Source organism: Candidatus Endowatersipora endosymbiont of Watersipora subatra (genome assembly GCF_964026585.1).
Classification (GTDB): domain Bacteria; phylum Pseudomonadota; class Alphaproteobacteria; order Rhizobiales; family Rhizobiaceae; genus Pseudahrensia.
The window spans coordinates 173015-229024 of record NZ_OZ032160.1 but is presented as its reverse complement, the minus strand read 5'-3'; the positions used below and the strand labels follow the sequence as shown (position 1 = coordinate 229024).

The window sequence follows — 56010 nt, the reverse complement described above, 5'->3', positions numbered from 1 at the left end:
ATCACGAGCCTTTTTTCCAGCATCTTCTGCTGCAACCTGTGCCGCATAAGGGGTGGACTTGCGAGACCCTTTAAACCCTTGAGAACCAGCTGATGACCAAGAAACTGTATTTCCCTGAACATCAGTAATCGTAACCATAGTGTTGTTAAACGTGGAATTAATATGAGCAACACCAGAGGAGATATTCTTACGTTCACGTTTTCTTATATGAGCTGCGTTTTTAGACATGGATTTCAGTTCTTAAGATTTCAAGTACTAGCATCAAGTGATGTCCCTGAAAAAATATCGGGATTAATATTGAGTTTATTTCTTCTTACCAGCAATAGCTTTAGAAGGTCCCTTACGGGTTCTGGCATTCGTATGAGTCCGCTGTCCACGGACAGGCAAATTACGACGATGACGGAGACCAGAGTAACAGCCTAAATCCATTAGGCGCTTAATATTCATAGATCTTTCCCTACGCAAATCCCCTTCAACTATATAGTAGCGATCAATCAACTCACGAATCTGCAAAATTTCAGAATCTGAAAGCTCATTAACGCGACGAGATTCGAGAATACCAGCCTTTTCTATAATTTCAGAAGCACGTTTTCGACCAATTCCATGAATATACTGAAGAGAAACGATAGCCCGCTTATGAGTGGGAATGTTTATGCCAGCGATACGAGCCACGCAGACCTCCTTTAGTCTAGTCATCAAAGTATCAGGAAAACCCGATCCTCTGCTATTTAACAGTTAACCAATAAAGAAATAAGAAACAAAAAAGAGAATTTACTGAACTCTAAAGTCACTCAAATCTAAAGAAACAGACAGAAGATTAGGAAATCATGTTATCAATTTTACCCTTAAAATTATAAACAGTCAACTATTTATCAACGCCTTAACGAACCGAATACTATTGAATATGTAAAGCATTTGCGATTTCCTTCTCAACTGTATCAGGTTCACCCATACCATCAATGATTTTAAGTTTCTTTTTTGCGTAATAATATCCTATGAGTGGTGATGTCTCCTTGTAATAGATTTGTAATCGTCTACTCATTGCTTTTGCGTTGTCATCTGGACGATGTTTAAAATTCACTCCCCTGCATTTATCACACACTCCCCTGATTCTTGGCTTCTTCAAAGTTTCATGATATACTTCGCCGCAAGATGAACAAGCATAGCGACCTTCTATACGTTCAACCATCGCATTATCATCAACAGAGAGCTCAACCGCAGCATCGAGTATGATATTTTTTTTTGCTAACATCTCCTCTACAGCAGCCGCTTGGACTAATGTTCGCGGATATCCATCAAGGATAAATCCATTAACACAATCTGGCTGATCTATTCGATCAAACACAGCAGCATTGACTACATCATCAGACACTAAATCACCAGAATCCATGATGGTTTTAATATGCTGTCCGACCTCTGTGCCGGCACTAACAGCTGACCTGAGCATGTTACCTGTTGATAATTGTGGGATATTCTTCTTTAACACTAGACGCTCAGCTTGCGTTCCTTTTCCAGACCCTGGGGGGCCCAAAAGAATTAATCTCATTTCTTTCTTTTAGCTCCTTTTTTTCTTGATCGTTTAGGGCTACGCAAACTACTCTTCTTAATCAAACCTTCATATTGTTGCGCGAATAAGTGGCTTTGAATCTGAGACACAGTATCCATTGTCACATTAACAACAATTAACAATGAGGTTCCTCCCAGAAAAACTGAAATTCCTAGTCCAGTGAGAAATATCTCTGGCAATAAACATACAAAGACCAGATAAAGAGAACCTAATACAGTTATCCTTGTTAACACATAATCGATATATTTCGCAGTTCTTTCCCCAGGACGAATACCTATGATAAAACCACCATGTTTCTTAAGGTTATCGGCTGTTTCTGTCGGATTGAAGACAAGAGCCGTATAGAAAAAAGAAAAAAAGACAATCATAGAGCCATAGAAAATAAGATAACCCCACTGACCACGGCCTAAAAACGTATTCACAATGTTTATCCACCCAGAATGTCCTTCAAGGCCAGAGAATCCTGTTATTGTTGTGGGTAGAAGAAGTAAAGATGATGCAAAAATTGCTGGTATAACACCAGAAGTGTTGATCTTTAGAGGTAAATGCGATGTATCACCTTGAAACATTTTGTTGCCAACCTGACGTTTGGGATACTGAACAAGTAAGCGTCTCTGTGCCCGCTCAATAACAATGATTAAAGAAATCAATATTACAATTGAAAGCAGAACACCTAACTGAGTGAGAGTAGAGATAGCGCCGGTGCTGCCTGCGTCCATCAACTGAGCTACTGCTGTAGGAAGAGCTGCAACAATACCGGAGAAAATAATTAAAGAGATCCCGTTTCCAATCCCACGGGCAGTAATCTGATCACCTAACCACATTAGGAAGATAGTACCTCCCACCAATGTAAGAACTGTTGTTAAAATGAAAAACAAGCCTGGATTAAGAACAAGACCATCAGAGGATTGCAAACTGGCAGCAATACCATAAGCTTGCAATGAACCCAAAATAACAGTGCTATACCGTGTATATTGGTTGATTATTTTTCGGCCATGCTCACCATCTTTTTTTAATTGTTCAAGATGCGGATGAATAGATGTTACCAGTTGCATGATAATTGAAGCAGAAATATAGGGCATAATTCCAAGTGCAAAAATTGCTAAACGTTCAACTGCACCACCAGAAAACATATTGAATAAACCCAGAACCCCCTCACTTTGTTTTTGAAAAGCTGCAGCAAAGTGTTCCGTATTGATACCAGGAATAGGAATGTAGGTACCAATACGATAGACAATCAAAGCAAATAATGTAAACCAAAGACGCCTCTTTAGATCTTTCGCTTTTGAGAAGGTTGAGAAGCTCATATTGGCAGCAAGCTGCTCTGCGGCTGAAGCCATTTTGTTCTCCTGTCAAATAGCGGAGTGGCAGAAAAGATCACCAAAACTCATTCAGTATATCTTAAAAAAGTTAGATCCCTTGAATCAAGGAATGAATAGTAAAATACGGATCTAAATGCTAAAGTGAATCAAAATTCACAGACTAGAAAAAATACTACCCTTCTACAATCTTGACTGCACCGCCAGCTTTTTTGATTGAGTCTAAAGCACTTTTGGAACTACCAGAAACCTCAAGATAAAACTTAGATTGTGCTTCGCTCCCTCCCAATATACGAACACCATCACGGATACGGCGAATAATCCTAACCTTGAGAAGGGTCTGAGCCGTAATGGGCTTTGTAACATCAAGTTTACCGAACTGAACTCCTTTTTCAAGACAGGAAATGGAGACTTCGTTGTAATCTTTTTTAAAAAAAGCATTGGAGAAACCACGTTTAGGTAGCCGACGATATATAGGCATTTGACCACCTTCAAAGCCATTTATAGAAACCCCCGAACGAGATTTCTGTCCTTTAACACCACGGCCAGCAGTCTTTCCACATCCAGAACCAATGCCACGGCCCAATCGTTGAGAAGAACGAACAGAACCGTCTTTATCAGAAATTTCATTTAATTTCATAATTAGCCTACCGATCAGATCTTTTCGACAACAGATACAAGATGAGATACTTTTGCGATCATGCCCCGCACTGCGGATGTATCCTCCAGAATTCGATGGCGATTCATTTTATTCAATCCAAGACCAATAAGAGTATGGCGTTGATTCTGAGTTCGACGCAAAGGACTATGAACCTGTTTGACAGTTAATGTCTTTTTTTTAACCATTGTACTTAAAACTCCAATTATTCTTCAGAGTTCAATAGATCACGGCGACGTGCTTGAAAAATTGAATATCTAAGACCACGTCGCGTAGCAATATCCCTAGGATGGACCTGATATTTTAAAGCATCAAACGTCGCCCGAACCATGTTATATGGATTAGACGAACCCAAAGATTTGGCAACAACATCAGACATTCCAACAGTCTCAAACACGGCTCGCATAGGGCCACCTGCAATAATACCAGTTCCTGGGGGCGCAGAACGTAAAATAACTTTACCGGCACCATGGCGACCCTTAACATCATGATGCAAGGTACGACTATCATGCAATGGAACAAAAATCATGTCATGTTTTGCTGATTCTGAGGCTTTCCGGATCGCCTCAGGAACTTCTCTGGCTTTACCATGTCCAAAGCCAACACGACCTTTTTGATCACCAACAACAACAAGAGCAGCAAAACCGAATCGACGGCCCCCTTTGACGACTTTGGCTACGCGATTGATATGAACTAGCTTATCAAAAAACTCACTTTCATGCTCCCCATCACGTCGTCTGTTCCGACGCTCAGTTTTTTGTGTCATATCTTATTCCTTATTGTTTTTTCGTCGTACACATTGCTTCCAGCAAGACTGAAATTAAAACTTTAAACCAGCTTCACGTGCAGAATCCGCAAGTGCTTTTACACGACCATGAAACAGGAAAGAACCTCGATCAAAAATTACCTTATTTACCCCTGCTTTGCAGGCGCGCTCAGCTATTAGTTTCCCAACACTTTGAGCTGCTTTTATATCTCCACCTTTTCCAAGAGTATCCTTTTCAAGGGTTGAAGCTGCAGCTAAAGTGATCCCTTTTATATCATCAATCACTTGAGCATAGATATTCATATTTGAACGATGCACACTAAGACGTGGACGTCCTTTGATATTTTTTTTCAACTTGCGGCGAACACGGGCTGCACGACGCTGCTTTCTGGAAAGACAATTTTCCATGGCAACCTACTTTTTCTTACCTTCCTTACGAAAGAGAATTTCATTTACATATTTTATCCCCTTACCTTTATAAGGTTCAGGTACCCTATACTCACGAATTTCTGCTGCCACTTGTCCAACAACTTGCTTATCGTGACCCAAGACCACGATTTCAGTAGGTTTAGGGCATCTAAGAGTAATACCTTGAGGTGGTTTATATATCACTTCATGACTGAAACCAATGGATAATTTTAGGTTTTTTCCATGAATAGCGCACCGATAACCAACACCACTAATCTCAAGATTTTTTTCATAACCGTCTTTAACGCCTATAAAAATATTCAATATCATCGTGCGTGATAGACCCCAAAAAGATCGTGCTCTTTTAGAGTTATTTACTGGATTAACATGGACATACCGATCATGCAACTTCAGAAAGACTTGATCCTTAACTGAAAATGAGAGCTCGCCCAGAGGACCTTTAGCAGTTATCCTCTGACCGTCTACGTCTAAGGAAGCCGTAACGCCCTCTGGAATAGGAATCGGTTTTTTACCAATACGTGACATAGTGCTTCTACCTGTTTAAAATTGTGACCATCAGAAGATGCGACACAGAATTTCTCCACCAATATTTTTTTTACGAGCATCATGATCAGCCATTACACCCTTTGGAGTTGACAGGATAGAAATCCCTAGTCTATTTGCTACGCAGGGTAGCTTTTTTACCGAAGAATAGACTCGACGACCAGGCTTAGATACACGTGAAATGGTGCGAATGACAGGGGATCCTTGGTAATATTTCAATTCAATTCTAAACTCTGATTTACCATTTTCGCAGTCTGTACGTGAATAACCACGAATATAGCCTTCAGAATGCAATACATTTAGAACCTTTTCACGCAAAGATGAAGCCGGCACTGATACAGAACTTCTACCTCGCATTAGTCCATTCCGTATACGCGTAAGCATATCACCTAGAGGATCATTCATTGACATACTAACATTCCTTCTTAATTACCAACTCGATTTTACTAAGCCTGGAATGAGTCCCTGAGCACCCATTTGGCGTAAATAAATACGGGAAAGGTTAAGCTTTCTGTAATGACCACGCGGACGACCGGATATAGCACAACGATTACGAATTCGTACTTTTGCTCCGTTTCGAGGGAGATTCGCTAATTGGAGCTGTGCCTTAAAACGCTCCTCCATCGATAATTTCCGATCCATCGTGATCGCCCTGAGCTCTGCCCGCTTTTTGTCATACTTTTTTACAAGCTTACGGCGTTTCTCGTTATTCTCTATTGCGCTGACTTTTGCCATTCTTTGATCCTTTAGTCAGATATTAACTTCTGTCTTGAAAAGGGAAAATTAAAATTACGTAGTAATTCACGTGCCTCAATATCAGAATTAGTTGTTGTACAGACAATAATATCCATGCCCCAGATTTGATCCACTTTATCATAGTTGATCTCTGGAAACACAATATGTTCCTTGAGACCCATAGCGAAATTACCGGATCCATCAAAGCTATTTGGATTGAGGCCACGAAAGTCACGGACGCGAGGGAGAGCAATTGTGATCAGACGATCCATAAATTCATACATCTTATTACCTCGAAGGGTTACTTTTGCCCCCAAAGGCATGTTATAACGGACTTTAAAACCAGCAATAGATTTTTTAGCGCGAGTTATAACGGCCTTTTGACCGGCAATGAGTGTCAAATCATCAGCAACAATTTGAGCTTTTTTAGAATCAGCTGTCGATTCCCCTACCCCCATATTAACAACAATCTTATCAATCTTAGGAATTCGCATTTCATTTTCAAAATGAAAGTGTTCCTTCATCAATCTGCGGATCGAATTGAGATAAAATACCTTAAACCGAGGTTGATTAGCGATATTAATCATTGATCAAATCTCCAGAACGCTTAGCAAACCGTATTTTTTTACCATCACTATTAATTTTAATGCCTACACGTGTTGGCTTTCTATTTTTCGGATCCATCAAAGCAACGTTGGACACGTGTATTGAGGTTTCCTTAGAGATAATACCACCTGCGCTCGTCTGTGATTGTTTGGTATGGCGTTTGACGACATTTATACCTTCAACCAAAATACGGTTAGTCTTTTTGACCATTTGAAGAATAGTCCCAACACGGCCTTTATCCTTACCAGTCAAAACAATAACACTATCACCCTTTTTCAATTTATTCATTGCGTCGCTCCTACAGCACTTCTGGAGCAAGTGAAATAATCTTCATGTGGCGTTTTGCTCGCAATTCCCGAGGGACGGGGCCAAAAATACGTGTCCCCGTTGGTTCTCCCTTGTTATCAACTAATACGGCTGCATTCTTATCAAAACGGATCAAGCTTCCATCTGAACGTTTTATGCCTTTTGCAGTCCGAACGACGATAGCTTTCGTGACCTGCCCTTTTTGGACACGGCCGCGAGGAATAGCTTCTTTGATAGAAACAACGATCGTATCCCCTATATGAGCATATTTACGCTTTGATCCCCCCAGAACCTTAATACACATAACCCGGCGAGCACCGGAGTTATCCGCAACATCCAGGTTAGTTTGCATCTGAATCATGGCTATTTTCTCTTAACCCTTTTTTTCTCAGTACCTAGCTGAGATTTTCGAACATTAAAAGCAATCAATTATTAAATATTCAAACCCAAAATCAGTTCAGGTATCGATAACAATCCAATGCTTCTGTTTGGAAATTGGCCGACTTTCTTGAATCGAAACCATATCTCCTACTCCTTTTGAGTTTGTGTCATCATGCGCCTTATATTTTTTTGAACGGCGGACTGTTTTTTTTAAGAGTGGATGTGCAAAACGACGCTCAACCTTTACCACAATAGTTTTATCATTCTTATCAGAAACAACGAGTCCTTGTAGAATACGTTTTGGCATATCTATTTTCCTTACACATCTGCTAACAACGAGTCTGTCTCCTTTACACTGATAATTGTGTAAAGACGAGCGATATCACGTCGTATTTTACGCATCTGAACTGTATTTTTCAATTGACCCGATGCTCTCTGAAATCGCAGATTAAACTGCTCCTTCTTTAATTTAACGAGTTCCTCTTTCATTTTCTCTCTTGTCATCTCTCTGATGTAGTGGGATTTCATCCCTTCGTCCTTTCATTGCTTTGGTTCTCAAAATCAGAAACACATTAATCCTGAATCCGCTCAACGAAACGGGTCCGAATAGATAGTTTCATTGCTCCTAACCGTAAAGCTTCACGGGCCATCACCTGGTTTACACCATCAATTTCAAATATTATACGTCCTGGTGCTACACGAGCGGCCCAATACTCGGGAGCCCCTTTCCCTTTACCCATACGAATTTCGGTTGGCTTGGATGAAATAGGAAGATCTGGAAAAATACGAATCCAAACACGACCGGAACGTTTCATATAACGAGTAATGGCTCGACGTGCTGCTTCGATTTGACGAGCATTGATACGGTCTGGTTCTAAAGCTTTGATACCATAGGAACCAAAATTTAACTGATTTCCAGCTTTGGATTGGCCTTTTATCCGACCTTTATGAGCTTTGCGAAAGTTCTGTCGTTTGGGTTGTAACATTGCTGTTTTTCCGACTCTTTAAGACCGCCCACTTTGACGGCGATGACTGCTAGCAACAGATTCCTGACTTTCAAACAAACGTCTTTCTGATGCCATAGGATCATGCTCTAGAATTTCAGTTTTAAATATCCAAACCTTTACACCGCAGATGCCATAAGCAGTTTCAGCTTCAGCAACACCGTAATCAATATCCGCACGTAACGTGTGTAAGGGTACACGACCCTCTCGATACCATTCCATGCGTGCAATTTCAGACCCCCCTAAACGACCACCACAATTAATCCGGATACCACCAGCTCCTAAGCGCATGGCAGACTGAACGGCCCTTTTCATCGCACGACGAAAGGCGACACGGCGCTCCAACTGTTGAGCAATAGATTGTGCTACTATAGTTGAATCAATTTCAGGTTTACGAATTTCTAGAATATTTAAATGAACTTCAGAATCCGTCATTCCCTGAATTTTTCGTTTTAACCGTTCAATATCTGCCCCCTTTTTACCAATGACTAGACCAGGACGAGCGGAGTGTATAAAAATACGGCACTTTTTGTGTGGACGCTCGATAACAACCTTCGCAATTGAAGCTGCCTTTAATTCTTTTGATAAGTATTCGCGGATAGAAATATCTTCATGCAATAATTGACTGTAATCATCCTTTGTAGCAAACCAGCGTGAATCCCATGTACGGTTGACACCGAGACGCATACCAATTGGGTTAATTTTCTGACCCATTATGCTGCCTCCTCATCAACTTCACGGACAACAATTGTCAGGTGTGAAAATGGTTTTTGTATACGGTTTGCTTTTCCACGACCACGGGCCATAAAGCGTTTCATAACAACAGAATTTCCTACATGAGCCTCTACAACCACGAGATTGTCAATATCAAGATCATGATTATTTTCCGCATTCGCAATCGCTGACTTCAAACATTTATGAACAGTATCAGAAATACGTTTTTGAGAAAACTCAAGATCAGTCAAAGCACGGGCAACTTTTTTCCTACGAATCATCTGAGCTACAAGATTGAGTTTTCGAGGTGAAACACGAATCATCCTATGAACAGCTTTCGCTTCATTATCCGCGAGTTTTCTTTCAAGCTTGAGCTTGGTCATGAGCTACTTCCTCTTTGCCTTCTTATCAACACCATGACCATAATAGGTACGAGTTGGTGAATATTCACCTAATTTTTGTCCAACCATGTCCTCAGAGATATTTACTGAAATATGCTTTTGGCCGTTATAAACGCCAAAAGTAAGACCAACAAACTGCGGCATAATTGTTGAACGGCGACTCCAGGTTTTAATAACCTCATTTCTACCTCCTGCTCGTACTTTCTCAGCTTTTTTGAGAAGATAACCATCGACAAAAGGGGCTTTCCAGACTGAACGTGCCAAAGTTGAATCCCTTACTTTTTGCGCTGATGACGTGAGCGCATAATGAATTTACAGGTTATTTTATTAGACCGTGTACGTTTCCCTTTAGTTGGCTTACCCCAAGGCGTAACAGGATGGCGGCCACCAGATGTCCGCCCTTCACCACCACCATGAGGATGATCTATCGGATTCATAGCAACACCACGAACTTTTGAACGCCTACCATACCAACGATTACGACCAGCTTTTCCCATATTAATATTGGAATTATCCGGATTGGATACTGCACCAATTGTTGCCATACATGCACTGTGAATGAACCGCTGTTCACCAGAATTGAGACGTAAAATAGCATAAACCCCATCACGACCAACCAACTGAGCATAAGTGCCAGCTGAACGAGCTATTTGACCGCCCTTACCCTGTTTCATTTCTACATTATGGATAATGGTACCAATAGGAATAGATGAAAGAGGCATTGCATTCCCCGGCTTAATATCAGCAGATGAGGAGACGATAATTTTATCTCCAATATCTAGATGTTGTGGAGCTAAAATATAGGCAAGCTCACTATCATTATATCTAATGAGAGCAATGAAAGCTGTTCGATTGGGATCATACTCTAGTCGTTCCACTGTCCCTTGAATATCTTTTTTTAGGCGCTTAAAGTCTATTTTGCGATAGCTCCGCTTATGACCACCACCTATACCTGGTGATGTCATCCGTCCTATATTGTTACGACCCCCAGATTTTTTAAGACCTTTAGTCAGCCCTTTAACGGGTCCCTTCCTCCAAAGACTAGCACGATCTGTAATGACCAGTTGACGAGTACCTGGAGTAATAGGATTAAATTTCTTAAGTATCATAATCCTACAAACCTGTTTCTACATCAATAGACTGGCCTTTGGCCAGGGTTATGAACGCTTTTTTTACATTACTTTGTTTACCTAAATGATTCCGAAAACGTTTAGTTTTACCTTTTCGCAATAGAGTATTTACAGCAACAACTTTAACCTCAAAAAGGTCTTCAACGGCTTTTTTAATCTCACATTTTGATGCACTAAGGAGAACATTAAATACCACCTGATTGTTTTCCGAAGCTAAAGTTGTTTTTTCAGTAATAGCTGGAGAAACGATGATATTATAATTGCAAATTTTATTCATTTAAAACGCTCCTCCAAGACTTCTATGGCTGCCTTAGAAAGAACAAGAGTGCGACGACGAAGGAGATCGTATACATTGATACCCTGTATAGGCAGGACATCAATATTGGGAATGTTACGCACAGCAAGTTTAAAATTATGATCGAGTTGAGAATGACCTATCATTAAAGCATTCATAATACCAAGTCTACCAAACTGATTCCACAATAAAGATGTCTTAGGACTTTCTGCGGTGAAATGATCTATAATCACTAGCGTCTCTTCTTTTACTTTCCCTGACAAAGCATGGCGTAAAGCAAGAGATCGAAACTTCTTTGTGAGACTATGTGCATGATCCCGTGAATTAGGACCATGCGCCTTACCACCACCACGGAACTGAGGAGCAGATCGAGCATGATGACGCGCCTTACCTGTCCCTTTTTGGCGATACAAACGAGACCCTGTACACTTGATATCAGAACGACCTTTGCTCTGATGTGTTCCCTGACGCTTCTTAGCTCTCTGATAGCGGATCATACGTTGGATAATATCTAAACGTGGTTCTAACCCGAAAATGGAATCTGATATAGACATTTGACCTGACTTCTTGCCATCTAGACTTTTGACATCAATATCCACCATTATCTCCTCTGCTATCAGTTTCACAAAGTCGTTCATCTGATAAAATGGCAGCTGGTATTGGAATACCCTCTGGAGGCTTCTGTTTTATAGCATCGCGAACGAGAACCCAGGATCCTTTTGAACCAGGAACGGCACCCTTAATCATCAATAAACCGCGTTCTACATCGGTTTTGATTATTTCTAAGTTTTGGATAGTAACACGAACTGAACCCATGTGACCGGCCATTTTTTTCCCTTTAAATACTTTTCCTGGATCTTGACATTGTCCGGTGGAACCATGCGAACGGTGTGAAAGAGAGACACCATGAGATGCTCTCAAGCCACCGAAATTGTGACGTTTTATGACTCCAGAAAACCCTTTACCAATAGACCTACCCGTCACATCAACTTTCTGACCAGATAAAAAATGTTCAGCTGTAATCTCGGCACCAACATCAAGCATATTCTCTTCTGAAATACGAAACTCTGCAAGCTTGCGCTTCGGCTCAACCTTTGCAACAGCATAGTGTCCGCGCAAGGGCTTAGTGACATTCTTTACTTTAGCTTTACCTGCGCCCAACTGGACTGCTGAATAACCGTTCTTCTTTTTTGTTCGTTGAGAGACAACTTGAACATTTTCCATCTGAAGAACAGTAACAGGCACATTGACTCCCTCACCAATGTAAACCCTAGTCATTCCAATTTTTAGTGCAATAACGCCTGAGCGCATTGTTTAGCTCCTTACCCCAAAATTCCACTCTGTCTAAAGCTTGATTTCCACATCAACACCAGCTGCCAAGTCAAGTTTCATCAATGCATCAACTGTCTGAGGCGTTGGATCCACTATATCAAGAAGACGCTTATGCGTACGCATCTCAAACTGCTCCCGACTTTTCTTATCGATATGGGGCGAACGATTGACTGTATAGCGCTCAATGCGTGTCGGTAATGGTATAGGACCATGGACTCTAGCACCGGTCCGCTTAGCCGTTGAGACAATTTCTTTTGCCGAAACATCAAGAATGCGGTGATCAAATGCCTTTAGGCGAATACGTATATTCTGACCGTTCATTTCGAATATTCCTCAAAGTTTTAGACCCTTAAAAGGACTAATCAGTTATTAAGATAAGTACAAAACTTTTTATCTTAATATAATTACTCGATTATTTCGGTCACAATACCGGCACCAACTGTTCTACCACCTTCTCTTATCGCAAACCGCAGTCGATTTTCCATGGCGATAGGAACAATCAGATCAACTATCATTTCAATGTTATCACCTGGCATCACCATCTCTATACTCTCTGGGAGCGAACAAATACCTGTTACATCGGTTGTACGAAAATAAAACTGCGGACGATAATTAGTAAAAAATGGTGTATGGCGTCCCCCTTCATCCTTCGTCAAAATATAGGCCTCGGCACGAAATTTTGTATGGGGGGTCACTGAACCTGGTTTACATAAAATCTGACCACGTTCAACATCCTCACGATCAATACCACGGATCAAAGCACCTATATTATCACCGGCTTCCCCACGGTCTAAAAGCTTACGGAACATTTCAACACCCGTACAAGTTGTCTTTTGTGTATTCTTAATACCAACGATTTCAACCTCATTACCAACATTTATAACACCTCGCTCAACACGACCGGTCACAACAGTCCCACGACCAGAAATAGAAAAAACATCCTCAATTGGCATCAAAAATGGTTCATCAATAGGACGTTTAGGCTGAGGGATATAGAGATCAACAGCTTGCATGAGTTCCTTGATCGCATTCTCTCCAATCTCAGAAGAGTTACCCTCCATCGCTGCCAAAGCCGAACCTTTGATGATAGGAATATCATCACCTGGAAACTCATAGGCATCCAAAAGCTCACGCATTTCCATCTCAACAAGCTCAAGAAGCTCTTCGTCATCAATTTGATCCACTTTGTTTAAGAAAACAACAAGGGCAGGAACACCAACCTGGCGTGCTAGCAAAATATGCTCACGAGTCTGAGGCATAGGACCATCAGCAGCAGAGCAAACTAGAATTGCACCATCCATCTGCGCTGCACCTGTAATCATATTCTTAACATAGTCAGCATGACCGGGGCAATCGACATGTGCATAATGACGATTCTCGGTCTCATATTCAACATGAGCCGTCGAAATAGTTATCCCGCGTGCTTTCTCTTCTGGAGCACCATCAATCTTGTCATAGGGCTGAAACTCACCAAAATACTTCGTAATGGCAGCTGTTAACGTCGTCTTACCATGGTCAACATGGCCAATTGTACCAATATTACAGTGTGGTTTCGTACGCTCAAATTTCTCTTTCACCATAATGACTTCTCCATCAGTTACCCGTTTAGAAACTCTAATATATATATTTCTCTACCACTGTACTAGCAATCGCTTGAGGTACTTGTGCGTAATGATCAAATAGCATAGTATATTGTGCTCGCCCCTGACTCATTGAGCGCAAATTATCAACGTACTTAAACATGTTTGCCAAAGGTACCATTGCATTGACAACTTGATCAATACCACGTGTTTCAGTCCCAGAAACCTGGCCACGACGCGAAGATAAGTCACCAATTACATCACCTATATAATCTTTTGGTGTTATTACCTCAACTTTCATGATTGGCTCCAGCAACCTCGCACCAGCTTTTTGAGCACCTTCACGAAAAGCCCCACGCGCCGCAATTTCAAATGCAAGAACAGAGGAATCGACATCATGATAGGCACCATCAAGTAATGTTGCTTTTACACCAAGCATCGGAAATCCAGCAATAGGGCCGTTTTTCATCACCGACAGAATACCTTTCTCAACACCAGGGATATACTCCTTAGGAATATTACCACCGACGATTTTACTGATGAATTTAAATTCATCATTCTCTGTATTGGGCTCAAAGACAATCTTAACTCTGGCAAATTGTCCAGATCCACCAGACTGTTTTTTATGAGTGTAATCAATCTCAGCTTCACGAGTAATAGTTTCACGATAAGCGACTTGAGGCGCACCGACATTCGCTTCAACACTAAATTCACGCTTCATACGGTCAACAAGAATATCAAGATGAAGCTCTCCCATTCCAGAAATAATGGTCTGACCACTTTCCTCATCGGATCTCACACAGAAAGAAGGATCCTCAGCTGCCAAACGACTGAGAGCAATCGCCATCTTTTCTTGATCACCCTGAGTCTTAGGTTCAATCGCAATAGAGATAACTGGTTCAGGAAATTCCATCCTTTCCAGAATAACAGGACTCATCGGATCACACAAGGTATCACCAGTCGTTGTTTCCTTGAGACCAACAATCGCAACGATATCACCAGCGTATGCCTCTTTAAGATCAATACGCTCATTAGAATGCATCTGTAACATACGGCCTATTCGCTCTTTTTTACCCTTAGTGGTATTCATTAGCAAACTACCCGCTTTAATCGTGCCGGAATAAATACGACAGAACGTCAATGTTCCTACAAAAGGGTCACTCATAACCTTGAACGCTAACATAGAACATGGGACGGTGTCGGAAGGTGGACGTGTCGTCTTCTCTTCTGTTTTGGCATCAATTCCTGGAATTTCAGGAACATCCAAAGGAGAGGGAAGGAAATCAGAGATTGCCTCAAGAAGAGGTTGAACACCTTTATTTTTAAAAGCAGTTCCACACATTACAGGAAAGAACTGAATACCGATTGTGCCTTTACGGATCAATTGACGCAAATGATTCTTATCAAGCTCATAACCTTCGAGATACGCTTCTATGGCAGAATCATCGGCCTCAACAGCAGTCTCAATGAGTAAGGACCGATAATTTTCAGCTTGACTTTTCAGTTCCTCGCGCACCTCCTGAACATCCCAGCCAGAACCACAATTCTCTCCTTGCCAAATGAGCTCCTTCATTTCTATCAGATCGATAACGCCCTCAAATCCCTCTTCTGCTCCAATGGGCAACTGAAGGATACAAGCTTTTGCGCCCAGACGTCTATCAATCATTTCAACTGAATGAAAAAAATCAGCACCCACCTTGTCCATTTTATTAATGAAAATCATCCGTGGAACATTATATTTATTAGCCTGACGCCAAACCGTTTCCGTCTGAGGTTCAACACCTGCATTCGCATCAAGAAGCGCAATAGCACCATCAAGTACACGCAAAGAACGCTCTACTTCGATAGTAAAATCAACATGACCAGGTGTATCAATAATGTTATAACGACGCCTCACTTTGTCACGACTTTCCCAGAAGGTTGTCGTCGCTGCAGATGTGATGGTAATACCACGCTCTTGTTCTTGCTCCATCCAATCCATGGTAGCTGCCCCTTCGTGTACTTCAGCCATCTTATGGATTTTACCGGTGTAATAGAGAATACGCTCGGTCATGGTCGTTTTCCCTGCATCAATATGCGCCATAATACCGAAATTGCGATAACTGCTTAGATCATATTCACGTGCCATAATCTTAGACCTTGGGACTCTTCTTTTACCAACGATAATGTGAAAAGGCCTTGTTCGCATCCGCCATTCTGTGTGTATCTTCACGTTTTTTTACGGCGGAACCTCGACCATTCGCAGCATCCATAATTTCACAGGAAAGACGATTAACCATAGTCGTTTCGCTACGCTTGCGGGCTGCTGAAATTAACCAGCGAATAGATAGCGCCTGACGACGCTCAGCACGAACCTCAACAGGAACTTGATAAGTAGCACCACCTACACGACGAGACCTAACCTCAATTTCTGGAGCAATATTTTGTAAAGCAGCATGAAATAAAGGTAAAGGCTCTCCTTTCATCTTTTCTTCGACGCAATCAAGAGCACCATAAACTATACGCTCAGCAACAGATTTTTTTCCATCCAGCATAATAGAATTCATGAACTTTGATAGGATCAGATCATTAAACTTAGGATCTGGATTAATTTCTCTCCTCTCAGCTCGATGACGACGTGACATCCTATAGCTCCCCCCTACTTCACTTCACTACTTCGGACGCTTAGCACCGTATTTAGAACGACGCTGCCTACGACCTTTAACACCTTGTGTATCTAATAAACCACGAATAACATGGTAGCGAACACCTGGAAGATCCTTCACACGACCACCACGAATCATGAGAACAGAGTGCTCTTGAAGATTATGACCTTCACCAGGAATATAGCCAATGACCTCAAAACCATTGGCCAGACGAATCTTAGCAACCTTACGGAGTGCCGAATTAGGTTTCTTAGGAGTTGTTGTATAAACTCGAGTACAAACACCTCGTTTTTGTGGATTCCTATCCATTGCAGGAACCTTACTACGTTTCACAGGCACCTTCCGAGGATTACGAACCAACTGGTTTATGGTTGGCATATATTATACCCTTCAATAATTTCAGACTAACGATAAACAGCTAGTCAGGTTGAATAAAACTAGTTAAAGAAAGCTCCCCAAGCAATAAGGAATCATCCATGAGAGAGAACGAGATAAAAACGGACTGGGGAACCAGAGAAAAGAACCAATCTCATCTTATCATTACTGTCAGGTCTTACAAGTCTTAAAATCCTGTTTGAATAAAACCTTGCTCCGACATTTGACACTAGGCAAGTGGACAGTCTTAGCTCACATTGGATAACGATAGATCAAAATCTATCCAGATATTACCATTCCGTCAACCCCCTTAGGCTTTAAAAGCTTGTTATCTGATAAATAATATTTAATTTGATATTATCTCAATATCGATGATCTCATTTTGGGAATACATATGGAATAAATCTTCCGAAAGGAAATCGTTAAGACATGCTAAGCTAAGATAGCAAAACGGCCCCAGATCTGGATCTGGAGCCGAATGCAACAAATTAAACTGCGATAATCAGTTTTGATAGCGTTATAATAGCGTGGCTAAAATAGACTCAGGCGCTTCAAATTCCTTGTTTAAGGCCTCTGCTACCGCTTGATTTGTAATATGCCCACAGTATACATTAAGGCCTGTTCTGAGATTCGGGTTATCAAGCAATGCCTCAATACCTTTATCAGCTAGAGCCAATCCAAACAGAAGTGTCGCATTATTTAGTGCGGTGCTAGAAGTTAAAGGAACAGCACCTGGCATATTAGCAACACAATAATGTACAATACCATCTACTTCATATGTTGGATGATCGTGAGTTGTTGCATGAGATGTTTCAAAACAGCCTCCTTGATCAATTGCTACGTCGCATACAACAGCACCAGGTTTCATGTTGCTTAGCATGGCTTTCGTTACTAGCTTGGGAGCTGTAGCGCCTGGAATCAACACTGCACCTATAACGAGATCTGATGATCTTGTCTCTTCCTCCACAACCTCCAAGGTTGAATAGCGCGTGATAACCGAACTACCAAAAAGATTGTCCAGCTGACGTAACCGGGGGATCGACCGATCAATAATAGTCACTTGTGCACCAAGACCTACTGCCATCTTGGCAGCATGTGTCCCAACTACTCCCCCGCCAATGATAGAAACCTTTGCGGGTACGACACCAGGTACACCTCCTAGCAAGATCCCTCTCCCCCCATTAGACTTTTGTAAAGTTATGGCACCAGCCTGAATGGACAAACGTCCAGCAACTTCTGACATAGGAGCCAACAATGGCAATCCCCCGTCCGAATCAGTTACTGTTTCATAGGCAATCGCTGTACATCCTGACTCCTGAAGACCCTTGGTTTGCTCCGGATCAGGAGCTAAGTGAAGGTACGTATAAAGAATCTGCCCTTCTCTTAACTGACCCCATTCGGTTGGCTGGGGTTCCTTGACTTTAACAATCATATCAGCAGATGCGAAAATTTCCTCAGCAGTATCGATAATGAAAGCTCCTGCCTTTCTATAAGACTCGTCAATAACACCAATCCCAAAGCCAGAACCCGTTTCCACAAAAACTGAATGACCACGTGATATATATTCACGAACAGATGCTGGTGTTAGGCCTACACGATATTCATGATTTTTAATTTCTTTTGGAACGCCAATACGCATTTATCACTCCAATCCACAGGATTTAATCTTTACGCTCTTATAATAGGTTTTCATCTAATTATCCTTGCAAATATAATTAATATTAGAATAAATCTTTCTTATTGTACTAATATAGAGTCAATTAGTGGAGAATAATTGCAATGAAGGCGCTAGATACAATTGATCAATCCATTTTAAGTGAGTTGCAGTCTGATGCACGCCTTCCAAATGTAACACTAGCTAACAGAGTCGGTTTATCACCGTCTGCCTGCTCACGTCGTGTAGATGCTTTAGAAAAAAGTGGAATTATCAAGGGATACCATGCTCGGCTTTCTTTACAGGGATTAGGACATCCTATTGTGGTTATTGTTTGTATTACACTCGAAGGCCAATCCGTTACTCATCTCAGCGCATTTGAAGCTGCTGTTAAAGAATGTCCCAATGTTCTTGTATGCTACCTGATGTCGGGTACAAGCGATTATCTGTTACGTGTAGCAGCCAAAGACCTAGAAGATTATGAACGTATTCACAAAGAATGGCTATCGTCAATGCCTGGTGTTGCACGTATGACTTCATCCTTTGCTCTACGCGAAGTCCTTAATAATCAGAGCATTAATATTAAGGCTTATACCAAAAAAATGTCTTTGAATCAGAATTACACAAAGGTCTAAATAAATATTATTCAGGGTTTTAGGAGTGTCAGGAACGAGTCAATTTAGGGGAGGGTATAGGGATCACTCAATCTATATAACTTTTAGCGATGTGTTAATTGGGTCCCTAAGCCTAAGAAATCGAAAATCAAAACGAAAGAGACGTTTCATAGACTTCTGAGGATAGTTGACTCTATTCATTCGTTTCTTCGAGTCAATTCGATCTCAAGACAACAGGTTTTACCTTTTTTATAAGATGACTCGTTTACAATTCACCCTCACAAAAGCCAAGCGAGTTTCTGGCTGTGGCTGGGGTGGCAGGATTCGAACCTGCGAATGGCGACACCAAAAGCCGCTGCCTTACCGCTTGGCTACACCCCAAAAAATGAGATAATCTTTAGAAGTGTAAAGACGTATAATAAATGTCTTGCTTGGCTGCAACAGTTCCATCAGATAATAAGTGATGTTTTTACATTCCTTTTTGGACCATGAACAAATTACAATATTCAATTGTTGAAAAAATCGAATCAATGAAAAAAAATAAGGCCTTTTTAAAAACAAAAGACATCAGACTAAATCTGTTGCCTTTAAAATTTAACTTGGATTAGAGGCCATTGAAACTTATTGTTATGGTAGGCTTTATTGATATGATATCTTTCTTATGAAATCATGTAGTGATTCGTTAATTCTTAGCTTAAATGTTATAGTTTCCTTGCTCTCATCAAGCATTACTATCAAAGTTACACACCACCTTAATCTTAATTTTAAGAAAAAGTATCATCGATGAGAATCATCATAACTAATATGTTAATATTTGTAGTGTTAATGAGTATATTAACTACTTCCTCCTTTGCGGATAACAATGTCATAGGATGGGCCAAAATCTGTACTAAAGTTAATAGAAATGATATTTGCAATGTTCAATATAATATTTTGACGAATACAGGACACTTGATAACCGGCGTTAATCTGTTACAGTCAACGGGGAGGTTAAACCGTCGTATTTTTCAAATTGCAGTTCCTTCAGGTCGTTATGTTCCTGAGGGGATTAAGATGAAAATTGATAATGGGAAAGAAAGTACATTACCTTACTCAATATGCTTATCTGAGCGTTGTGTTGCTGAAGTTACATTAACAGATAGTATAATTGAGGAGCTTAAAACCGGTAACGTTCTTGTTTTGACATCAACAAACTTTCGCACCGAGAAAAATCCAGTCAACATTTCTCTCAAAGGATTTACGGATTCTTTCGAAGGACCGCCGCTCAAACGCCATGAGTTTGAAGAGCGCAATCAAAAACTTGAAAGAGAGCTCAGAAAGAAAGCAGAAAAAACTTTGCTAAAACTTGAGGAAGTACAAGAAAAAGCTAAGTCCGGAGGATAATCACAAGATTGAAGTTTCTCATTTCCTCTTCAATGCATGAGATCGCCACGCATAATATATTTTCCATCTTTATTTAACTGAAATAGTTCAGAGATTTGGTGGTGACGTAAGGGGCTACCGTGTTCATCTGAAATTAAATTTTCTTCTGACACATAGGCAATGTATTCACTTTCCTCATTTTCAGCTAACAGATGGTAAAAGGGCTGTTCTTTTGAGGGGCGTAGCTCTTCAGGTATTGAATCATACCATTCTTCAGAATTATCAAAAACAGGATCAACATCAAAAACGATACCACGAAACGGATAGATCCGATGTCTAACGACTTGCCCTATCTCAAATCTTGCAATTTTGATCATTTGACTTACCAACATTAATGACTCGCTATTTTCAACGATCGTCAAAATAAACTATTACTCTCTTAATGGTTAAGTGTAAATCAATTATCACATTAGAGATATAAGAATTGGAGGTCATTTGTTTTTGAGCTTTTTATTTTATCTGCTCTGCATTCTCAATCTTAAGATCAATCGGTTAACTGTAAAAAGAATCAAAAATTGCTCATTCATGAGAGATCAACTTGCCAATTTCAATCGTTATTAAGCCTAATAATCCTTCAATTCGAAAGATCTGAGTAAACGAGACGGCTTTTTAATCCTTTAAAAAAAAGATGAAATATGAGACTTCGTTTTCAACGAGATGATTTTGATGATCGTTCCCTTTGAGAAGGGAGAGAGAGCCCTGTTTTCTGATCAACAACTTTCATTGAAAGACGAAATTTTCCACGATCATCGAAGCCGATAAGCTTGACCCAAACATTGTCACCTTCATTGACAACATCGGTAGTTTTTCCAACGCGTTTATCAACAAGCTGAGAAATATGAACGAGCCCATCGCGGGTACCAAAAAAATTGACAAAGGCACCAAAATCGACTGTTTTAACAACAGCTCCTTGATAAATACACCCAACTTCTGGATCATCTGTAATCGACCGAATCCATGATACAGCGGCATCAATGTCTTGTGCTCTTGACGATGATACTTTTACAATACCGTCATCTTCGATATTGACTTTGGCGCCGGTTTTCTCTACAATTTCTCGTATCACTTTACCGCCCGATCCGATAACTTCACGAATCTTTTCAGTTGGTATCCTAAAGCTCTCAATACGTGGGGCAAAGTCACGAAGCTCCGGGCGACCGACACTGATAGCTTTATTCATTTCTCCAAGTATATATTCTCGGCCCTTCTGAGCTTGATCCAATGCTGCCTTCATTATTTCTTCAGTAATACCTGTTACTTTAATATCCATCTGAAGGGATGTGATACCTTTTGATGTTCCTGCAACCTTAAAATCCATATCACCTAGATGATCTTCATCTCCTAAGATATCAGACAAAATAACGAAGTCATCTCCTTCTTTGATCAATCCCATTGCTATACCTGCAACGGGAGCTTTTAGAGGAACACCTGCATCCATAAAAGCTAGAGATGCACCACAAACAGTTGCCATAGAAGATGAACCATTAGACTCCGTAATTTCAGAGACAGCCCTTAATGTATAAGGAAATTCTTCTTTTGAAGGTAGGACTCCACGGACAGCTCGCCAGGCCAGCTTACCATGACCGATTTCACGACGCGAAGTAAATCCAATGCGACCGGTTTCACCAACTGAGTAAGGAGGAAAATTATAGTGTAGTAGAAAATTTTCTTTATAATTACCTGTTAGTGAATCAATAAACTGTTCATCATCAGCTGTACCCAGTGTTGCAACAACGATGGCTTGTGTTTCACCACGTGTAAATAATGCTGAACCGTGCGTCCTTGGTAAAATTCCTACTTCTGATTCAATAGGACGAACCATTGATAGAGTCCGACCATCAATGCGTTGACCTGTTTTGATGATCGAACTACGTACAAAACTGGACTGAACACTCTCAAAAACATCGGTTAGTGTTTCACCTTCTCCGTCTTCGTTCGTTAAAAGAGCCTCTTTCGCTTTCTCTTTCGCGATCTCAAGAGCAGCATAACGCTCTTTTTTATCTGAGATCTTGTAGGCATTCTCAATGTCTTTGCCAATCAGAGTCTTCATTCTTTCTTCAAGAGAGGAATGATCTTTTACAATATGTTCATGAGGTTTTTTGGCACATTTTTGAGCGAGTTGAACAACTGCATTAATAACAGGTTGTAGTTCTTTTTGACCAAACATCACAGCACCCAGCATGATCTCTTCGGATAGGATTTTGGCTTCCGATTCGACCATCAAGATTGCATTATCAGTGCCGGCAACTACGAGGTCCAGTTCACTGTCTAGCATATCATCAATATTCGGATTCAGTACATATTTATCATCGATAAAACCAACACGGGCACTACCAATAGGCCCCTGAAAAGGAATACCAGATATCATCAAAGCCGCTGATGTTGCAATCATAGCCACGATATCTGGATTATTCTCCATATCATGTGATAATATAGTGCAAATAACTTGTGTATCGTTTTTATAACCACGAGAAAATAGAGGACGAATAGAACGATCAATCAAACGGCAGACGAGCGTTTCATTTTCTGAAGGGCGGGCTTCACGCTTAAAGAACCCACCAGGAATTCGACCGGCAGCATAGGTTTTCTCGACATAATTGACAGTGAGAGGAAAAAAATCATATTCAGGCTTAGGAAGTTTATCAAAAACTACACTACACATAACTGTAGTTTCGCCATAAGTTACTAGTACGCTCCCATCGGCTTGACGAGCAATTCGACCTGATTCTAACGTCAGTGAGCGTCCTCCCCATTTCGTTTCTACAATGTGTCTTTCAAAAATAGACATTCTATACATTCATCCCTAACTATATCGACCTGACGATTATCGCCCGGCTGTCCGTCTGCATTGACGGTTCACCTTCGACAAAGAGCGAAAGAGCGCTCGAATATAACATAAAAATTATCTCTCAGTTTGAAACAGCAGAAATGGTTAAAGATCCAATGAGTCTTGAATTATAAACACAACTAGCGACGAATACCTAGCCTCTGGATGAGTGACTGATACCGTTCTTCATTTTCGCGCTTAGCATAATCAAGAAGGGAACGACGATTAGCAACCATTTTAAGTAATCCGCGGCGTGAGTGATTATCCTTGTTGTGAAACTTGAAATGTTGAGTTAAATTGTTGATACGTTCAGTCAGAATGGAAACCTGAACTTCCGGAGACCCCGAATCACCTTCATGTTTTGAATATTCCTTAATAAGCTCAGCTTTACGCCCGACCGTAATAGACATGGGCCATTCCTCATGGTTACGATTTAAAATAACCTATCACCTGTAATGCATCCAAAAGTGGATTGGAATGGATTCGCTTGATAAGCTAGAAAGTCGAGATCACATTAGGCCTCAATACCACAATATGCAAGTTAAATATAATCATCTGATATAGGAACTATACATTTTTAACATTGATGATGCGATACCGAAATCTTATCAACGTCCTAAAGAAAATCTAACGATTCTGTGTCCATCATCGTCGAATCTGATAACAATCAATAAAAGACGAAGAATCAATTCAGTAAAAAATTGAATTTGAACATGGACCATTGAGGTCTCGTGCTAGAGAACTGAGATAAAACCTAATAACAATCCTAATTCTGATATTTGCTGTGTTGCTCCTAATATGTCACCTGTACAGCCACTGATATGACGACGGGAAAGACTTACAATATATTGAGTCATAAGGATAGCAGTCAATAAAGCGCAGAGTCCGGGAAGGAATCCACTAGCAGTGAATAAAATAAATATCGCAGGAAAAGAGCAAAGCGTTGTAGGAAGATATGCAGAAGAATTCGGTTTACCGAAGATTATAGAAAGACTGAATTGATTTTTACACAATTGGTTCTTTTCCTTCATCGGAGCTCTTGCTGGTGGCAGGAGAATCCAGGGTATAAGAATTGCTGCACGTGAAAGACTCGCTACTGCAATCATTAATAAGATAGCAATGCTGCAAGACAATTTTTGGAGTAGAGTCGTAATGAGTACAATACGTAATCCACTAGTTATAACGAGCACGAGAACACCATAAGTCCCAACGGTACTCTCCCGCATGATCAACAATTTTTTTTCTCGTTCATTGCTGCCCCAAAACCCATCCACCATATCGGCGAGACCATCTTCATGCAAAGCACCGGTCGTCACAGTCATGGTGATGACAGCCAAGAAGGCAATAACCATGTCAGGCATGGTTGTTTGCGTTGCCAGAACTATAATAAGTCCCATAGGCAAAGCAATTATGATTCCAGCAAGAGGAAAAGCGTAAGCAGTACTGGCAAAATCAGGAGTCTTTTTAAGATTGAATCTTTTTATAGGCAACCGTGATAAGAATTGTATGCTCACCAAAATATCTTTAATTCTAGTTATGAGGAAAGAGTGATTAGTATGAGTACTCATATTAAGATCCGTTCTTAACTTTTTAAGTATCTTGTTCTGATTGACTGCTGCAGTATACCTATGATGAATTCTTCCAATCTTAGTCTCGATGATATACGCAATTTTCTGAATCATTTGCCTGGACCTGATACCAGTGCAGCCCATTTAGTTATAGAACGAGATCTTACTTTAACAAAACCACTCGGGTCACTAGGCAAACTTGAGGAAATTGCTATATGGTTGGCAAGCTGGACGGGGTGTCAACCTAAAATCAACTATCCTTTGGTAGCTATTTTTTCCAGTAATCATGGAGTTACAAAACAAGGCATTTCTCGTTTTTCTCCTGAAGTAACAGCACAGATGGTAACCAATTTTAGAAACGGTGGGGCGGCAATCAACCAAATTTGCATTGCTAACAATCTCAATCTCAAAGTTTTAGATTTGAGACTGGAGAGACCAACTGCTGATATTAGCCAAAAAGCTGCTATGGATGAGCCAACTTGTGCCGAAAGTATAGATTGGGGTATGGAATCAATTTCCATTGGCACGGATTTACTATGCATCGGCGAAATGGGTATTGGTAATACAACAATTGCTTCTGCCATCTATTATGCTTTATTTGGAGGAACTGCAGAAGACTGGGTTGGTCCAGGAACGGGTCTTGATACTAAAGGAATTGCACTCAAAGTAGATGTGATCAATCGTGCTGTTAAACTTCATAAAAAGCATCTAAACGATTCTCTAGAAGTTCTATGCTGCCTTGGCGGCCGAGAAATCGCTGCTATGGTCGGTGCAATCCTCGCCGGACGACTCAAGAGAATCCCTGTTGTTATCGATGGATTTGTTGCCAGTGCCGCGGCTGCATTGCTTTATGCATTCAATTCAAAAGCACTCGATCATTGTTTGTTTGGGCATCTCTCTGCTGAGCCAGCTCATCTAAAGGCACTCAAAATAATGAATAAAATACCTTTGCTTGATCTTGGTATGCGGTTAGGAGAAGGGACGGGAGCAGCGCTAGCAGCTGGTATTATCAGAGCAGCTGCGCAGTGCCATTCAGGGATGGCTACCTTTCCGAATCTTCCATAGACAGTGATTCTGAATTTACTTCCTTGAAACAGCATCCCTTGCTACGAATGGAATATCACCGCGGGATATACCTATGTCGTTCAGCTCACGGTTAGACAGGTTGCTCAATTGAATCCGTGTCTGACGAATTCGATTCCAAGTACGGATATTATTGAATAATCTCATTATTTTAACCATTTTTCAAAATTGTGTTATTAATTTCCAGTCCCTTCATGATCTGAATAGCGAGTCTTCTAAACAAATACGAACGCAAACCATGCAGACGAGCTATGCATTTACTGCAAAAAATGAAGTCTAGAGTTATCAAAGCTTTTTAATATCCGCCTCTGCTCTGCAAGCCGAGCATGAATCGAATTCAGCAACTGCTTCTCGTTGTTCTATTCAAGAATTGGTTATATGAACCATGCGTGAATGCTTGGCATGCAATACGGATGCCATCTTGTTGATAAAAAATCATTAATTAAGTTGGTCAAATGCGTTGACGTTGAGCTCTGCACAAGGAGTTCTACTCTCCTATAAAGAGATCAAAGAAAGGATGAATACTGATTGTTTCTGAACCTCTTTTTCATTATGAATCTCCTGTTCTGTAGATTCACTTGTCTATCATCTATAGGTTATCTCTTCATCTGATCTATGAGGATTGCTAAAAATGACAAATTTTGAACATGCACGGAGGCAGATGGTTGAATGTCAGCTCCGTCCGAATGGTGTCACAAATTATAATGTCATAAATGCTTTTTTATCGATACCCCGAGAAGATTTTGTATCGAAGGCACAACGACCTTTAGCCTATATTGATCGTAGTTTTCTGATTTCTCAAGGAGATGAAAGCCGTTTTTTAAGTGACGCAATGTCGATGGCTAAGCTTATACAGCTGGCCAGGATTACTCTTGATTGTATTGTGTTAGATATTGGATGTGGCACTGGTTATTCAACAGCGATTCTTTCAACATTATGCAAGTCCGTAGTGGCGATTGAAAGTGATTCTGAATTAGCAGAAAGAGCTAAACATATTCTCATGAAAAGAGGTTTTAATAATACTGCTGTTGTAAAGGCTCCGCTTGAGGCTGGTTTAGCTACTGAAGGTCCTTATGATATAATTTTTATTGGTGGCGGAGTCGAACAAATCCCTGATACACTGAAAGATCAGTTAAAAGAAAAGGGTCGTTTGGTTGCGGTTATTGGCTTTGGAAACAGTGGAGTAGCAAGACTCTATAAAAAAAGTATGGGAATTGTAAGCCAAAGGGATGCGTTTAATTGCTCAATGAATCCTTTGCCAGGGTTTAAAAAAAGAACCAGATTTCTTTTCTAGAATGGAATGAGTTCTTTAGTCTTAAAGAATATTCCTTTGAGGGAATCAATGGTATCCTCTAAGAATTTTAAGGATATGCAGTCTATTCTAAAGTGATTATTAAGATCAACTTACAAAGCTATCCTTCATCAGTAATGGCTTTAGAAGTTAGAAACCAGTTGTTATTATCCCATTAAATGATTATTAATTATTATCGAAACGGTAATAATTAATATTAACCTTGTCCTCAAAGGCTACGCTTTATGCAAAAATCATCTGATCGTCTATTCGATCAACTGGCTAAGTTCATAACTGATTGTACTAGTATCACTCAAGATGCGAAGGGGGAAGTAGATAAAATTCTATATAGTCAGTTTGAGAAGTTTATTACGCGAATGGATTTAGTTTCACGAGATGAATTTGAAGTCGTCAGGGATATAGCCTCCCGAACCCGAATGGAAAATGACACTCTTAAAAAAGAACTTGAGATTCTTAAGAAGATGATTCTTGATTTAAGGCCAGCTGAAAATGAGAAATCAACAGGAAATCATGACTTGACTGATAACTTGCCATCGAAATCAGAATAAGATAAGATATAAGGCTCTCCAATCCCTTAAAGGATACCTGAATCATCTGAAAATTGACAATTAACTGTCAGTGTGGGACCAAAAATCAGTTCAAAATTTGTTTTTAAAGCCATGTCGAATTCCTGCATACTTGCAGGAACGCCAAGATCAGTTAGACTCGTAACGCCATCTTGGTTTATTCCGCAAGGAACAATCCCCGAAAAGTGGTCAAGATCAGGTCCAACATTGATTGAAATTCCGTGGAGAGAAATCCATTTCTTGATCCTTACGCCGATAGCAGCAATTTTATCTTCTGCGATTATGCCATTACGAAGTGGTAGATCCGGTCTTTTGACCCATACACCGACAAATTGTTCGCGCTTCTGTCCAGAAATCTGAAATCTACTTAGAGTAGATATGATCCAATCTTCAAGGGATGCGATATAAAGACGAATATCTTTCTGACGCTCCTTCAAATCTAGCATCACATAAGCTACCCTTTGCCCTGGACCATGGTAAGTGTACTGGCCTCCACGACGTGTTTGAATGACAGGAAATCGATTGGCATCCAGTAAATCATCAGAATTTGCGCTGGCGCCTGCTGTGTAAAGGGGAGGGTGTTCAAGAAGAAGGACACATTCATTTTCTTCACCTTTGGCAATAGCAGCTGCGCGTTTTTCCATAAAACTCGCTGCTTTTTCATAGTCTGTCAGATTCTCTGTGATCATCCATTCAACATATTTTGGTATAGACATTGGTAAAAAGTTGGGTTGATTTCTTTGTCTTTGTATTTTCAGTATTTGAAGATCCTTTTCTGAAAATTAATATTTCTAACTTGTGGATAAGATCTGATTTTGTTATTATTATTGAACTTCGTATCCAATCTGCGGCCGTGGCGGAAATGGTAGACGCGCAGCGTTGAGGTCGCTGTGGGCTCATACCCCGTGGAAGTTCGAGTCTTCTCGGCCGCACCAACACTAAATTAAAGTGTTAGGATGTATAAATCAATAAACTGAAGAGAAAATATTTTTCCTTTGAGAAGTTGTATGTGGCGGACAGGAAGGGATTCGAACCCTCGAAACGGTTACCCGTCTACACCCTTAGCAGGGGCGCGCCTTCAGCCACTCGGCCACCTGTCCATGTTAACAAATACTAGTGATTGAGCTAAAGAGTAAAGTTTTTTTCTAATGATCTCGTTATCTAGCTTAATTATTAAGTGCTGATGAGCGATACCATAAACAGTATGTCTCTTAATGAAGTCATAATTTCAAATGACTTTCTTAATACTTTCGATCTCTAAACTCCTAATACTCCTAAGTATCTAAATATCATTGAGTCTCCTGGTTCTCTACTTCTCTTCTATAAATTAATGGCCCCAAAGAAGGCCGCAATCATTTTAAGATCATTGTCTAGACTGACTAGCAACTGTTCTCTCTCTCACTCAATAGAATGAGGTCTGTTTCCCTTGTTGCATTACAGTGACTGATGATTATATTTAGATTGTCTGCCATTTTCTTCCGGCAGAGACGACTCCATTCCATATCTATTACAAAGGATTTTCTATGTTTATTAAACCTGCTTATGCACAATCGCTTGGAGGGGCCGGTAACGGCATAGTTGAGTTCTTGGTCCCAGTGATTGCAATTGGTGCAATCATGTGGTTCTTGGTTATAAGGCCTCAACGCCAGCAGCAAAAGAAAAGAGATCAAACACTCAGCAAGATCCGTCGTAATGACATTGTTGTTACGGGTGGGGGCATTATCGGTAGAGTGACGAAAATTATTGATGATTCAGAAATTGAGATCATGATCTCTGCGGAGACAAAAGTTAAGATTTTGCGGTCCCTGATTGCAGATGTAAGAGTCAGGGGGGAGCCGATTAAATCAGAGAAGTCATCTCCAAAAAAAGATGATATCCTTGAAAAGGAAGGAGAGTAAAAGCGTAAATTATTGAGAATAACGGATTTTAAGACCTCTCTTTAAAACATAGATTTGAAGGTTGAGTAACAATGTTGCATTTTTCTCAGTGGAAGATGTCTTCAATTATTATCTTGGTCATGATAGGGATTTTATTTGCTTCTCCCAATTTATTTTCGAAAAGTACACTGAATGTTCTGCCGAAATGGTTCCCTAAAAATCAATTATCTCTGGGACTCGATTTGCAAGGTGGTGTGTATCTTCAGATCAAGATTGACCGTAAGAACCTTATAAAGGAAAGGTTAGAAACACTCCTTCACGATATTCGGAGAACTCTTCTTGATTCTACACAGGGTAAGCGTATTGGATACCAGAGTCTTTCAGCGAAAGATGACTGTGTTCGTATCCAGTTGATCAATGAATCCGACATGGAAATAGCCAAAAAACGGCTCGCAAATTTACTGAACCCTGTTAGTTCTATCGGTCCTGTAGAAGTCGAATTCAGAGAGCCTTCGTCGTTTATTTTGGATTATTCTTTAACCGAATCAGGAATTGATCAAAGGTTAATGTCTGCAGTTTCTCGATCGATTGAGATTATACGGCACCGTATTGATGCATTAGGAACGATAGAACCACTTATCCAAAAACAAGGTGTAGACCGGATTAGCATTCAAGTTCCTGGTTTTAACGATCCTAAACAATTGAAAAAACTCATTGGAACGACTGCAAAACTTACATTCCGTATGGTGAATGAAACTATGAACGTAAGAGATGCTTTCAAAAATGGACCTCCTCTCGATTCAGAAATATTATCAACCTATGATTTTCATCAGGAGGCGTATGTTCTTGTTCGGAAGAAAGTTGAAATTAATGGCGAAAATCTAGAAGATGCTAAACTTGGTTTTCATCCCAAAACTAATGAACCTTTGGTTCTCTTTCGTTTCAATACAAAAGCCGCTCAACGTTTTTGTCGTATCAGTTCAATGAAAATAGGCGATCGTTTCGCAATTGTGTTGGACGAGAAAGTGATTTCTGCTCCCGTTCTCGAAGCCCCTATTTGCCAAGGAGTTGGCCAGATTTCTGGTAATTTTACTACAGAGTCAGCAAATAATCTCGCCGTATTGATGAGGAGCGGCGCACTTCCTACAAAAATTACTTTTGTTGAAGAACGGATCGTGGGCCCAACTTTGGGCGCTGATTCTATTATTGCAGGTAAAAAGGCATCACTTATCGCTATTCTTCTCGTTATAATATTCATGATATTATCATATGGAAAGTTAGGACTTATCGCTAATTTAGCACTCATCGCTAATATGACTCTTATCATTGGTATTTTATCTGCTTTAGGTGCAACCCTTACTCTTCCTGGAATTGCTGGCATTGTTCTAACCATAGGGATGGCTGTTGATGCCAATGTATTAATTTATGAACGTATTCGAGAAGAAAAACGAGGTCATCGCTCTTTGATTCAGGCTATAGATGTAGGCTTTCGTGAGGCGATGAGAACTATTTTAGATAGTAATATGACTACTTTGATCTCAGCTTTCATTCTATTTTATTTTGGATCAGGTCCCATTAAAGGGTTTTCTATCACTCTTGCTATTGGTGTGATGACATCTTTTTTTAGTGCGTTCACTCTCACACGATTAATGGTGTTCTTTTGGATCCACTGGAAACGGCCAAAGAGGTTACCTTATCGCTTCCTAAAAATGTTACCAGACAAAACATCTATAAGATTTATATTCTTTCATCATCTGTCATTATTCCTATCAACTTTTTTTATCATCGGATCGATTCTAGCTTTTTTTATCTTAAATCTGAACTACGGAATTGATTTCCGAGGAGGGACTTTGATAGAATATAAAGCTAAAACTGGGCAAGCTGACCTAGGAGAAATCCGAAGATGGATGGAAGAGCTAAACCTTGGTGACGTTCAGGTACAGAGTTTTGGTGCATCCAATGAAGTGTTAATTCGTATTGAGAATCAAAAAAAGAATAGGAATTCTGAAAACAGTAAGCTGTCACAAGTTCGCAAAGTGATGGATTCAGATTATGAGTTTCGTCGGCAAGAAGTGGTAGGACCCACTGTTTCCCATGAGTTAGCTAAGACCAGCGCCATTGCTATCATTGTTTCTTTATTCTCGATCATGATCTATATCTGGTTCAGGTTTGAATGGCGGTTTGCAGTCGGTGCATTAGCAACAACTCTTCATGATGTCATTTTAACTCTTGGTATTTTTGCTTTCTTAAAGCTTGAGTTCTCGCTATCCTCTATAGCCGCCATTTTAACAATGGTAGGCTATTCTCTGAATGATACCGTTGTTGTCTATGATCGAATCCGTGAGAACCTAAAAAAATATAATAAGAAACCCATTACTGAGATTCTTGATATGTCCATAAACGATACATTGTCTCGTACTGTTATCACCTCTGTTACAACATTATTAGCTTTGCTTGCCTTGTATTTAGTCGGTGGTCTTGTTCTCAGTTCTTTTATTCTTGCAATGATCTTTGGGACTTTGATCGGTACTTATTCTTCGATTTTTATAGCAGCTCCTCTGTTGAGAATATTAGGAATCCAACCCTCTCTCCTTTCAAGACGGTGAATGATCAGATTTATTGGAACACTATGAACGTGCAGATGATTACTATTATCGTAGTATCATATCACAAGAGAAAGACTTAAAAAATCATCTTTTTAATATTATGATGAATTCAGGATACCTTCGTGAAGATTTGAAGTACTGTCGGCAGTTACTCCGCCTTTATATGAATGATGAATATCTGGCTAATTTGCTCCTCTCCCAGTCGATTCAAGATAATATTGTCGTTCTACATGCATTTCATGCTGGACTCATGGAGGCTGTTAATCAGATTATTGAGCCTATGGCTGGTGAGATTCGATTGCAATGGTGGAGTGATGTTTTAAATGGTAAACGTAACGAAGAAGCCGCTGGACATCCGCTAGCACGATCTCTGTTATACTTGATAAAACAGCAACCGGTTGCTGTTGATCAGGAAACTATTAAGACAATGCTTAATACAAAAATAAAAGCTCATGTCGTTGAGGTTCATCGTCAATCAATGAAAAGTTTATCCATGCTCGAAAACTGGTTTGTTGAGACTCATTCCTCTCTTTTTCAGCTTTCAGCAATGATGAACGGTTCAAAAGTAAATTCTGAGCTGCTTAACGCTTCTCGGCATTCTGGTATAGCACAAGGATTGATGAGAATCTTGATCAATTTAGCTCGCTATAGATCTATGAAGCGGATCTTTGTTCCCCTTGATATTTTGAATGAATATGATTTAAACACAGAAGATTTTCTGCAATCGATAGACCAACGTCATGAAAAACTTATTATTGCTCTTATTCAGTTGACAACTGATCATTACAAAAAGGCCCTGATAGAAATTAGGAATCTTGATAGGTCAAGCCGGAAAATATTTTGTATATTGAGCCTTATACCTTTATATCTTAGAATATTTCAAGAATCTCCACGCGAAACGCTCACTGGTATTCAGAAATTTCCACTTCAGTTTTGTCGACAATGGGTACTTTTACTTTCATTTATAAGTTGGTAGACGCCTTTAATTTATAAAAAAGAAAATCTGAGAGGCATTAGAGAAGGGGGAACTCTATCCTATAGAAAGATATCAAACGGAATACCATGAGAGGCTTCAATCCCCCGTCCAATCTTCTGAAGAGCCTGAACCAATCTGCCATCTAAATTCAGACTATTATCCGCTAATCGGATCATTAGAAAATTAGGAGTCGCTGTCGGAGATAGAGTTCTTAATAAAATGGCCATTTTATCCGCTTCTGATGAAGAATACAAGGATAAAATAACAATCAATGCAGCCGCTGTCGAGCGACTGATGCCCATCCAGCATTGTATCAAAAGCGTTCCATCACCATTCCATCGGTATGAAAAATTAATAATTTTCTCTATATCTTCGGATGTTGGGGCAATCAGATCTTCATGTTCCTCACTAATATCATTAAATTCAAGAGACAGAAAACAATCACTAAACTGGTCAATTTGATCAGGAATCGGGATACTTTTTCCTGGTGATGAAAGAGAAATCATCCAGCGTGCTGATGATTGTTTCAAACTTCTTTTGAGGGTAGCTAATGGACAAACATGTATATGCATTGGCGATTTGAAGTTCATCAAATGTTCTATATTAACTGACATGCGCTGCGCTGGAGATCATTGGGGATGATTTAAGATAATCTTCTGGCCATTTGCTGTGAAAATGTCACCAGATATAAGCGCATTCTCAACTCGATCCCAACGAACGAATGCCAGCCCCATCTCGTTTATGCTACTACCGATTGTTCCTACTCTACGGCCTTTTGTAATGATTTCTATTCCATGTTCAGGTAAAGCCTCACCGTTTTCTGTTTTGCAGAGAACAAAACGCTTTCGAGTTATTCCTCTATTTTGCATGCGCGATACGATCTCCTGACCTACATAGCATCCTTTATTAAAATCAACTCCAGACTTTAAATAACGATCATAAAAAGCTTCGTGCGGAAAAACCTGATCTGAATGAAAATCATGACCTAGTTCAGGAATACCGGATTCTATTCGACGCCGGTGCCACTCTACTGAAAAATCATTTTTCAAGTTTTTTTCTGAATAGAGCAAAGTAAACCAACGTCTACCAAGATTACCTGATCTTGGATCTAAAAATCCTTCTTCATCAATAGATTCCGATCTTTTCAATTGAACGAAAACAATATGATTTCTTTTTTTAATTATAACCTCAGAACGCAGACGATAGAAAATTAATCGTTCAACAAGATGGTCACGATGATTTCGGTGGCAATCTAGTAAAAAGGAATCACCTTTCTTTTGTAAAATAAACTCATGTAGAATTTTCCCTTGCGGTGTGAGCAACCCGCCGAAGGTTGCGTGACCTGAATTCATGCCGATGATATTGCAAGTAATTAAATTCTGTAAAAATATCTCCGCATGGTTGCCATAAACCTCCAGGATCGCTCGGTCGTGCAAAAGAATTTTATCAGTTTTTATCTCAGTGGAATGCATAATATTTATTGTCATAGCGGTTTAAATATTGAATTCCTCAATATATGATCATTTAAGGTCTTAATTTTAAGGGTTTATTTTAATGATTGAGTCGAAAATACTCTGAGCTAAAAGATCAATCCTCCTAAAAATAACAGTTTTATCCTGAGTAGCTGTTGAAATTCCTGGCTGAAGGTGATTCAAATGCTATCATCATTTCTTTAAGAATAAAGGCCACTTCAGGAGCGAAATCATCATGAATACTGTTAGTGAAATCCGATCTGCCTTTCTTAACTATTTTGAAGAGAATGAACACGTAGTTTTAGATTCAGCCTCTTTGATTCCGCATAATGATTCTACACTCATGTTTACAGCTGCCGGAATGGTTCCCTTCAAAAATTTTTTTACAGGTCTAGAAACTGGACATCAGAGACGCGTTGCAACATCACAAAAATGTCTACGAGCAGGTGGTAAGCACAATGATCTTGATAATGTGGGATACACACCACGTCATCACACATTTTTTGAAATGCTCGGTAATTTTTCTTTTGGTGCTTATTTTAAAGCAGAAGCGATTGAACTGGCCTGGAATTTGCTCACAAAAGTGTATCACATCGATGTTCGACGACTCTTAATTACTGTTTTTCATGAAGATGATCAGGCTTATGATTTGTGGCGAAAAATTACGGGGGTTTCTAAGGACCAAATCATTCATATTGCTGCTAATAAAAATTTTTGGTCAATGAGTCATACTGGGCCTTGTGGACCCTGTTCTGAAATCTTTTATGATCATGGGGAGCACATTCAGGGAGGGTATCCGGGGAGCAATCAAGATAATGGTGATCGTTTTGTCGAAATATGGAATCTAGTCTTTATGCAATTTGACCAGATTTCTCTTGACGAAAAAGTCCCTTTACCTCAACCGTCTATTGATACCGGAATGGGGTTAGAGCGGATAGCAGCCGTTTTGCAAGGAACTCATGATAATTACGAGATTGATCTTTTTCGTGATCTTATAAGAAACAGTGAAGAGATAACAGGAGTGCCATCTGACAATAAAACGCGGGCAAGCCATCGGGTAATAGCTGATCATTTAAGAGCATCCAGTTTTCTCATTGCTGATGGTATATTGCCTTCCAATGAAGGTAGAGGTTATGTTTTACGACGCATCATGCGGCGTGCTATGCGTCATGCGAATCTTTTAGGTACACATGACCCGCTATTATGTCATCTAGTTCCGAAACTAATTGCCCAAATGGGGGATGTGTATCCTGAATTACAACGCTTTGAAATTCTCATTACCGAAACACTAGAACGAGAAGAAATCCGGTTTCGTAAAACTTTATCTCGCGGTCTCAAGCTTCTAGATACAGCAGCTTCTCAACTTTGTTCGGGGAATAGTCTTGATGGTCAAACAGCATTCAAACTCTATGATACTTATGGTTTTCCTCTCGATTTAACACAGGATGCATTACGTCACCGTGGGATATCCGTTGATGTTGAAGAGTACAATATAGCGATGAAATCTCAAAAAAGAGAAGGAAGCAATTCATGGCTTGGTTCTGATAGAAATGACGATTCGATCTGGTTCTCCTTGCGTGAAAGGCATGGCTCCACAAAATTCGTTGGGTACGAAGGAGAAAAAGCAGAAGGTCTTGTACTAGCCTTGGTAAAAGAAGATATATCTGTTGATTCTGTGTCCGCTAATGATCAGTTTTTCATAGTTGTAAACCAGACTCCATTTTACGGTGAGTCAGGGGGACAAGTAGGTGATAGCGGTACGATGGTTTTTAGTAATGCCATGGTACGTATTTTCAATACTCAAAAAAAGGGAGAAGGTTTGTTTGTTCATTCTGCTGTCATTGACTCTGGTCAATTAAATGTTGGTGATCGAGGTTTATTTGAAGTCAACTATGTACGGCGGAGCCGTTTGTGTTCTAATCATTCCGCTACACATTTGTTGCATCAAGCCTTACGTCAGGTATTGGGTTGTCATGTGAGTCAAAAAGGATCCCTTATTACTCCTGGGCGGTTAAGATTTGATTTTTCTCATCATCAGCCGATTGATGAAGAGGATCTTTTACTCATTCATTCATTTGCTAATCGTTATGTCTGGCAAAATAATCCTGTGGTAACGAGAGTGATGGGATTTGATCATGCAATTAAGCTAGATGCAAAGGCTCAGTTTGGTGAGAAGTACAGTGATGAAGTCAGGGTTGTCTCTATGGGAAGAACGATGGAAGGAGAGAAACAAGGCAAGCCTTGGTCCATCGAATTGTGCGGTGGAACCCATGTTGTCAATACTGGTGATATTGGTCTAATCAAAATCGTGAGTGAGAGTTCGGTTTCCTCCTGTGTCCGTCGTATTGAAGCATTAACTGGGGAAGCAGCACTTACATACCTTATGGAGAAAGATAAGACAATTAAAGAGATTGCTAAGTCTTTAAAAACTTCCCCTTCTGATGTTCCTGCGCGTGTTTTAGCTTTGGTAGATGACCGAAAAAACCTGGAACGTGAGTTAACTCATGTCAAAAAACAATTGATTATCAGAACAATAAGGGAAAATGAATCTTGTAAAACTATTGGTAATTTTTCTTTTATCGGTCGGATCATTGAAGGGGTCTCTCCACGAGACTTGAGAGGATTAGTCGACGAAGAAAAAAGGCGCCTAGGTTCCTGTATTGTTGCGTTGATTGCTAAGTTGTCTGGTAATAAAGCTGCTGTTGTCGTTGGTGTGACCGATGATCTTACAAATCGTTTTAATGCTATTGATCTGGTACGTTTAGCAGCAAAAGAAGTCGGAGGAAAAGGGGGCGGGGGACGCCCCAATATAGCTCAGGCTGGAGGATCAAATAGCGCCAATAGTCAGGCGGCTTTGGCTGCTTTAGAAGCTATACTTCACACTCACTGAATTGATAAATGGATTTTCTGTCTTTGGAAGAGCGCACATCTTTTCAAGGGTAAAATTTGAAAAAATGAAAAATCAAAAACTTGGTGGTGTACAAGCAGTGACTACAATGCAATTATGGTTCTTAGGTGTTCTAAAACGGTGAGGAATATGACTTTCAAATAAATAGGCATCACCCTGACCCAGGATTTTTCTCTGATCTCCAACTGTGACTTCTAATTTTCCTTCTAAAATAAGACCAGCTTCTTCTCCTTGATGGCTTAACATCACACGTCCAGTATCAGCACCTGGTTGATATTCTTCATACAGCATTTGAATGTCTCTTCTGAATAAATTCGTTCCGATCTGTTTGTATGATATTTTACCCTTGCCAATCTCAATAAGCTCATTTCCTTCAAAAAAAATTTGATCAACAGATTCAGGCTGATAGGAAAAGAATTCTGAAATTCCAATGGGTATCCCGTCAAGAACCCGCTTGAGAGCGCTAATCGATGTGTTAATTTTAGCTGATTCTATTTGAGAAATAAAACCGTTCGTCACACCTGCACGTCTAGCTAATTTTCGTTGTGATAAACCCTGCGCCTTCCTAATTGATTTAAGACGTTGACCAATATCCTTGACAAAGTCGTTATTGTTTAACATGTTTATTATCATAAACATTTTAAAACAGATTTCAATATTTTCAATGAGATAAAGATATTAAAGAAACAGACTTTTTTTCTATAAAAATAAATGCTTCTCTTTAAAAGTATGGATAGGAGTATTTATTATGAAAAATAAAGAGCACTCATCATTTACAGACAATAGACATCCTTTGGATGCTTATTGGATGCCGTTTACAGCCAACCGTCAATTCAAGGATAACCCTCGCATACTTACTGCAGCAAAAGGGATTTACTATGAGAATGATGTTGGTCAAAAAATCTTAGATGGAACAGCAGGACTTTGGTGCTGTAATGCAGGTCATGGCTATCAAGAAATTACAGATGCGGTTTCCAGACAGCTATCTACATTAGATTATGCTCCTTCTTTTCAGATGGGACATCCTATTGTATTTGAATTTGCTGAGAGGTTAAAAGGAATTGCGCCAGCTGGATTCAATCACGTATTTTTTACAGGATCTGGATCAGAGTCTGTCGACACGGCCTTGAAAATGGCTCTTGCTTATCATCGTTCACGGGGAGAAGCAACACGCACACGGCTTATTGGACGGGAACGTGGTTATCATGGTGTAGGTTTTGGTGGAATTTCTGTTGGTGGAATTGTTAATAACCGTCGTCATTTTGGATGTCTCCTAACAGGTGTTGATCATTTGCCGCATACTTACTCACCAGAACATCAAATCAATGTAAAAGGACAACCCGAATGGGGGGCACACCTTGCGGATGATCTCGAAAGAATTGTATCACTCCATGGATCAGAAACAATTGCAGCTGTTATTATTGAGCCTGTAGCAGGTTCTACTGGCGTTCTCATTCCACCAAAGGGATATCTGAATCGTCTCCGAGCTCTTTGTGATCACCATGGTATCTTACTCATATTCGATGAAGTAATCACAGGTTTTGGTCGTTTAGGAACTCCTTTCGCTGTGAATTATTTTGGAGTAAAACCTGATCTCTTTACTACAGCAAAGGGGCTAACAAATGGCGTCATTCCCATGGGGGCAGTCTTCGTCCAAAATCATATCTATGATGCCTTCATGCAGGGGCCAGAGAACATTATTGAATTCTTCCATGGCTACACTTATTCTGGACATCCAGTAGCTTGCGCAGCTGGTCTAGCCGTCCAGGACATTTATGAGAAATATTCTCTTTTGAATCGGGGGTCAATCCTTGAAAATAGTTGGGAGAAAACTATTCACTCTTTAGTTGGTGCTAAACATGTCAAAGATGTTCGAAATCTGGGCATAATTGCCGGGATTGAATTAGAATCAAGAGATAAAGCACCTGGAGCGAGAGCTTACGAAGTATTTGTGGAGTGTTTTAAAGCAGGAGTCTTGATCCGTGTCACTGGAGATATCATTGCGCTTTCTCCCCCTCTGATCATTGAAGAATCTCAAATTCAAGAACTTGTTGAAACTCTCCGAGAGAAGATTGAAAAAACTGAATAACAAAGGAAATCAACATGTCGAAAATAACTCATTATATGAATAATTCACCCTTTTTAGGCAATGGAGAGCGCTCGCATCCGGTATTTAATCCTGCAATCGGAGTAGCAGAAAAATCTGTTGTCCTTTCGACAGAAGACGATGTGAATAAAATTGTTGCTGCTGCTAAAGCCGCATGGCCCATTTGGTCAAAAACAACAGTGCTTCGTCGTGTACGTGTTCTTGATAAGTTTAAATCAATACTCTGGGATAGGGCTGATCAACTGGCAAAAATTATCTCCTCTGAACATGGAAAAACCTATGATGATGCATTCGGGGAAGTCATCCGTGGCATTGAAGTTGTCGAATTCGCAGTTGGTGCTCCTACTTATATGAAAGGGGAATTTTCTGAAAATATCGGCAATGGTGTTGATAGTCATATGATCAGGCAATCTCTTGGTGTCTGTGCTGGGATTACACCATTCAATTTTCCTTGCATGGTTCCTATGTGGATGTTTCCAATCGCTCTTGCAACTGGTAATACGTTCGTTTTGAAACCATCAGAAATTGCTCCTTCTGCCTCTTTATTGATGGCCGAATGGCTCGCTGAAGCAGGGTTACCAGCGGGAGTTTTCAATGTTGTTCAGGGTGACAAAATTACTGTGGATGATCTTCTCAATCATCCAGATATTAAGGCGATCAGCTTTGTCGGATCTACGCCCGTCGCCCAATATATTTATAATACTGGCATTCAAAATGGAAAAAGAGTCCAGGCCCTTGGTGGTGCCAAAAACCACATGGTCATCATGCCAGATGCTGATCTTGAAATGGTGATATCGTCTCTTATGGGGGCAGCCTATGGTTCTGCTGGTGAACGTTGTATGGCAATCTCTGTTGCAGTTCCTGTTACAGATGTGATCGCTGATTCTTTGGTAGAGAGGCTCATACCCAAAATTAAGGCGCTCAAGATCGGTCCTCCAACTAACCAAGAATCGGATATGGGTCCGCTCGTAACCGAACATCATCGTAACAAGGTTCATGGCTATATAGATAGTGCTAAAAAGGATGGAGCAAAGATCGTTGTTGATGGTCGTCTCTTTAATCAGAAAATTGAAGGCTATGAAAAGGGATTCTACACTGGGGGGACTTTGATCGATCATGTCACTCCAGACATGAGAGCCTATAAAGACGAAATTTTTGGGCCGGTCCTTTCTATTATAAGACGCAATTCATATCAAGAAGCTATTGATCTTATTCATGGACACAAATACGCTAATGGTACGGCTATTTTTACTCGCGATGGGGATACAGGTAGAAACTTTAGTCAAGATATAGAAGTTGGTATGGTCGGAATTAATGTGCCAATTCCGGTACCAATGGCATTTCATAGCTTTGGTGGTTGGAAGTCATCCATTTGGGGTGATCACCACATGCATGGTATGGAAGGTGTTCGTTTCTACACTCGCATAAAAACAACTACAACACGTTGGCCTACTGGTATTCGTGAAGATTCCCAATTCTCTATGCCAACAATGTAATTAAAGAGAAAAACCATATTTAATATACTCAATAGTGGTTACTCTTGATTCTTTTTAAGAAGAACTCGTGTTCACCCCCCCTTGAACCCCTCAAGGGAGGGGTAGTCTTCTTTTAAATTCATCATAATAGAGCTCAAAAAATAAGTTTATCTATTCAGTTTTTTCTTTTTTATAATTAGAACTGATATTATTAAAATTTTTAAAGACTGAATTCGCATCAAGAGATAGGGATAAGTTGGAATCTAAGTTTGAGGGAGAATCCTGAGTTTCGCTTGCAGGAAGGAGAGAACAATCTTGATCTCGTTCTGATATTTCAATGGTTGGAAGATATTGGGTAGCTTTTGAAACTTCGAAATCAAGATCAATCTGACTACAGATTCCCAACGCAACCGGATCTAAGGGTTGTAAATTGACAGAATTCCAATGGGTACGGTCGCGAATAGCAGAAATTGTTGACTTTGTTGTTCCAACTAGACGGATAATCTGTAAATCTTTCATCTCTGGGTGATTTCGGAGAAGCCATAAAATAGCATTAGGCCTGTCTTGACGGCGAGATAAAGGAGTGTAGCGGGAACCCTTTTTTTTCAGGGGAGGAACAGGTACTTTCGGTTCGAGCAAGACCAATTTTTCATCTGGATTGTTTTCAGCGTGTTTGATTGCATCACGTGTCAGTTGGCCGATCTGTACAGGATCAAGTCCTTTAATTCCTTGAGCTGAATCACCATCGGCGATTGATTTTACCTCAAGTTCGTGTATACTACAAAAGTCAGCAATTTGTTCGAACGTTAATGCCGTATTCTCAATAAGCCATACAGCGGTAGCTTTTGGCATGAGCAATTGAATGGCCATTTCATACTATCCTTTTTATATTGTGAGTAGTAAACTAAACTCACGGTTTAACGATTTAGTATATAGTATAACAACACTACCAGGATACCAGGAAACTGTTTATACAGAGACGTGAAAGGATGATAAATGCAATTTATCAGTTTCTTTTTGATCTTACATTAATCCTGTTTGTTCTCTAGTTTTTAATTTACTACTAACTGATATCTATTGTTCTTCATCGTCGAAGAAAGAATTATTTATCCATTCGATAAATAAAACATCCTATCTTAGTTTTACGATAAGTGCGAGATTCAAGTTGTTCAAAACCAGACAATAATTGGGGTAGATCGCATGGTTTACCTTCTACTATCAAGAGAGCACAATCTGACATCCATTGACCATGTCGGAGTCTCTTTACGGTAGACGGTACGATTTTTTTAGTTTGAGCGTAAGGCGGATCAACAAAGACAAGATCGAATTTTTTCATATTACACAAATTACCCAATTGTGTGGCGTCACGAGACAATACTTTACTGATACGATCAACCTTTAGAATTTCAATATTACATCTGAGAAGATCGCAAGATCGAATATCATTATCAACAAACAAGGAAAAACTTGAACCACGGGACAGTGCCTCAAAACCTAATGCACCAGTCCCAGCAAATAAATCAAGGACCCGCGTCTCATGATTGATCTTTCCTGGCCACTTGTGTTCAATCAGATCAAATATGCTCTCACGAATTTTATCAGAGGTTGGACGAATCAATTTATGATGATGATTGAGATCTCTTAATACGTGACCCCGGAATTTACCGCCAATAATGCGCACCAAATGTCCCCTTATTCATTGACTTTAGCATGATTCTCATTGGATAGCATCAAAACGTCTCCTGACGTTTTGAAAAGCTTTTCACCAAGCTGATTTCGCAGTATATGCTGACGAACCTCTTTAACTTTCTTTATTTCTAAGTTACCTAGCTGAAAAGGACCATAAGAAGTTCGAATTAAACGAGTGACTCTTAAATTAAGACTCTTAAAAACTTTCTTTATTTCCTGATTCTTACCTTCGCGTATTGAAACTGTCAGCCATAGATTAGACCCTTTTTTCCGTTCCAGAATCGCTTCTATAGAGCGATAGGAAATCCCATCAATAACTACACCATCTTTCAACCGATTCAGTTTTTCTTGCGTGACAAAACCATGCGCACGCACGCGGTATCGACGAAGCCAAGCTGTGGATGGCAGTTCGAGAATGCGAGAAAGACCGCCATCATTGGTCAACAATAAGAGGCCTTCTGTATTCAGGTCCAGACGACCAACTGTTAGAACTCGCGGTAGGAAATTAGGCAAGTATTCGAAAATCGTTTCTCGACCTTCAGGATCTTTGTTAGTTGTGATGGTACCAGATGGTTTATTAAACAACCACAATCTTGTGCGCTCTGCAGGAGGTAATTCACGACCATCAATCTCAATACTATCTTTGGGAAGAACAGTCAGAGCGGGTGAATCCAAGGTTTTTCCATTTACACTTACACGTCCATTTTCAACCCATGCTTCGGCTTCTCGACGGGAACATAGACCTGAACGTGCGATACGTTTAGCAATACGCATTGTAGATCGAGTATTTTTCAACCTGATCGTAGGTTTTTTTGTTGACTTTACTAGTTTAAAAGAGTTGATCATTCAAAATCCATACTATCTTAAACACAAATAATTAAGCAAGAATTTAGTCTTAATGCTCATCTAATGATTAAAAATCAATTCATGTTGGCAGCACTGAGTGAAGCACAAGGAGCAGACTCTCGAGGTGAAGTTCCAGTTGGTGCCGTGATTGTAAAAAATCTTAAGATCATTGCAAGAGCAGGCAATAAAACAATTGAAAAAAAAGATCCTACGGCGCATGCAGAGATTATTGCTATTCGGAAAGCGTGTCAAAGAATTGATTCACAGTATTTAATTAATTGCGATCTTTATGTTACGATTGAGCCTTGTACACAGTGTACAGCAGCCATTTCACTTTCACGTCTTCAGAGATTATATTTTGGAGCAGAGAATAAAAAAGGAGGGGCCGTCATAAATGGAGTCAGATTCTTTGATCACAAAACATGCTACCATAGACCTGAATACTATTCAGGTTTTTACGAAACATCTTGTAAAGAGATCCTAAAGAAATTTTTCCTTAAAAAACGGTAAAATTAGAAGACTATATGCTGTGTTATCTATCCCTCAGTTTTTTCTCTCTCAATTTCTCTCATAGCTTTTGCATCCCTTAACGAAAGATCAGGGTATTCTGGATCTCTCCCTACTTCTGGAAGTATACGCCAGGAACGAGCGCATTTATGACCTCTAGCTATTTGATTTTTCACTGAAACATTGGGAATCTCTCCCAAAGAGAATGATCGTCCATTGGCTGGTCTATTAACAATCTTAATCTGACTGGTGATACAGATTTCAGCGAAATCTAGATCATTCAGTGCTGCCAACAGTTCAGAGTCAGTGATATGGACGATAGGGCAAGCTTCTAGCGATGACCTGATTCGTTTCTCTCGCCGTTCGACCTCTAATGCTGCTGTTACCACACGCCGAACAGTCCGTACTTTGTGCCACTTATTTTCTAAATTCTTATCATGCCATTCGTTCGGGAGTTGAGGGAACTGTCTCCGGTGAACTGAATCAATATTTGGATAACGCTCGAGCCATGCTTCTTCCATCGTGAAACAAAGTATAGGGGCCATCCATACTGTCAGGCAGTCAAATAATTGAGAAATAACAAACAATGCAGATTTTCTGCGTCTTGAAGAAGGGGAATCACAGTAAAGAACATCTTTTCGAATATCAAAGTAAAAAGCTGATAATTCTAAATTCATAAATTTTAAAATCTTTACGAAAACACGCTTAAAGTCGAATTGATCATATCCCTTTCTTACGATAGAATCCAATGTTACTAACCGATGAAGCATAAATCGTTCTAGTTCAGGTAAATGATTATAAGAAATTTTTTCACCAGTATCGTGGGCTAAGGAACCCAGCATCCAACGGAATGTATTCCGTATTTTTCGATATGCATCGACACTTGTCTTGATGATTTCTGAACCGATCCTCTGATCTTCTTGATAATCAACCGAAGCAACCCAAAGCCGAAGAATATCAGCACCATACTGACTAATAATTTTTTGTGGTTCAACAACATTACCTACAGATTTAGACATCTTTCGTCCATTTTCTGCCATTGTGAACCCATGTGTCAAAACGGTATTGTATGGTGCTCTTCCTCGAGTTCCACAACTTTCCAAAAGTGATGACTGGAACCAACCTCGATGCTGATCTGAACCTTCTAGATAAAGATCAGCAGGCCATTTTAGATCAGGACGTTGCTCAAGACAAAATGCATGAGTGCACCCCGAATCAAACCATACATCAAGAACATCATCAATCTTTTCCCAGTTCTTGATATCATCAACTATTCCTTCAAGGAAACGCTCTTTTGCACCAACTGCATACCAAGAATCAGCTCCCTCAACAGAAAAAGCAGACTTAATGCGCCGGGCTAATTCCCCAGATTTAATGAAGTTGGGACCAGGAATAACCTGACCAGTTTTATAATGGCAAAAAACAGAAATCGGGACACCCCATGCACGTTGACGAGACAAGACCCAATCAGGACGATTCTCAATCATCTTTAGAAGACGACTTTTACCATGCTCTGGTACAAACAATGTATTTTCAATGGCATCTATCGCTGCGGATCGTAAGGTTCTAGATGGAGATGAGGTGAGATCTTCTTTATCCATATGCAGAAACCATTGCGGCGTATTACGAACAATGATCGGTTTTTGGGATCGCCAAGAGTGAGGGTAATCGTGTTTTAAAGACCCACGGGCAAAGAGCTTCTTGGCTTGGATGAGAGTTTTGATCACTTTTTGATTGGCATCTCCTTTATTGCCTTTCGTATCCAGAACACAGGCTCCCTCAAAACCCGGAGCTTCTCCCGTATAAAATCCACGACTATCGACAGTGAAAGGAATTGATGGATCAATACCACGATCTTTCAAATCATGGAGATGAGACATCCAGATTTCGAAATCATCATGCCCATGCCCTGGAGCCGTATGCACAAAACCAGTTCCTGAATCATCCGTAACATGATCACCATCAATCATTGGAATTTTGAACTGGTAACCACCAAGATTGGCCTTCGCCAACGGATGGGATAGAGTCATGGATAACAGTTCACTCTTTTTCACATCAGATAAGCGCCTTAAGGTGACTCTAGCCTTCTTGGCACATTCTTCTACTAATTTATCAGAAAAAATCAGTTTTGCGCCGGGTTGGGGTCCATAATCGCGTTCAGCAGAGACAACTTCGAAAAGACTATAAAGAATATGACTTGAAAAACAGACTGCGCGGTTTCCCGGTATCGTCCATGGCGTGGTCGTCCAAATGATCACTGATGAATGAAGCAAGTCTGATTTCTTGATCGAAGATTGTTCATCATTTCTTTGTCCTATAAAGTCTAAAACTGGAAATTCTACCCAAATTGTATCACTTTCGTATGCCTTATACTCTATCTCTGCCTCAGCGAGAGCTGTATGCTCCACAACACTCCACATGACAGGTTTTGATCCACGATAGAGCTGACCAGATTTAGCGAATTTCATCAATTCGTCTGCAATAATTGATTCAACTTCATAGTCCATCGTAAGGTAGGGAGTTTCAAAATTCCCTATCACACCAAGACGTTTGAACTCTTTCATTTGTGCCGCTACCCAGTAAGCAGCAAAATCACGACATTCTTTCCGAAAGCCATTGATATCAACCTCATCTTTGTTCTTCCCTCTTTCTCGATATTGTTCTTCGATCTTCCATTCGATCGGAAGACCATGGCAATCCCAGCCTGGGATATAGTTCGAATCATATCCGCGCATCTGAAACGAACGCGTAATAAAATCTTTCAGGATCTTGTTTAGAGCATGACCCATATGAAGATGACCATTGGCATAAGGTGGACCATCATGGAGCACATACTTTGGTCTTCCTATTGAATCCTCTCTCAGTTGAGAATAAAGACCATTGTTTTCCCACTGAGAGAGGATTTCAATCTCTTTCTTCGGAAGATTGCCCCGCATTGGGAAGGTCGTCCTTGGAAGGAAGAGGGTATTAGAATAATCACGACCATCGACATTATTTTCACGATCTTGCATAGCTTCTTTCATGTTAGTAATCTATCTTTAGAGGAAGAGGAGGAACATCTATTTTAATATCTAATCCCTAACATAAGGAGCATGAAAATTCCTAGTTCTAGCTGAAATGAATTATTATGCTAGACATCGATAGACTCTGTAAATAGAAAATAGATTCTCAAATATAATTTCACTTTTGGAGCATGTTGATAATGGATCAAAACCTGTTAGAGATTGACGTAATACAACGGCTTAGCTAGAAGATATCAATTAAGAATTTCTATCATGTCTAACGATTCTATTGATGTTTTACGAATAGCTATCGGTCAATTCAATCCAACTGTGGGTGATATTTCTGGAAACCTGTCTTTGGTACAACAAGCACGGATTGATGCTGCTGCGCAGAAAGCTGATCTCATTGTGTTCAGCGAGCTTTTTATTTCTGGATACCCACCAGAAGATCTCGTTTTAAACTCCTTTTTTGTCAAAAAATGCCAAGAAGCTATAGAAAGACTGGCAAAAGAAACATTAGATGGTGGGCCAGGTATCATGATAGGTACACCTTGGCAGACAGAGAACAAAACTCTCCATAATGCAGTAGCTGTTCTGGATAATGGAAAGATTATAGCGTTTCGTTTTAAGGTAGATTTGCCGAATTACAGTGTTTTCGACGAGAAACGTGTTTTTAAAGCTGGTCCCGTGCCTCGTCCGGTCAAATTTCGTGGGGTGAAGTTGGGGGTCCCAATCTGTGAGGATATGTGGGGGGATTTCAGAGTCTGTGAAGCACTTGCAAAAGAAGGAGCGGAAATCTTAATTGTACCAAATAGCTCACCCTATTGTCGTAATAAGATAGATCTGCGTCTTCAGATTGTTCTCAAAAGGGTGAGTGAGAGTGGTCTGCCACTCATCTATGTTAACCAGTTGGGGGGGCAGGATGAGTTAGTATTCGATGGCGGATCTTTTGTTGTCAATTGTGATCAAACGGTTGCCCTTCAGATGAGCCAATTTGAGGAAGGGTTAGTTGTCAGTACCTGGAAGCGTAGTCAGTTAGGCTGGATTTGTCAGAATGATATTCAATCGACGCTACCGGATTCGAAGGAAGCAGACTGGCGAGCCTGTGTTCTAGGTTTGCGCGATTATGTAAATAAAAACGGTTTTGAAAACATTATTCTAGGATTGTCCGGTGGTATTGATTCAGCGCTTTGTGCAGCCATGAGTGTTGATGCTTTAGGTCAAGAGAATGTCCAGTGCATTATGATGCCATATCGTTATACATCTCAAACATCTCTATCGGATGCGGCTGCTTGTGCACAAGCGCTTGGCGTAAAATATGATATTCTTTCTATTAATAAATCAGTCGAAGGATTGAGCACAATTCTCGCTCCGCTTCTTGAAAAGACAGAATCCGGTATTACCGAAGAAAATCTTCAAAGCCGGTCCCGGGGCATGATTTTGATGGCTATGTCGAATAAACTTGGTTCTATGGTTGTGACAACTGGAAATAAGAGTGAAATGTCGATTGGATACACGACACTTTATGGTGATATGAACGGTGGCTTTAACCCTATCAAGGATTTGTACAAGATGCATATCTACGCTTTATCGCGTTGGCGGAACCAACATATGCCGCCAAGCTGCTTAGGTCCATCAGGTATTGTCATCCCACCCAATATTATCAGTAAAGCTCCATCTGCTGAGTTGAAGGAAAACCAATTGGATCAGAATACCCTGCCACCCTATCTGGTTATGGATACAATTTTGGAGAGTCTCATTGAAGAAGACATGTCAAGTGACGCGATCGTTAGAAAATATGGCTTTAACCGTGAAACAGTCATACGCATCGAACAGTTGCTTCATATGTCTGAATACAAACGGCGACAAGCAGCCCCTGGTGTTAAAATTACACGCAGATCCTTTGGACGTGATAGGCGTTATCCAATGACTCATCGATGGTCAAATCAATGATAGAGGCCACGACTCAAGCTAATTGGTTTCTGCCAAGACGCTGGTCTCTTGCTCACGGATATTCTCTTACGATCGGACCGATTTATCATATTATGGGAATTTTAAACATTACTCCCGATTCATTTTTTGATGGAGGATCGTATCTAGCCATAGACGATGCAGTGTATCATGCACTAAATATGGTTAAACAAGGTGCTACTATTATTGATATTGGTGGTGAATCGACTCGTCCATGCGGATCATCAATTGATGCAAAAACCGAACAGAAACGTATACTACCTGTTATTGAGCAGTTAGCTGATAGAGGAGACGTTATCATCTCCGTTGATACTTATCGATCAGAAACAGCTCAGCTTGCTCTTGATGTTGGAGCGCATATTATCAACGATGTATGGGGATGTCAGCATGATTGTTCACTAGCCCAAATTGCTGCATCAACGGGGGCGGGTTTGGTTCTGATGAGCAATCGCCGCAAGCATGATTTTGGATCTGATTTGATTGAAGATACGAAAAAATCTTTGTTGCACTCTTTAAAGATCGCCTCTGTTGCTGGTGTTGAAGCCAGCCAAATTGTATTGGATCCGGGATTTGGGTTTTCATCGACAACAGACCATGATATTTTAATGCTTCGCAACCTTGAAAAATTGCATGATCTAGGGTTTCCACTCTTGGTAGGAACTTCCTGCAAACGGTTTTTGGGAGAAATTACTGGACGCGATGTTATAGACAGAAGTGTTTCTACATCTGCGACAAGTGTTTTCGCAAGGCAAAAAGGATCTGCAATCTTTCGTGTCCATGATATTGTTATGAACAAAGATGCTTTAGCTGTAGCAGATGCTTTAATGAACTTAAGACAATCATAACTATATTAGAAGTTAATCATTGATGCCTCAACCTAATACTTATCCTCATATCTATGAAATTACTTTGAAAAACTGTACCTTTTTTGCTCATCATGGTGTTTATGAAGAAGAAAAAAAACTGGGCCAGCGATTTTTTGTTGATACGACACTAAAGGTTGATTCTTGGAAGGCCCTTCATGAGGATAGGATAGAAGATACTGTTCACTACGGTAACGTTTTTGGTATAATTGAAGGTATTATGATAACATCCAGGCGTTATCTTATTGAGGCACTAGCAATGGATATTGCTAAGGGTCTTTGCGACAAGTTTCCTGAAATCGTGCAGGTGAAAGTGACCTTAAAAAAACCTCATGCACCGGTTTATGGAATATTAGATCATGTTGGAGTAACAGTTTACTACCCTGAAGGGAATTAAAGGTGGCAACAGTATGGCTAGGATTAGGTGGTAATATAGGAAACGTCTTTGTATCTTTGGCAAAAGCATTACGGCGTATTGATGAAAATTCTTCTATCTGTGTTAAAGCCGTTTCAACTATTTACAGAACCGCCCCTTGGGGTATTGAAGATCAGCCATGCTTTTATAATTGTTGCACCGAAATTTCAACTTGTTTAACACCTGGAGATCTTCTCAAATTGTGCCAAACTATCGAAAATGCGGGTCAAAGAGAACGTCAAATTCGCTGGGGACCTCGCACCATTGATGTTGATATCCTTATATATGAAGGAATAGTCCAGCATAAACAACAATTGACACTTCCTCATCCACGAATGTTAGAACGGTCATTTGCACTGGTTCCTCTTAAGCAAATCACTCCTGATCTGGTGGTGGGTGGCCTTTCGATCAATTCGTACCTTAAAGTTCTCAATTGTGACCATATTCAACGGCTAGAAATGTCGAGAAATTGGTGGAGATAAAGAGTGGATTCACGAGAAGTGTTTATGATCTTACCTCAACTATTCATTCTATTTTCAAGGAGGTGACGATGAATCAGCTGTCCAGCTATAGAGTCTAGCTGTTCTGTGGTTGATAATTTTATTTCCTATCAGTTGAAGGATCCAATCTCGGGCACAAGAGACAAGGCCGCTGGCGTGATAGATCAATCTGTTCTGTGCGCTAAGTTTAATCATATATTTGATTCGTCCATGCCGTTCTTTAGCATAATTTTTGAAAGAAGTTTCCAGATCTTCGGGGGTTTGATGACACCATTTTGCTAGTATAGCTGCGTCTTCAAGCGCACTGGCGCTGCCTTGAGCTGCAAATGGTAACATCGTATGCGCAGCATCACCAACTAAACAGATGGGGAGTCCATTTTTTTCCTTGAAAGGTTTATGAGGTTTAATAAGAGAATATATTGGCCATCCTTCCCAATCACTAGTTAGATTGACAAGATGGCGTGCGGAATCATGCCAATGGATAAAGAAACTCAGTCGATTCTTTCTATTTCTGTCTTTAATCCTTCCTGAGTCAGGGTTCTTATCAGATAAGAACGGTGTGATGGCTACAATGTTGAACGCATCACGTACAGGATAAGTCACAATGTGAGCGTTAGGGCCAAGCCATAGTTCTATCGAAGATGTTAAGATCTTTTCATCAACTTCGTTGTGAGGAAGCAATGTACGCCATGCCACTGTATGACTGAACTCTGGTTCAATGGCACCTTCTAACTGCTTTCGAATCGTCGACCAGACACCATCAGCACCAACCAAAGCTGTAACTAAATATTCATCATAGATTTCTCCATTTCTTACTAAGATCTTGATGCCATGAGCATGCGGGAAAGCATTGTAGACTTTATGATCAAAAAAAAGATGAACCGCATGTTCTGATTTACAGGCATCTAATAATCGATGAAGAAGATCAGCCCTGTGGATCAGGAGATAGGGGGCTCCATAGCGATGTCTAATTTGTTCTCCTAATGGAAAACGTGTAAGTAATTGCATATTGAGACCTGAACGGATATTAATATGATCTGGAAAATAACCGTCAGCTTTGAGGTGATGAGTCAGTCCTATAGAATCCAAAATCTTGAATGCATTGGGTGAAAGCTGTATTCCCGCTCCTTTTGTCTGAATCTGTTGCTCTTTTTCAAAAACCATTACCTCAAAACCTGATCTTGCTAGAAAAAGAGCCGAAGCAAGACCCGCAATACCACCGCCTGCTATTGCTAGAAGAGGATTCTTTCTTTTCATCATTCGCAAAGAGGGCATGGGGCGAAGCATCCACGAGCAAGTGTTTGAATCAAAAACTCTATATTTACATTTCAATCAAACATCCATCCGGTATACTTTCAGTAAGACCAAGATGACAATCAAATCTAAACAAAGTAGAGCAATAGGGACAAACTATCTTATTCTCTTCTCCCATGTTAAGAAATATATAAGGATGCTCATGAGGGGCCGATGCTCCAATACACATAAATTCTTTTGCCCCAATAGAAATCTGATCGAATCCAGCGTTATTTTGAAAATAGGGAATAAATGAATTATCCATCGTAAGATCCTCACGCTTAAAATGAAAAAGGTTAATCTAGCTCCTTTGTAAAGAATTTGCAAAGATCCATTTCTTACCCCTCTCTACTCTGAAGAATCCTAAGAACATTTAAAACTCAATAAGACTATTGAATTTTTGGGGACGGAAACTATTCCTAAATCTCTTAAGATAGAAGGTTCAGGAATCTTGGAGAGTAGCAGCGAAAAGATAACTGGCCAATCCAATTGATACTGGAATCCCTGAATCGATCATATTTAAAATGTCACACCTCAAGTTGAGCACGGTGAAGTTTCAGAGCATTCCCCAATTCTATCCAAAGCTCCTGAGAGTCATTTAGAACATATTTACACTGCCTCAGAAATTCTTTTCAGTAAAAACACACCTAACTCTTATTGCTAATTACATGATGGAGATCAATTGTGGTTGGCCTCCATCAGGGAAAGCAAAAACATGTTCTCCACTTGGTGTTAAGACTTTTCTTAAGTCATGCTCAATCGGTCAGCTTAACCGATATGGATATGAGACCATGGAACCTAAAACTTATGCTAATGCCGTATGCAGTTTCCGTTATCTTACCATCTTAACTGACTTCCTAAGTAGCTCCACATATGAGGGAGTATCGGTTCATCATGGTCTGTCAACAGCAACATTTTTTATTGCCATGATCAAAGAAGCAATCATTAAAGTGGTCCTCACTTTTTCTTTACTTTTGTTCAGAAGACTTGATGATCGAAACAGATTATGTCAGATAAGCTAAAAAATTGAACTTTGAGCAAAAATAAAATGCTGAATAGTCTTGGCTTTCCTAAATCACCGATCGACACTCGTGTCGTCGTCGCTATGTCAGGTGGTGTTGATTCTTCGGTTGTAGCAAGTTTGCTTAAGAAAGAAGGTTATGATATTGTTGGAATAACTTTACAGCTTTACGATCAGAATTTTAATATACGACGTAAGGATGCTTGTTGCGCAGGACGAGATATCTATGATGCGCGTCGTGTATCAGAGCAAATGGGATTCCCTCATTATGTGCTCGACTATGAAACCATTTTCCGAAAATCCGTTATTGATCCTTTTGCTAACGCGTACATTGAAGGAAAAACTCCTGTACCTTGCATAACATGCAATCAGAACGTTAAATTTTCTGATCTTCTTTCTGCTGCACGTGACCTAGGTGCTGATTGTCTTGCTACAGGTCATTATATAGTCAGTCGCGAAGGGAAAGAAGGACATCAGAATCTTTATCGTTCCTACGATAGAGATAAAGATCAAAGCTATTTTTTGTTTTCTATTTCACAAGAGAAGCTTAATTATTTGCGGTTTCCCCTCGGAAAAATATCAAAATCTGAAACGCGAGCGATCGCAAAAGAGATAGGGTTAAAGGTTTCTGAAAAATCTGAGAGTCAGGATATTTGTTTTGTACCAAAAGGACATTACTCAGATTTTATTAAAAAATTGAAGCCAGAAGCTACTATACCAGGAGATATTATTCATCTTGATGGCCGGAGAGTCGGTCGACATCAGGGAATCATCCATTATACGATCGGGCAAAGGCGTGGAGTTGGTGTTGCAATGGGATATCCACTATATGTGATCAAATTGGATGTTACATCTTCTACGGTTTATGTAGGACCACGCTCTGCTTTAGCAACAGATCGAATTTTATTGGATGACGTGAATTGGTTAGGCGATCAACCGTTAGAGGAGATAGAATCTTCAGGAATGGATATTGCCGTTCGTGTCCGCTCTACACAATTACCCCGCTCTGCGAGACTCGTTGTAGAGAAGAAAAAAGTTGAGATTATCCTTTCTCAAAGTGAAGAAGGTGTTTCTCCTGGGCAAGCCTGTGTTTTTTATGAAGATACAGGTGATCAAAGCCGTGTTCTTGGTGGGGGCTGGATAAAAACAACTGATAGTGTTAACGATATGAATGTTTGAGAAATGAGAATCAACGTTCTGTATAGTACTAGAGATCTGCTTACGTTTTTAGATCTCAATATTTAGTTTATTTGGCGGGATAGCTCAGTTGGTTAGAGCAGCGGAATCATAATCCGCGTGTCGGGGGTTCAAATCCCTCTCCCGCTACCAACTGTTGACATTTCAGGAATTTATAGAGGTTTAAGCGTAATTGCTTATACGAGATTTATCTCAGAATCAAAGTAATCACAAAATTCCTTGTTCTGAAACATAGATTCTAATATTCTGAAGAGAAATGAATGAATGAATGAATGATCATGTTTATCGGTTACGCTCGTGTCTCAACTATAGATCAAACTCCTGCTTTGCAGATGGATGCGTTACGAGAAGCAGGGTGTCGTAAGATTTTCATAGAGAGAGCTTCAGGTTCACATCGGGATAGACCTCAATTGAAAGCTGTTCTTGCTTTTCTCAGAGAAGGAGATACACTCGTGGTATGGAAGCTTTCTCGATTAGCTCGCTCGCTGACGCAAATCATTAAGACCGTTGCTGATATCAATGATAGGGGGATTACCCTCAAGGTTTTAACTCAGAAGATTGATACGAGCACTCCAGAAGGACGTCTTTTCTTCCATATGACAGCAGCCTTCGATGAATTCCAGCGCGATTTAATTGTTGAAAATACTCGTGCTGGTCTGAAGGCTGCCAACAAAAGGGGAAGACGTGGAGGAAGACCAAGAGCGATGAACGATCAAAGGATCAAGTCTGCTGAGGCAATGCTTAAAGACACTGAAAATTACCCTTTCATCGGAGATGTCATTGATCAGCTCAAAATCGGGCGTACTGCTTTCTACCGATATTTCCCTCCTGATCGCATCAGACAGCTGAGACATGAGCACATTGACATTGGACGTGACGACTGACCGTTTAACGATCTAAAGCCAAAGCCATAGATCCTATAATAGCGGATAGCATAGCGAACGCTATTCGTATATAGTGGATTAGTAACCACTGATTGAGCTTTTCGTTAACCTGGAGAAGGTCCAAATTTCCGCTTGCGAAGGCATGATTCGTCGGTACGAAATAAATAGCTGTCAATACTATGACGACGCCTATGCAACTCGTACTAGTAACCCAAAGCCAAAACGGTTTGAGTTTGGTATGCCAAGACGTCCATAAGGAACCGAATAATCCGATGATTGTTGGTGTAACAACAAGCGGAATCGTTTTTGATATAAAGATATGGTTTTTAGAAAACCAATCCAGAAAATCTTGTGAAGTTAAACTAAGCCAGTAGTTTCCCAGCGTGATACCAATACATAGCATCAATCCCGAGAAAGCGGCTGCTCCACATATGGCAAAAATATTAAAGAAGAGTCTCATTTTTCAAGAATATTGTTTCCCCATAGCTGATCACCTTAAATAAGGAAAGGTGATGACCATCGATCATCACCTTTTTCAGGTTACTGACGATCAATTCGTTTCGAACTTG

General features: G+C 40.2%; 66 protein-coding genes and 4 tRNA genes (2 of these 70 only partly in view). 21 read left to right on the top strand and 49 right to left on the bottom strand.

The genetic code is table 11. From position 1 onward, the window contains the following. The 30 genes from rpsK to ald all read right to left on the bottom strand — a co-directional run. On the bottom strand, positions 1-228 hold the 5' portion of the coding sequence (gene rpsK, locus AAGD37_RS01110; protein WP_341760450.1) for a 30S ribosomal protein S11. It extends 162 nt beyond the left edge of the window; the window shows 228 of its 390 coding nt (coding positions 1-228); its start codon is at positions 226-228; the stop codon falls past the left edge of the window. A gap of 75 nt (positions 229-303) precedes the next feature. Further along, the gene (gene rpsM, locus AAGD37_RS01105; protein WP_341760449.1) at positions 304-672 is read right to left on the bottom strand and encodes a 30S ribosomal protein S13; all 369 of its coding nucleotides are present in this window, start codon (positions 670-672) and stop codon (positions 304-306) included. Positions 673-895: 223 nt separating this feature from the next. Then, positions 896-1546, bottom strand: a complete 651-nt coding sequence (locus tag AAGD37_RS01100) for an adenylate kinase (RefSeq protein WP_341760448.1) — start codon at positions 1544-1546, stop codon at positions 896-898. Then, positions 1543-2907, bottom strand: a complete 1365-nt coding sequence (gene secY / locus AAGD37_RS01095; RefSeq protein WP_341760447.1) for a preprotein translocase subunit SecY — start codon at positions 2905-2907, stop codon at positions 1543-1545. The genes AAGD37_RS01100 and secY overlap by 4 nt, the downstream gene beginning before the upstream one ends. 154 nt (positions 2908-3061) lie before the next feature. Continuing rightward, a complete protein-coding gene (rplO, locus tag AAGD37_RS01090; RefSeq protein WP_341760446.1) occupies positions 3062-3526 on the bottom strand; it encodes a 50S ribosomal protein L15 in 465 nt (154 codons plus the stop codon). 14 nt (positions 3527-3540) lie between these two features. Then, complete coding sequence (rpmD, locus tag AAGD37_RS01085; protein WP_341760445.1) at positions 3541-3732, bottom strand: 50S ribosomal protein L30; 192 nt, start codon at positions 3730-3732, stop codon at positions 3541-3543. 17 nt (positions 3733-3749) lie between these two features. Beyond that, positions 3750-4310 carry a 30S ribosomal protein S5 gene (gene rpsE / locus AAGD37_RS01080; RefSeq protein WP_341760444.1) on the bottom strand — a complete coding sequence of 187 codons (561 nt, stop codon included), beginning with the start codon at positions 4308-4310 and terminating at the stop codon, positions 3750-3752. Between the two features lie 54 nt (positions 4311-4364). After that, positions 4365-4718 (bottom strand): 50S ribosomal protein L18, encoded by a 354-nt coding sequence (gene rplR / locus AAGD37_RS01075; protein WP_341760443.1) that lies wholly within the window; start codon positions 4716-4718, stop codon positions 4365-4367. A 6-nt stretch (positions 4719-4724) separates the two neighbouring features. Then, on the bottom strand, positions 4725-5264 hold the full coding sequence (gene rplF, locus AAGD37_RS01070; protein ID WP_341760442.1) for a 50S ribosomal protein L6: 540 nt from the start codon (positions 5262-5264) through the stop codon (positions 4725-4727). A gap of 30 nt (positions 5265-5294) precedes the next feature. Beyond that, positions 5295-5693: a 30S ribosomal protein S8 gene (gene rpsH, locus AAGD37_RS01065; RefSeq protein ID WP_341760441.1), complete on the bottom strand. Its 399-nt coding sequence runs from the start codon at positions 5691-5693 to the stop codon at positions 5295-5297. A gap of 18 nt (positions 5694-5711) precedes the next feature. Then, positions 5712-6017, bottom strand: a complete 306-nt coding sequence (rpsN, locus tag AAGD37_RS01060) for a 30S ribosomal protein S14 (protein ID WP_341760440.1) — start codon at positions 6015-6017, stop codon at positions 5712-5714. 11 nt (positions 6018-6028) lie between these two features. Beyond that, entirely contained in the window at positions 6029-6604 is a 576-nt protein-coding gene (gene rplE / locus AAGD37_RS01055; protein ID WP_341760439.1) for a 50S ribosomal protein L5, read from the bottom strand. Next, positions 6597-6911 (bottom strand): 50S ribosomal protein L24, encoded by a 315-nt coding sequence (gene rplX, locus AAGD37_RS01050; protein ID WP_341760438.1) that lies wholly within the window; start codon positions 6909-6911, stop codon positions 6597-6599. Before rplX ends, rplE begins: the two co-directional genes overlap by 8 nt. 10 nt (positions 6912-6921) lie before the next feature. After that, entirely contained in the window at positions 6922-7290 is a 369-nt protein-coding gene (gene rplN, locus AAGD37_RS01045) for a 50S ribosomal protein L14 (protein WP_341760437.1), read from the bottom strand. A gap of 96 nt (positions 7291-7386) precedes the next feature. Further along, positions 7387-7617 (bottom strand): 30S ribosomal protein S17, encoded by a 231-nt coding sequence (gene rpsQ / locus AAGD37_RS01040; RefSeq protein ID WP_341760436.1) that lies wholly within the window; start codon positions 7615-7617, stop codon positions 7387-7389. 11 nt (positions 7618-7628) lie between these two features. Continuing rightward, complete coding sequence (gene rpmC, locus AAGD37_RS01035) at positions 7629-7838, bottom strand: 50S ribosomal protein L29 (protein WP_341760435.1); 210 nt, start codon at positions 7836-7838, stop codon at positions 7629-7631. A gap of 44 nt (positions 7839-7882) precedes the next feature. Then, positions 7883-8296: a 50S ribosomal protein L16 gene (gene rplP, locus AAGD37_RS01030; protein WP_341760434.1), complete on the bottom strand. Its 414-nt coding sequence runs from the start codon at positions 8294-8296 to the stop codon at positions 7883-7885. Positions 8297-8314: 18 nt separating this feature from the next. Beyond that, complete coding sequence (gene rpsC / locus AAGD37_RS01025) at positions 8315-9028, bottom strand: 30S ribosomal protein S3 (protein ID WP_341760433.1); 714 nt, start codon at positions 9026-9028, stop codon at positions 8315-8317. After that, entirely contained in the window at positions 9028-9411 is a 384-nt protein-coding gene (gene rplV / locus AAGD37_RS01020) for a 50S ribosomal protein L22 (RefSeq protein WP_341760432.1), read from the bottom strand. Before rplV ends, rpsC begins: the two co-directional genes overlap by 1 nt. A 3-nt stretch (positions 9412-9414) precedes the next feature. After that, positions 9415-9693, bottom strand: coding sequence for a 30S ribosomal protein S19 (rpsS, locus tag AAGD37_RS01015; RefSeq protein ID WP_341760431.1), 279 nt, complete (start codon positions 9691-9693; stop codon positions 9415-9417). An 11-nt stretch (positions 9694-9704) separates the two neighbouring features. Then, positions 9705-10538: a 50S ribosomal protein L2 gene (rplB, locus tag AAGD37_RS01010; protein ID WP_341760430.1), complete on the bottom strand. Its 834-nt coding sequence runs from the start codon at positions 10536-10538 to the stop codon at positions 9705-9707. Positions 10539-10542: 4 nt separating this feature from the next. Further along, complete coding sequence (locus tag AAGD37_RS01005) at positions 10543-10836, bottom strand: 50S ribosomal protein L23 (RefSeq protein ID WP_341760429.1); 294 nt, start codon at positions 10834-10836, stop codon at positions 10543-10545. Further along, positions 10833-11453 (bottom strand): 50S ribosomal protein L4, encoded by a 621-nt coding sequence (rplD, locus tag AAGD37_RS01000; protein WP_341760630.1) that lies wholly within the window; start codon positions 11451-11453, stop codon positions 10833-10835. The genes AAGD37_RS01005 and rplD overlap by 4 nt, the downstream gene beginning before the upstream one ends. Continuing rightward, positions 11443-12165: a 50S ribosomal protein L3 gene (rplC, locus tag AAGD37_RS00995; protein ID WP_341760428.1), complete on the bottom strand. Its 723-nt coding sequence runs from the start codon at positions 12163-12165 to the stop codon at positions 11443-11445. The genes rplD and rplC overlap by 11 nt, the downstream gene beginning before the upstream one ends. A gap of 33 nt (positions 12166-12198) precedes the next feature. After that, positions 12199-12507: a 30S ribosomal protein S10 gene (gene rpsJ, locus AAGD37_RS00990; protein ID WP_341760427.1), complete on the bottom strand. Its 309-nt coding sequence runs from the start codon at positions 12505-12507 to the stop codon at positions 12199-12201. Positions 12508-12590: 83 nt separating this feature from the next. Further along, positions 12591-13766 carry an elongation factor Tu gene (tuf, locus tag AAGD37_RS00985; RefSeq protein WP_341760426.1) on the bottom strand — a complete coding sequence of 392 codons (1176 nt, stop codon included), beginning with the start codon at positions 13764-13766 and terminating at the stop codon, positions 12591-12593. 34 nt (positions 13767-13800) lie between these two features. Then, the gene (gene fusA / locus AAGD37_RS00980; RefSeq protein ID WP_341760425.1) at positions 13801-15894 is read right to left on the bottom strand and encodes an elongation factor G; all 2094 of its coding nucleotides are present in this window, start codon (positions 15892-15894) and stop codon (positions 13801-13803) included. A gap of 25 nt (positions 15895-15919) precedes the next feature. Further along, the gene (rpsG, locus tag AAGD37_RS00975) at positions 15920-16390 is read right to left on the bottom strand and encodes a 30S ribosomal protein S7 (RefSeq protein ID WP_341760424.1); all 471 of its coding nucleotides are present in this window, start codon (positions 16388-16390) and stop codon (positions 15920-15922) included. Positions 16391-16417: 27 nt separating this feature from the next. After that, the gene (rpsL, locus tag AAGD37_RS00970; protein WP_341760423.1) at positions 16418-16789 is read right to left on the bottom strand and encodes a 30S ribosomal protein S12; all 372 of its coding nucleotides are present in this window, start codon (positions 16787-16789) and stop codon (positions 16418-16420) included. Between the two features lie 514 nt (positions 16790-17303). Further along, positions 17304-18425, bottom strand: a complete 1122-nt coding sequence (gene ald / locus AAGD37_RS00965) for an alanine dehydrogenase (protein ID WP_341760422.1) — start codon at positions 18423-18425, stop codon at positions 17304-17306. 140 nt (positions 18426-18565) lie between these two features. Between ald and AAGD37_RS00960 the strand changes: the two genes are divergently transcribed. Then, positions 18566-19075, top strand: coding sequence for an Lrp/AsnC family transcriptional regulator (locus tag AAGD37_RS00960; RefSeq protein ID WP_341760421.1), 510 nt, complete (start codon positions 18566-18568; stop codon positions 19073-19075). A gap of 285 nt (positions 19076-19360) precedes the next feature. Here the strand turns inward: AAGD37_RS00960 and AAGD37_RS00955 are convergent. Further along, positions 19361-19435, bottom strand: a tRNA-Gln gene (locus AAGD37_RS00955). Between the two features lie 423 nt (positions 19436-19858). Between AAGD37_RS00955 and AAGD37_RS00950 the strand changes: the two genes are divergently transcribed. Continuing rightward, positions 19859-20437, top strand: a complete 579-nt coding sequence (locus tag AAGD37_RS00950) for an invasion associated locus B family protein (RefSeq protein ID WP_341760420.1) — start codon at positions 19859-19861, stop codon at positions 20435-20437. A 29-nt stretch (positions 20438-20466) separates the two neighbouring features. Here AAGD37_RS00950 and hspQ read toward each other — a convergent pair whose 3' ends face one another. From hspQ to AAGD37_RS00930, 4 genes are all read right to left on the bottom strand, one after another. Then, the gene (hspQ, locus tag AAGD37_RS00945) at positions 20467-20793 is read right to left on the bottom strand and encodes a heat shock protein HspQ (RefSeq protein ID WP_341760419.1); all 327 of its coding nucleotides are present in this window, start codon (positions 20791-20793) and stop codon (positions 20467-20469) included. Between the two features lie 332 nt (positions 20794-21125). After that, entirely contained in the window at positions 21126-23258 is a 2133-nt protein-coding gene (pnp, locus tag AAGD37_RS00940; protein WP_341760629.1) for a polyribonucleotide nucleotidyltransferase, read from the bottom strand. 185 nt (positions 23259-23443) lie between these two features. After that, positions 23444-23713, bottom strand: a complete 270-nt coding sequence (gene rpsO / locus AAGD37_RS00935) for a 30S ribosomal protein S15 (protein ID WP_341760418.1) — start codon at positions 23711-23713, stop codon at positions 23444-23446. Between the two features lie 324 nt (positions 23714-24037). Beyond that, positions 24038-24817, bottom strand: a complete 780-nt coding sequence (locus AAGD37_RS00930; protein ID WP_341760417.1) for an adenosylcobinamide-GDP ribazoletransferase — start codon at positions 24815-24817, stop codon at positions 24038-24040. A gap of 117 nt (positions 24818-24934) precedes the next feature. Here AAGD37_RS00930 and cobT point away from each other — a divergent pair, with 117 nt between their 5' ends. After that, positions 24935-25936: a nicotinate-nucleotide--dimethylbenzimidazole phosphoribosyltransferase gene (cobT, locus tag AAGD37_RS00925; RefSeq protein ID WP_341760628.1), complete on the top strand. Its 1002-nt coding sequence runs from the start codon at positions 24935-24937 to the stop codon at positions 25934-25936. A 15-nt stretch (positions 25937-25951) separates the two neighbouring features. On the opposite strand, the gene AAGD37_RS00920 is transcribed toward cobT, so the two are convergent. Then, positions 25952-26101 carry a DUF1127 domain-containing protein gene (locus AAGD37_RS00920; protein WP_341760416.1) on the bottom strand — a complete coding sequence of 50 codons (150 nt, stop codon included), beginning with the start codon at positions 26099-26101 and terminating at the stop codon, positions 25952-25954. Positions 26102-26585: 484 nt separating this feature from the next. Here AAGD37_RS00920 and AAGD37_RS00915 point away from each other — a divergent pair, with 484 nt between their 5' ends. Both AAGD37_RS00915 and AAGD37_RS00910 read left to right on the top strand, forming a co-directional pair. After that, positions 26586-27248: a protein-L-isoaspartate O-methyltransferase gene (locus AAGD37_RS00915; RefSeq protein WP_341760415.1), complete on the top strand. Its 663-nt coding sequence runs from the start codon at positions 26586-26588 to the stop codon at positions 27246-27248. 242 nt (positions 27249-27490) lie between these two features. After that, complete coding sequence (locus tag AAGD37_RS00910) at positions 27491-27814, top strand: accessory factor UbiK family protein (RefSeq protein WP_341760414.1); 324 nt, start codon at positions 27491-27493, stop codon at positions 27812-27814. A gap of 26 nt (positions 27815-27840) precedes the next feature. Here AAGD37_RS00910 and lipB read toward each other — a convergent pair whose 3' ends face one another. Next, entirely contained in the window at positions 27841-28548 is a 708-nt protein-coding gene (lipB, locus tag AAGD37_RS00905; RefSeq protein ID WP_341760413.1) for a lipoyl(octanoyl) transferase LipB, read from the bottom strand. Here lipB and AAGD37_RS00900 point away from each other — a divergent pair. After that, a complete protein-coding gene (locus AAGD37_RS00900) occupies positions 28548-28715 on the top strand; it encodes a hypothetical protein (RefSeq protein WP_341760412.1) in 168 nt (55 codons plus the stop codon). The two genes, lipB and AAGD37_RS00900, sit on opposite strands and share 1 nt — an antisense overlap. Continuing rightward, positions 28680-28767 (top strand) — tRNA-Leu (locus AAGD37_RS00895). Before AAGD37_RS00900 ends, AAGD37_RS00895 begins: the two co-directional genes overlap by 36 nt. Before the next feature lie 75 nt (positions 28768-28842). On the opposite strand, the gene AAGD37_RS00890 is transcribed toward AAGD37_RS00895, so the two are convergent. Further along, positions 28843-28932, bottom strand: a tRNA-Ser gene (locus AAGD37_RS00890). A 423-nt stretch (positions 28933-29355) separates the two neighbouring features. Between AAGD37_RS00890 and yajC the strand changes: the two genes are divergently transcribed. From yajC to AAGD37_RS00875, 3 genes are all read left to right on the top strand, one after another. Then, entirely contained in the window at positions 29356-29730 is a 375-nt protein-coding gene (gene yajC, locus AAGD37_RS00885; RefSeq protein WP_341760411.1) for a preprotein translocase subunit YajC, read from the top strand. A 71-nt stretch (positions 29731-29801) separates the two neighbouring features. Continuing rightward, entirely contained in the window at positions 29802-32315 is a 2514-nt protein-coding gene (gene secD / locus AAGD37_RS00880) for a protein translocase subunit SecD (protein ID WP_341760410.1), read from the top strand. Between the two features lie 13 nt (positions 32316-32328). Beyond that, entirely contained in the window at positions 32329-33291 is a 963-nt protein-coding gene (locus AAGD37_RS00875; RefSeq protein WP_341760409.1) for a phytoene/squalene synthase family protein, read from the top strand. 59 nt (positions 33292-33350) lie between these two features. Here AAGD37_RS00875 and AAGD37_RS00870 read toward each other — a convergent pair whose 3' ends face one another. Together AAGD37_RS00870 and AAGD37_RS00865 are read right to left on the bottom strand one after the other, a co-directional pair. Further along, positions 33351-33863 (bottom strand): protein tyrosine phosphatase, encoded by a 513-nt coding sequence (locus AAGD37_RS00870; protein WP_341760408.1) that lies wholly within the window; start codon positions 33861-33863, stop codon positions 33351-33353. A 57-nt stretch (positions 33864-33920) separates the two neighbouring features. Continuing rightward, complete coding sequence (locus AAGD37_RS00865; protein ID WP_341760407.1) at positions 33921-34763, bottom strand: folate-binding protein; 843 nt, start codon at positions 34761-34763, stop codon at positions 33921-33923. 235 nt (positions 34764-34998) lie between these two features. On the opposite strand from AAGD37_RS00865, the gene alaS reads away from it, so the two are divergent. Continuing rightward, positions 34999-37653, top strand: a complete 2655-nt coding sequence (gene alaS / locus AAGD37_RS00860; protein ID WP_341760406.1) for an alanine--tRNA ligase — start codon at positions 34999-35001, stop codon at positions 37651-37653. A 72-nt stretch (positions 37654-37725) separates the two neighbouring features. Here the strand turns inward: alaS and AAGD37_RS00855 are convergent, their stop codons facing one another. Then, the gene (locus AAGD37_RS00855; RefSeq protein WP_341760405.1) at positions 37726-38292 is read right to left on the bottom strand and encodes a cupin domain-containing protein; all 567 of its coding nucleotides are present in this window, start codon (positions 38290-38292) and stop codon (positions 37726-37728) included. Positions 38293-38419: 127 nt separating this feature from the next. Between AAGD37_RS00855 and AAGD37_RS00850 the strand changes: the two genes are divergently transcribed. Further along, positions 38420-39760: an aspartate aminotransferase family protein gene (locus AAGD37_RS00850; protein ID WP_341760404.1), complete on the top strand. Its 1341-nt coding sequence runs from the start codon at positions 38420-38422 to the stop codon at positions 39758-39760. A 14-nt stretch (positions 39761-39774) separates the two neighbouring features. Beyond that, positions 39775-41274, top strand: coding sequence for a CoA-acylating methylmalonate-semialdehyde dehydrogenase (locus AAGD37_RS00845; protein ID WP_341760403.1), 1500 nt, complete (start codon positions 39775-39777; stop codon positions 41272-41274). A 150-nt stretch (positions 41275-41424) separates the two neighbouring features. Here the strand turns inward: AAGD37_RS00845 and AAGD37_RS00840 are convergent, their stop codons facing one another. The 3 genes from AAGD37_RS00840 to AAGD37_RS00830 form a co-directional block, all read right to left on the bottom strand. After that, entirely contained in the window at positions 41425-42123 is a 699-nt protein-coding gene (locus tag AAGD37_RS00840) for a DUF1013 domain-containing protein (protein WP_341760402.1), read from the bottom strand. 232 nt (positions 42124-42355) lie between these two features. Then, positions 42356-42934, bottom strand: a complete 579-nt coding sequence (gene rsmD / locus AAGD37_RS00835) for a 16S rRNA (guanine(966)-N(2))-methyltransferase RsmD (protein ID WP_341760401.1) — start codon at positions 42932-42934, stop codon at positions 42356-42358. 11 nt (positions 42935-42945) lie between these two features. Beyond that, complete coding sequence (locus AAGD37_RS00830) at positions 42946-43788, bottom strand: pseudouridine synthase (protein ID WP_341760400.1); 843 nt, start codon at positions 43786-43788, stop codon at positions 42946-42948. A gap of 81 nt (positions 43789-43869) precedes the next feature. Between AAGD37_RS00830 and AAGD37_RS00825 the strand changes: the two genes are divergently transcribed. Continuing rightward, on the top strand, positions 43870-44298 hold the full coding sequence (locus AAGD37_RS00825) for a nucleoside deaminase (RefSeq protein WP_424945450.1): 429 nt from the start codon (positions 43870-43872) through the stop codon (positions 44296-44298). Positions 44299-44324: 26 nt separating this feature from the next. Here the strand turns inward: AAGD37_RS00825 and ileS are convergent, their stop codons facing one another. After that, positions 44325-47306, bottom strand: coding sequence for an isoleucine--tRNA ligase (gene ileS, locus AAGD37_RS00820; RefSeq protein ID WP_341760398.1), 2982 nt, complete (start codon positions 47304-47306; stop codon positions 44325-44327). A 264-nt stretch (positions 47307-47570) separates the two neighbouring features. Between ileS and AAGD37_RS00815 the strand changes: the two genes are divergently transcribed. The 4 genes from AAGD37_RS00815 to folK are packed head-to-tail and all read left to right on the top strand — an operon-like array spanning position 47571 to position 51028. Continuing rightward, entirely contained in the window at positions 47571-49250 is a 1680-nt protein-coding gene (locus AAGD37_RS00815; protein ID WP_341760397.1) for an NAD+ synthase, read from the top strand. 29 nt (positions 49251-49279) lie between these two features. Further along, positions 49280-50113, top strand: a complete 834-nt coding sequence (folP, locus tag AAGD37_RS00810; protein WP_341760627.1) for a dihydropteroate synthase — start codon at positions 49280-49282, stop codon at positions 50111-50113. A gap of 49 nt (positions 50114-50162) precedes the next feature. Next, the gene (folB, locus tag AAGD37_RS00805) at positions 50163-50528 is read left to right on the top strand and encodes a dihydroneopterin aldolase (protein WP_341760626.1); all 366 of its coding nucleotides are present in this window, start codon (positions 50163-50165) and stop codon (positions 50526-50528) included. 2 nt (positions 50529-50530) lie between these two features. Beyond that, a complete protein-coding gene (gene folK, locus AAGD37_RS00800) occupies positions 50531-51028 on the top strand; it encodes a 2-amino-4-hydroxy-6-hydroxymethyldihydropteridine diphosphokinase (RefSeq protein ID WP_341760396.1) in 498 nt (165 codons plus the stop codon). Between the two features lie 54 nt (positions 51029-51082). On the opposite strand, the gene AAGD37_RS00795 is transcribed toward folK, so the two are convergent. Together AAGD37_RS00795 and AAGD37_RS00790 are read right to left on the bottom strand one after the other, a co-directional pair. Continuing rightward, positions 51083-52321: an FAD-dependent monooxygenase gene (locus AAGD37_RS00795; protein ID WP_341760395.1), complete on the bottom strand. Its 1239-nt coding sequence runs from the start codon at positions 52319-52321 to the stop codon at positions 51083-51085. Between the two features lie 46 nt (positions 52322-52367). Next, positions 52368-52604: a zinc-finger domain-containing protein gene (locus AAGD37_RS00790; protein WP_341760394.1), complete on the bottom strand. Its 237-nt coding sequence runs from the start codon at positions 52602-52604 to the stop codon at positions 52368-52370. 783 nt (positions 52605-53387) lie between these two features. Here AAGD37_RS00790 and mnmA point away from each other — a divergent pair. From mnmA to AAGD37_RS00775, 3 genes are all read left to right on the top strand, one after another. Beyond that, on the top strand, positions 53388-54539 hold the full coding sequence (gene mnmA, locus AAGD37_RS00785) for a tRNA 2-thiouridine(34) synthase MnmA (protein WP_424945449.1): 1152 nt from the start codon (positions 53388-53390) through the stop codon (positions 54537-54539). A 73-nt stretch (positions 54540-54612) separates the two neighbouring features. Further along, positions 54613-54689: transfer RNA gene (locus AAGD37_RS00780), tRNA-Met, on the top strand. A 140-nt stretch (positions 54690-54829) separates the two neighbouring features. Beyond that, positions 54830-55441 (top strand): recombinase family protein, encoded by a 612-nt coding sequence (locus AAGD37_RS00775; RefSeq protein WP_341760393.1) that lies wholly within the window; start codon positions 54830-54832, stop codon positions 55439-55441. Between the two features lie 4 nt (positions 55442-55445). On the opposite strand, the gene AAGD37_RS00770 is transcribed toward AAGD37_RS00775, so the two are convergent. Together AAGD37_RS00770 and AAGD37_RS00765 are read right to left on the bottom strand one after the other, a co-directional pair. Beyond that, a complete protein-coding gene (locus tag AAGD37_RS00770; protein WP_341760392.1) occupies positions 55446-55901 on the bottom strand; it encodes a DUF1772 domain-containing protein in 456 nt (151 codons plus the stop codon). Positions 55902-55981: 80 nt separating this feature from the next. Continuing rightward, positions 55982-56010, bottom strand: the end of a protein-coding gene (locus AAGD37_RS00765; protein ID WP_341760391.1) for an Hsp20 family protein. Its footprint extends 442 nt past the window's final position; only the last 29 of its 471 coding nucleotides appear in the window; its start codon lies off the right edge, out of view; it ends in the stop codon at positions 55982-55984.

What these genes read in the sequence shown, in the direction of transcription:
- AAGD37_RS01100 (WP_341760448.1), bottom strand. Translation starts at nt 1,546, where the DNA reads ATGAGATTAATTCTTTTGGGCCCCCCAGGGTCTGGAAAAGGAACGCAA.
- secY (WP_341760447.1), bottom strand. Translation starts at nt 2,907, where the DNA reads ATGGCTTCAGCCGCAGAGCAGCTTGCTGCCAATATGAGCTTCTCAACC.
- rplO (WP_341760446.1), bottom strand. Translation starts at nt 3,526, where the DNA reads ATGAAATTAAATGAAATTTCTGATAAAGACGGTTCTGTTCGTTCTTCT.
- rpmD (WP_341760445.1), bottom strand. Translation starts at nt 3,732, where the DNA reads ATGGTTAAAAAAAAGACATTAACTGTCAAACAGGTTCATAGTCCTTTG.
- rpsE (WP_341760444.1), bottom strand. Translation starts at nt 4,310, where the DNA reads ATGACACAAAAAACTGAGCGTCGGAACAGACGACGTGATGGGGAGCAT.
- rplR (WP_341760443.1), bottom strand. Translation starts at nt 4,718, where the DNA reads ATGGAAAATTGTCTTTCCAGAAAGCAGCGTCGTGCAGCCCGTGTTCGC.
- rplF (WP_341760442.1), bottom strand. Translation starts at nt 5,264, where the DNA reads ATGTCACGTATTGGTAAAAAACCGATTCCTATTCCAGAGGGCGTTACG.
- rpsH (WP_341760441.1), bottom strand. Translation starts at nt 5,693, where the DNA reads ATGTCAATGAATGATCCTCTAGGTGATATGCTTACGCGTATACGGAAT.
- rpsN (WP_341760440.1), bottom strand. Translation starts at nt 6,017, where the DNA reads ATGGCAAAAGTCAGCGCAATAGAGAATAACGAGAAACGCCGTAAGCTT.
- rplE (WP_341760439.1), bottom strand. Translation starts at nt 6,604, where the DNA reads ATGATTAATATCGCTAATCAACCTCGGTTTAAGGTATTTTATCTCAAT.
- rplX (WP_341760438.1), bottom strand. Translation starts at nt 6,911, where the DNA reads ATGAATAAATTGAAAAAGGGTGATAGTGTTATTGTTTTGACTGGTAAG.
- rplN (WP_341760437.1), bottom strand. Translation starts at nt 7,290, where the DNA reads ATGATTCAGATGCAAACTAACCTGGATGTTGCGGATAACTCCGGTGCT.
- rpsQ (WP_341760436.1), bottom strand. Translation starts at nt 7,617, where the DNA reads ATGCCAAAACGTATTCTACAAGGACTCGTTGTTTCTGATAAGAATGAT.
- rpmC (WP_341760435.1), bottom strand. Translation starts at nt 7,838, where the DNA reads ATGAAATCCCACTACATCAGAGAGATGACAAGAGAGAAAATGAAAGAG.
- rplP (WP_341760434.1), bottom strand. Translation starts at nt 8,296, where the DNA reads ATGTTACAACCCAAACGACAGAACTTTCGCAAAGCTCATAAAGGTCGG.
- rpsC (WP_341760433.1), bottom strand. Translation starts at nt 9,028, where the DNA reads ATGGGTCAGAAAATTAACCCAATTGGTATGCGTCTCGGTGTCAACCGT.
- rplV (WP_341760432.1), bottom strand. Translation starts at nt 9,411, where the DNA reads ATGACCAAGCTCAAGCTTGAAAGAAAACTCGCGGATAATGAAGCGAAA.
- rplB (WP_341760430.1), bottom strand. Translation starts at nt 10,538, where the DNA reads ATGATACTTAAGAAATTTAATCCTATTACTCCAGGTACTCGTCAACTG.
- AAGD37_RS01005 (WP_341760429.1), bottom strand. Translation starts at nt 10,836, where the DNA reads ATGAATAAAATTTGCAATTATAATATCATCGTTTCTCCAGCTATTACT.
- rplC (WP_341760428.1), bottom strand. Translation starts at nt 12,165, where the DNA reads ATGCGCTCAGGCGTTATTGCACTAAAAATTGGAATGACTAGGGTTTAC.
- rpsJ (WP_341760427.1), bottom strand. Translation starts at nt 12,507, where the DNA reads ATGAACGGTCAGAATATACGTATTCGCCTAAAGGCATTTGATCACCGC.
- tuf (WP_341760426.1), bottom strand. Translation starts at nt 13,766, where the DNA reads ATGGTGAAAGAGAAATTTGAGCGTACGAAACCACACTGTAATATTGGT.
- fusA (WP_341760425.1), bottom strand. Translation starts at nt 15,894, where the DNA reads ATGGCACGTGAATATGATCTAAGCAGTTATCGCAATTTCGGTATTATG.
- rpsG (WP_341760424.1), bottom strand. Translation starts at nt 16,390, where the DNA reads ATGTCACGTCGTCATCGAGCTGAGAGGAGAGAAATTAATCCAGATCCT.
- rpsL (WP_341760423.1), bottom strand. Translation starts at nt 16,789, where the DNA reads ATGCCAACCATAAACCAGTTGGTTCGTAATCCTCGGAAGGTGCCTGTG.
- ald (WP_341760422.1), bottom strand. Translation starts at nt 18,425, where the DNA reads ATGCGTATTGGCGTTCCAAAAGAAATTAAAAATCATGAATATCGTGTA.
- AAGD37_RS00960 (WP_341760421.1), top strand. Translation starts at nt 18,566, where the DNA reads ATGAAGGCGCTAGATACAATTGATCAATCCATTTTAAGTGAGTTGCAG.
- AAGD37_RS00950 (WP_341760420.1), top strand. Translation starts at nt 19,859, where the DNA reads ATGTTAATATTTGTAGTGTTAATGAGTATATTAACTACTTCCTCCTTT.
- hspQ (WP_341760419.1), bottom strand. Translation starts at nt 20,793, where the DNA reads ATGATCAAAATTGCAAGATTTGAGATAGGGCAAGTCGTTAGACATCGG.
- rpsO (WP_341760418.1), bottom strand. Translation starts at nt 23,713, where the DNA reads ATGTCTATTACGGTCGGGCGTAAAGCTGAGCTTATTAAGGAATATTCA.
- cobT (WP_341760628.1), top strand. Translation starts at nt 24,935, where the DNA reads ATGAATTCTTCCAATCTTAGTCTCGATGATATACGCAATTTTCTGAAT.
- AAGD37_RS00920 (WP_341760416.1), bottom strand. Translation starts at nt 26,101, where the DNA reads ATGAGATTATTCAATAATATCCGTACTTGGAATCGAATTCGTCAGACA.
- AAGD37_RS00915 (WP_341760415.1), top strand. Translation starts at nt 26,586, where the DNA reads ATGACAAATTTTGAACATGCACGGAGGCAGATGGTTGAATGTCAGCTC.
- AAGD37_RS00910 (WP_341760414.1), top strand. Translation starts at nt 27,491, where the DNA reads ATGCAAAAATCATCTGATCGTCTATTCGATCAACTGGCTAAGTTCATA.
- lipB (WP_341760413.1), bottom strand. Translation starts at nt 28,548, where the DNA reads ATGTCTATACCAAAATATGTTGAATGGATGATCACAGAGAATCTGACA.
- yajC (WP_341760411.1), top strand. Translation starts at nt 29,356, where the DNA reads ATGTTTATTAAACCTGCTTATGCACAATCGCTTGGAGGGGCCGGTAAC.
- secD (WP_341760410.1), top strand. Translation starts at nt 29,802, where the DNA reads ATGTTGCATTTTTCTCAGTGGAAGATGTCTTCAATTATTATCTTGGTC.
- AAGD37_RS00870 (WP_341760408.1), bottom strand. Translation starts at nt 33,863, where the DNA reads ATGCATATACATGTTTGTCCATTAGCTACCCTCAAAAGAAGTTTGAAA.
- AAGD37_RS00865 (WP_341760407.1), bottom strand. Translation starts at nt 34,763, where the DNA reads ATGCATTCCACTGAGATAAAAACTGATAAAATTCTTTTGCACGACCGA.
- alaS (WP_341760406.1), top strand. Translation starts at nt 34,999, where the DNA reads ATGAATACTGTTAGTGAAATCCGATCTGCCTTTCTTAACTATTTTGAA.
- AAGD37_RS00855 (WP_341760405.1), bottom strand. Translation starts at nt 38,292, where the DNA reads ATGTTAAACAATAACGACTTTGTCAAGGATATTGGTCAACGTCTTAAA.
- AAGD37_RS00850 (WP_341760404.1), top strand. Translation starts at nt 38,420, where the DNA reads ATGAAAAATAAAGAGCACTCATCATTTACAGACAATAGACATCCTTTG.
- AAGD37_RS00845 (WP_341760403.1), top strand. Translation starts at nt 39,775, where the DNA reads ATGTCGAAAATAACTCATTATATGAATAATTCACCCTTTTTAGGCAAT.
- AAGD37_RS00840 (WP_341760402.1), bottom strand. Translation starts at nt 42,123, where the DNA reads ATGGCCATTCAATTGCTCATGCCAAAAGCTACCGCTGTATGGCTTATT.
- AAGD37_RS00830 (WP_341760400.1), bottom strand. Translation starts at nt 43,788, where the DNA reads ATGATCAACTCTTTTAAACTAGTAAAGTCAACAAAAAAACCTACGATC.
- AAGD37_RS00825 (WP_424945450.1), top strand. Translation starts at nt 43,870, where the DNA reads ATGTTGGCAGCACTGAGTGAAGCACAAGGAGCAGACTCTCGAGGTGAA.
- ileS (WP_341760398.1), bottom strand. Translation starts at nt 47,306, where the DNA reads ATGCAAGATCGTGAAAATAATGTCGATGGTCGTGATTATTCTAATACC.
- AAGD37_RS00815 (WP_341760397.1), top strand. Translation starts at nt 47,571, where the DNA reads ATGTCTAACGATTCTATTGATGTTTTACGAATAGCTATCGGTCAATTC.
- AAGD37_RS00795 (WP_341760395.1), bottom strand. Translation starts at nt 52,321, where the DNA reads ATGCCCTCTTTGCGAATGATGAAAAGAAAGAATCCTCTTCTAGCAATA.
- AAGD37_RS00790 (WP_341760394.1), bottom strand. Translation starts at nt 52,604, where the DNA reads ATGGATAATTCATTTATTCCCTATTTTCAAAATAACGCTGGATTCGAT.
- mnmA (WP_424945449.1), top strand. Translation starts at nt 53,388, where the DNA reads ATGCTGAATAGTCTTGGCTTTCCTAAATCACCGATCGACACTCGTGTC.
- AAGD37_RS00775 (WP_341760393.1), top strand. Translation starts at nt 54,830, where the DNA reads ATGATCATGTTTATCGGTTACGCTCGTGTCTCAACTATAGATCAAACT.
- AAGD37_RS00770 (WP_341760392.1), bottom strand. Translation starts at nt 55,901, where the DNA reads ATGAGACTCTTCTTTAATATTTTTGCCATATGTGGAGCAGCCGCTTTC.